A 57,671-nucleotide genomic window follows, 5' to 3' on the forward strand; every position below is an offset into this window, starting at 1 on the left:
TATCCATACCGTGGGTGGCACCGATCATGAGCGCGACCGACTCGGCCTCCACCTCGCCGATACCACGATGCCGTCTCACCACATCCTGATCCGGGCCGTGCATGAGCACGTGAGCGAGTTCGTGGGCGAGCGTCTTCACACGCGCTGCGGGATCCATGTTCTTGCGGACCTTGACCGTCTTCTCGGTGTAGTCCGTGACGCCGTTCGCGCCAAAGATCATGTCCTCGTGCTCCACATCGAGTACAGCAAACCCGGCAGAGGTGATTTGCTGAGCGAGGCCTTCCCAGAGTCGGGATGGAGCCTCGCCCTTCAGCAGAGTCGGCGTCGGCGGCGCCGGAAACGCGTCGCCGGAAGTCTGGGAGGCATCCCACACGTACGCGGGGCGAACACCGATTATCTTCGAGCGCACAATCTCGCCGGGACGCGGCTTCTCGAATCGATTGAGTCGTCGCCACGACGCCGGATCAGATGGACTTGATGAAGCAAAGCGACCGGTGACGGGGGCGAGGATCTGATAGCCGGGCTGGCCCTTCTCCACTTGGCGCCCCAGCTTCTGCCACTGCTTGTACCCGGCGACGTATGACGGCATCGGCTCCAATACGAGTCCTGCCTCGTACGCCATGGAGTGCTGTATCCAGATCAGCAAGGTGTTGTTGAAGGAGCGGCTGCGGAATCGGGCCGCGAAGGTGAGGACTTTCGCCCAATCGTCCCCAGACACAAGCCGATCGACGGCATCCGCCAGCTTCTCGTGGACCTCGTCAAGCTTGGCTTCGCGCGCTGCGCGACGATCTTCGGTCGCGACCATCGGATGGCCTCCTCTCTGGGACGCCACAACCGGGAGGGGCGCGGCGACACACCGGAGAGGTGGGCGCGGGCGCCCGCGAGAGAACGATGAGAGATGCGGCCGCACGGCTCGTGCACGCTCGTTGCGCGCGAGCTTGGCAGAGCGCGCAATCGTCATCGTCCTTATTCTGTGCATCGTTCACCTCCCTTTGAGCAGGAGTGCGGTCACGCCACGTCACGAGCGTTGAGCATGCTCAAACGGCCTGGGGTCTAGTTCTAACATCGTCGTTGAGCATGCGCAACTGTTGATTTGGTCATGCTCAACGGGTAGATTGAGCATGCACAAAGGAGGTCAGCGAGCATGGCCCAAGACGAGAGCAAGGATGCGGCAGCGGATCTCGCGAAACGCCTGCGGCTACTGCTTGACGTCGCGATCGCGGAGTCTGGTGCTGAACCGACGTACTCGCAGATTGCCGCCTACTTGGGTGACCGCGGCACCAACCTGTCGAGATCGCGCTGGACCTACATGGTGAACGGCCACCGGTACGTGCAAGACCCAGAGGTGTTTGAGGGGCTGGCGGCATTCTTTGACGTCGACGCCGACTTCCTGTTGGGCGCGGACGGGGCCGCGGTCCCAGCAAAAGTTAGCGCGCAGCTAGACCTTGTGCGCTCGATGCGCGCTGCGAAGGTCAAGACCTACGCGGCTCGCACCCTTGGAGATATCTCGCCGAGAGCACTCCAAGCCATCAGTAAGTTCCTGGATGAGGAAATGGCGCACGCAGTCGAGTGACGACGTCCCGCGAAGCGGAGTGGGCGCCGGTAGATGCCCTCGAAGAGAGTGAGCACACCGTGAATATTGATGAGGCCGTGACGACGGCCATCACGGATCTCGCCCTGGGTAGCGTCTTCACGTTTGATGACTTGCTTAGCGCTGTGAGACGGCGCAGACGACGGCGGCTCCGTGTCGTCGAGCTGAGTGCGTTGGGCGACCATGATGGCGTCGGCGCGATTTGGCTGACGACCGGAGCAGAGGACGTGATCCTTCATGCGCACAGCGACTCGGTCCTGCATCAACAACAGTTCGTGCTCCACGAGTTCGCTCACATACTGCTCGGACACTGCGACGGCGACGAATGTTCCGTCGTGGACGCTCTGCTGCCAGACATCCCACCGCACACCAGAGCGCGTCTACTCAGACGCCAGGATTTCGACACCGACACCGAGATTGCAGCCGAGTCACTGGCAGACCGGCTCGCGGCGGGTATTCGGGGGTCTGTCTTCGCGGAGTCTCGTTATTCGGAAATCTTCGGATGATCCAGACGCTCATCGCGACGCTCTTGTGGGTGCTCGTGGCGAGCCTGCTCATTTTTCGCCGCCGGCGGACGGACCGCAGTATTACCCACGCTGCCCTCACGATCGCTGTCGCCATGACACTCAACGTCGACGCCGTCTACGTCGCCGTCGATGGTTTGCTGGGATCGACGAATTACGGAATGCTGTTTTCGGATGGCCTTCTGATCATCGGGCTCTTCTTCCTCGGACGAGCGGCGATGAAGGCTGGCGAGTACCGTCCGCGGCTGGTGCGCGCAGCGGTCGGTCGCCCCGCATTGTTCACCGCACTCGTCGGCACAACAATGGCGTTCTTCCTCATCGATCGCGGGGCGACGACTGTGACCTTCATGCGCGACCTCGGTGCGCAGCCGTGGGTCGCGGCGTACTCGATCATTATGTTCACCTACTGCGGGATCATCTTGGGTGCGATGCTCACACTGGCGATGAGGCAGTTCCGCATCGGCAAAGGGGCGCAGCTGATTCCCGCTTTGCTGCTTCTCATCGGCTCGAGCTCAGGTATCGCGCTCAGCGTCGCCGTGATCACCATGGATCTGGCGCACGTTACCGGCAATCTTCAATTCATGCGCTCCGTCAGTGCCGCGTACGGGCCGCTGTCTCTCCTCGCCTTTCTCTTCCTGTGTGCGGGCTTCGCCGTGCAGCCGATGGTCCGCAACTTGCAGGAGCGGGTTCGTCGCGCGCGAACGGCCGAGATATTGCAGCGACTCGACTCACTGTGGCATCAGGCTGTGCGAGTGCGGCCAGGTCTCAGCAGGGCGCAGTCTTCGACATCGCAAATCGAAGACGAAGAAAGCCGCCTCCACCGTGAGATCGTCGAGATCAGAGACGCGATGATCGACCCGCGTACTGCGTTCGAGGTCACTAAAGCGGACGAGACGCTACTCGAGCAGGCGGAACGTCACCTCCTCGGGAGCAGCGGCGCAGATGCCAACGGAAAACCCGCGGTCGTTGCGCCGCGCTCTCCCGACGAACGAGATCGAACATGAGGCGCATCGTTGTAGCGAGCATGGTGTTCCTCGGTGCGGGTGCGATGAGCCTCGGCTGGATCCTCGCTCGGAAGTTAACGTCGGCGGTCGGGTCTCGAACCTTCGACTTGAGACTTCGAGATATCGAGACTGACGGGGATCGGCGTTTGCTGATTCTCGACCGCACTCGCTCCACGGCCGCGCCAGGCATATTCAGCCTGTGGTTCGAAACGGGAGAGTGGGTACGAGTCTCCGACGAAGTGATCGATCGAGGGCCTGGCCAGATCGCTCGGGTTGTGACGCACGCCGCGTTCGACCGACTCCCATCTCTGGGGGCATCCTTTTCGTGGAGCGGGATCTACTTCGATGGCCCCGCGGCAGCGGGCCTCAGCGTGCGGGAGGTCTTCATCACTACGCCCGCGGGTCCGGCCCCGGCATGGCTCGCCGACGGCGAGCACCGCGCGGCGACATGGGCGATTCACGTCCATGGCATGGGCGGGCGCCGACGAGGAACGCTGCGCGGTGTGCAGGTGACTGCTGAGCTTGGCTGGACGTCGCTCGTCATCAGCTTCCGCAATGACGGGGAGGGGCCGAGCGTTGAGAAGGGTCGCTCAACGCTGGGCTACTCGGAGGCCGACGATGTCGAGGCTGCTGTCGACTATGCCGTCAAACATGGCGCTGAGCGGATCGTTCTCTTTGGATGGTCGTTGGGCGCTGCCATCGCTCTGCGCGTTGCCGATCGGATGCGGTCTGCGGGGGTGATAACCGCGCTGGTACTGGACTCTCCAGTGCTCAGTTGGATCGAGGTGATCGAGGCCAATTGTGTACGAAGCGGACTGCCTGCTGTGGCGAGCCGTCTCTCGTTGCCCTGGTTGACGCTTGATCCGCTCGCTCGTATAGCCGGGCTGCCGGGGGCCGTTTCGCTTCGGGAGATGGACTGGATCGAGCGAGCCCGAGAACTCACCGTGCCGACTTTGATCCTGCACGGCGATCGGGACGATTCGGTCCCCCCTGCGGTGTCTCAAGCCCTCCGGGATCGCCGTCCTGGCTTCGTCGAACTAGTTGCGTTCGAGGCGGGCCATTCGCTGGCATGGAATTCTGACCCTGAGCGTTGGCGTTCGAGTGTCAGCGCCTGGCTATCAACAGCGGTCGTTGACTGAAGCAGAGCGATCTCCGTGCCTGCAGTTCGGCGTTTGATCCTTCAGCGCGTGCGCGTTACCTAGCATCACCCCCTCAGCGCGGAGCATATGAGATGAGCCCGCGTGCATCTTCAGGCCCCTTGAGCTGGCGCACTGATCAGCTGCCACGCGTCTTGCAAGCGAGGCGCGCCGCCTGACTCGTCAGGCGGCGGAGAGGTGGCTCCGCGAGGGTCCCGACGCCTACCTCGTCATCGAGGGCGGTGTGCGGTGACGGTTTCGATGCGGGTGATGTCTGCCGGTGACGGCTACAAGTATCTGCTGCGCACAGTCGCCACAGGTGACGGCGATCGTTCCCTCTCAACACCCCTGACTCGCTACTACGCAGAGAAAGGAAGCCCACCCGGACGCTGGCTCGGCTCCGCCGTGACCGCACTCGGCAGCAGCGCGATCTCGGTGGGCGATCAAGTCACCGAGACTCAACTCCAGCTCTTGATTGGCATGGGCCGTGACCCGGTGACCGGTGACCCGCTCGGGTCCGCGTATCGGAACTATCCGACCGCGACTGAGCGCATCCAGCAGCGTGCCGCCAAGCTCGACGACAATCTCGGCGTGACCGAGCGGGCCGAAGCGGTCGGTGCAATCGAGACGGAAGAGGTGGCGAAGGGATCGCGGAAGGCGGTTGCAGGGTTCGACTTTACGTTCTCGATTCCGAAGTCCGCGTCGGTGCTGTGGGCGGTGTCGGATGCGGGCACGCAATCACTGATTGCGGATGCGCATCACGCGGCGGTTGCGGAGATGGTTGCGTTCATGGAACGGGAGGTAGCCGCAACCCGTGTCGGCGCGGTCGGACGCAACGGGGCGGTTGCGCAGGTCGATGTGACTGGGCTGATCGCAACCGCGTTCGAGCACTACGACAGCAGAGCCGGCGACCCCCACCTCCACACGCACGTCGTGATCTCGAACAAGGTGCAGACCGCACAAGACGGGAAATGGCGATCCCTCGACGGCCGACCCCTGCACGCGGCAACGGTCGCACTGTCGGAAGTGCACGAAGCCGTGTTCGCTGACCACCTCACCCGCACCTTTGGCGTCGGGTGGGAAGCTCGCGAGATGGGGCGCGACCGCAACCCTGCCTGGGCAATCACAGCGGTGCCAGAGAAACTCGTGGCCGAGTTCTCGTCGCGCTCGCGGCAGATCGAGCAAGAAAAGAACCGGCTCATCGCCGAGTACATCGAGCGCCACGGACGGCAACCTTCGTCAACCACCGTGATCAAACTACGCGCACAGGCAACGCTCGCCACCCGGCCCGAGAAACAAGTTCGTTCTCTCGCCGCCCTCACCGCAGAGTGGCGGGCACGAGCGACCCATCTCCTCGGTAAAGACGCCACGACCTGGGTCCGCACCGTCATTGAGAACGGCGCCCCGCTGATACTGCGTGCTGACGACGTGCCGCTGGATGTGATCGCGGAGCTCGGGCGCAGCGTTGTTGAGATGGTGGGGGAGAAGCGGTCGACCTGGCGGCGGTGGAACCTCACCGCCGAAGCCGCCCGCCAGACCATGCCCTACCGCTTCGCCACCACCAGAGACCGCGAAGCAATCGTCGGGATGGTCGTGGATTCCGCCGAAGCCGCCTCACTGCGACTGACCCCGCCCGAACTCGCGACCAGTCCCGCGGTGTTCCGCCGGCCTGACGAGAGCAGCGCGTTCCGCCCGAAGGCATCGACGGTGTACACATCAGAAGAACTCCTCGCCGCCGAAGACCGGCTCCTCGAACGCTCCCGTGACACCACTGCCTCGACCGTGCCCATCGACGTCGTGGAAAAGGTGACCACCCGCCCCGACCGTGAAGGGCGAATGCTCGGCGAAGACCAGGCTGCAGCGCTTGCGGCGGTGGCCGTGTCAGGGCGAGTAGTCGATGTCCTGGTCGGCCCAGCAGGGGCCGGGAAGACCACGGCCATGCGCGCACTTGGCACTGCGTGGGAACGCGAGCACGGACGAAACAGCGTCGTCGGACTTGCCCCATCGGCAGTCGCGGCGCAGGTCCTCGCCGACGACCTCGGTATCACGACGGAGAACACCGCGAAATGGTGGGACACCCATCAGCGCACCGGTACGACCTTCCGGAAGGGGCAACTGATCATCATCGACGAAGCCTCACTTGCCGGCACCCTCTCCCTCGACCGCATCACCGCGTTGGCTGAAGAGGTGGGGGCGAAGGTGCTGCTGGTGGGGGACTGGGCGCAACTCCAATCCGTCACCGCAGGTGGTGCGTTCTCCCTCCTCGTCCACGACCGCGACGATGCCCCCGAACTGATCGACGTGCACCGATTCGTGAATGTGTGGGAGAAGACCGCATCCCTCGACCTGCGTCACGGCCGTGCCGAAGCGATTGACGCATACGCTGACCACGACCGCATCATCGGTGGCGACACCGAGACGATGATCGACGCCGCGTACACTGCCTGGCGCGCCGACACACGTGCTGGAATCGCGACGGTGCTGATCGCCGATTCGAACGAATCCGTCCATGCCTTGAACCAGTGCGCCCGCGCAGACCTGATCCTCGACGGCACCGTGAACGCTCTCCGCGAAGTCGAACTCCACGACGCCTCCCGAGCCGCCATCGGCGACACGATCATCACGCGCCGCAATGATCGGCGCCTGAACTCTGGCCGCGGGTGGGTGCGTAACGGCGACCGTTGGACAGTCACCGACGTCCGCGACGACGGCTCCCTCACCGTTCGCCGCGCCGGCACGCGTCGTGGTGGGGCGGTGGTGCTGCCGGCAGGGTATCTGGCTGAGCATGTCGATCTCGGATACGCGGTGACCGCACACCGAGCTCAAGGCATCACGACCGACACCGCCCATATACTCGCTGACGCGACCACCACGAGGGAGAACTTGTACGTCGCGATGACCCGCGGACGCGAAGCGAACTTCGTCTACGTTGCCACCGACCGCCCTGACGGCTCCCACGACGGGCCGCACCCTGCAGACAACCCCGAGGCAACGGCACGGACCGTGCTCTACGGGGTGCTGCAGCACGTCGGTGCCGAACTCTCCGCGCACGAGACGATCACCGCCGAACAGGAGGCATGGGGATCGGTGGCGCAACTCTCGGCCGAGTACGAAACGATCGCGCAAGCCGCACAACACGACCGCTGGGCAACCCTCATCCGTAGCTCCGGCCTGAACCCGGACGAGGCGGAAGACGCGATCCGCTCCGACACCTTCGGAGCACTTACCGCAGAGCTTCGACGCGCGGAAGCCAACCACCACGATGTAGACGCGCTACTCCCGCGCCTGGTTATGGCACGAGAATTCGGAGATGCGGACGATATCGCCGCAGTCCTTCACCATCGCCTCGCGCGCGCCACCGCCCGCCCCGCAGGGTCGGGGCGTAGTCGTAAGGCCCCCCGTTTGATCGCCGGCCTGATCCCCGAAGCGGCCGGCCCTGTGAAAGGCGAAATGCACAAGGCGCTCACCGAGCGACGAGAACTGATCCGACAGCGTGCTGATGCGGTCCTTGACCGAGCGCTCCGGGAGGGAGAGGAATGGGTCGTAGCGATCGGCGAGGAGCCTGGCGTAGCGGAGGCAGCAGCGAGCTGGCGGCGGGAGGCGCGAACCGTCGCGGCGTACCGCGACCGCTACGACATCACCGGGAACGAGCCACTCGGTGCGGCACCGGACAGCGACGTGCAAAGGGTCGACGCCGCACGAGCCAATGCAGCGCTGGTGAAGCTCAAGAGCATCAACACACAGCAGGCCGAAGGAGAAACGCCACCCTCCTCGAGACGGACGGGCACCGGCCACGTGCTCTGAACGTGACCAGGATGCTGTTGGGGCTGCCACTTCCGGATGTCAGGAGTCCGATCTACAGTGGACGGTGTAAGCAAGGCGGCTTTCACATGTGTGTCGCTGTCACCTCGAGCGTGACGGCATGATCGCCCGATTCGGGCAGTCCTTCAGGGTTCTTTGTCGCCAGATCCTTTTAGAGAGGACTGTCGTCATGATCCGCCAGCTCTGGACCGCCAGCGTTCACACCCGCGCGTTCCTGCGCCGTTACATGCCCACCAACATCGTCCTCGACGCGATCCGCACGAGGCGAGGACTCAAGTGGGGTGTGCCAGCGATGATGCTCGCGGTGCCGTACCTCTTGGTAGCGAGCATCTGTACGAATCTCATTGACCAAGGCGCGCCGGGTTGGCTTCATCTACTCGTATTGGTGTGTGTCTGGAACGCGCTGAAGTTCATGAGCATCGGCCCAATCTCTTTGATCTTTTTGGCACGACGAACCTCGGGGTGAGGGATGGTCGCGGCATCCCGCACGAACCGAGGTGTCAGCACAGCGAACAGGGGCAGGGAGAAGTCCGAAACCTGTCGCCGAGAATCGGCCACAGGTCTGCATGCGGAGTGCGCCCGCGTTTAGGCAAAAAGGTCGGACGGGCCGAGATAGTCGAGCTCGACGGCGTCTCCTGCCCCGATCGCGGTGACTTTCAGCAGCCCCTGACGGCGCAGGTTCAGGCGCGTAGACAGCACTCCGACTGGCCGAGCATCTGCTGCCTCGAGCACGGTTGTTTCGTCGGAGTGGGAGATTGCTCGGTACGGCTCGCCGGGGGTGGGCTGATAGCCGGGCATCCAACTCACCGAAGTCTCGTGCACTTTATGGATCCACGTTCGCTGACGGAGGGCGACAGTGCGGGTGGCGAAGCTCATCCAGAGATCGCGGGTGGTCGGTGTAGGCCAGGACGCGTCTCCCGTTGCGATTTGTACTGCCTCGGAGATCATCCACTCGTGTAGCCCGGCTGGGGTCGTGAATGCGGCTTCGGTTGACTCCACCGCGACGAGCGCTCCCGACCTAGAGGCGAAGCCTGCTCGCATCAGCGTCGACGCGGCCCTGTTGAGGGTGCCGGCTTCCACAGCAGCGACGCTCAGTCCGGTCTCCGGATTGGATAGATCCCAAGGAAATGCATCGAGGTTGGGGTGCGCTGCGGCTCGGACACGGACGGCTTCGAGTGCCCACGGGAGCCGGTACGCCAGGGTATCTTCGATGAACTCAGCCGTTTCGAGGCTGTCGTCAGCCGCGATTTCCGCGACTGGACGCCCTCGCAGCCACCCGACCAGGATCTCTTCCCAATTGTCGGGTTGAGACTTGGGCGTGAAGGGGAAGATCTCGAACACGATCTTGGCGAAATGGACTACGGCGTTGATCGCTTCGTCGTTCATGCCGAGCTGGATGGCCGCTTCGGCGATTTGCAGGTGACGGTTGAGTTGCTCTGCCTTCGAATCGAGTGCCCGGCCGGTCGCGAGTCCAACGCCGGCCAGGTAATAGCCGCGCCGCTGATCCGGTGTCGTGCTCCGCCAGATAACTCCAGCTCGGGCCACGAGACCTGTCCGCAGGGCGTCGCGCACCGGTTTCTGGTAGCGAGCAATTGTCCGTGCCCACAGCGATGAAGCGAGAACTGCATCGAGCGCGGCGCCGAGATCCTGCTCCGTGACAGAGGAGTCGCTGAGCAGTCCGAGGATCGCGCAATCCAGGCTCGCGAGTTGGCCCGGCCAGAACTTCATGGCGTCGCTCGTGGTTTCTTCGTCTTCGGTGGCAATCGCCGGGAAAGACCAGTCGGCAAGCCCGGTGACGTACTCGGTGAAGTCGTCCCAGTCGACTTCACCGAGACTGTCGGACATCCTCTGGAGCATGGTGGTGAGGAGTCGGACGAGTCCGCTCTGCATATCCCGCAGCTGCGAATCTTCGACCAGCCGCTCCCAGTTCTGTCGTGTTCGACGGGTGGGCTCGAACATCGGATGCACCACGAGTCCGGACGAATCGACGAACGCTCGTCCAGCTCGGCCCACGATGTTGCGGAACTCGGCGGCGTCGATGATCGTCCGGTTTCGCCACAGACTATGGACCACCAGCGAACTCGCCGACAGGTTCAATCCCTGCGCCAGCGTGGGGGACGAGACGGTAATTTTCAGCGCTCCCTGTTGGAGGAGCTTCTCGACTTCTTTCCTGTAGGGCCCGGGCAGAGATCCGTGATGGATGGCGACGCCCATGCGTAGGCAGGCTAGGAGAGGATGGTCGGCCCCGAACCATTCTTGGCCGATGCTGAGGGCGGTGTTCAGGACGGTCGGGTCGCCGTCAAAGACGCTGCGGAGTGCACCTTGCCGGGCCAGCTTGACGATCAGTTTGGCCAATGCGTTGACCGAGCTCTTCAGTGGGCAGAACACCAGGACGGTCTGGCCGTCATCGACGAGGCGCCAGGCGGTGGCCAGCGTGAGCTCTTGAGCGTCTTTCGGGAATGGGAGCTTGCGTTGCTTGCTCGGGACTGTCTCCGCGGTGAGGAACCGGGGGACATACGGTTCTTCACCACCGACAGTGATGTTGAGCCTTGCGTTGTTGTCGCGCCAGACGACTTCTCCGTATCGGAGAACGGTGGGACGCCAGTCACTGCTGATCAGCCCATTGGGTTCGTCGTCTGTGAGCCAATCAACGAAATCCTTGACCTCATCACCCTCGGGCAGGATCGCTGAGAGACAGATGATGCGCCGAGTCTTCGCGTCGGGGCGGCGAAGGAGCCGCTGAATCTGGACTTCGTATCGCACTTCCCGCTCGTTTGCTCCGATCATGTGTCCCTCGTCGAGCACGATCAGTCCGACGTCATCGAGTAGATCCGGATCGTTGCGCAAGGCGAAGTCGAGCTTCTCGGGAGTCGAGACCACGATGTCGCGGTCCTGGAGGATGCTCTCGTCGACATCGCTGACCCCGATGGTGCCGTACAAAGATGAGATGGTCTTGCCGAGCGGGACGAAGGTGCGTTCGAGAGCGGTCTCGGTCTGCGCGGAGAGCGCGCGGAGCGGGGTGACAAACACCACTCTTTTTCCTTCGGCCAGGGTCGCGAGGATGCACAGTTCTGCGATGCGAGTCTTGCCTGCGCTCGTGGGCAGGGAGAGCACGAGGTTGTCTTGCGTACTGAGCACTTGTGACGCGGCTTCCAATTGGGAGGGCCAGAGGTCGATCTCGGAGCGTCGTCGGCGGAAGAGCGAGGCGATGAATGCGGCACGTAGGCGATCCCAGTCGCCAGCGTCCCCGCCTTCCGGACCCTTCGGCAGTACCACATGGAAGCTGGCATCCCAGAGGCCCCGCAGCAGGTGAATCGCCAGCCGATGGCACCACCACTGCGGCACCATACTCAAGGCTGCCGCGCCGCGCATACCCACCTCGAGTCGTGCAACGGCGTCAGTGAGGAGAGTCGGCTCGCCACGTTCGAACGCCAGCATGGCCACGCTGATCGCACCCATGAACGCATCCGTCAATGCGGCATCGACGACATCCAGGACATCGGCCCCGTCGTCGAGGTCGTCGTTGCCATCACCCGGGGTAAGTGTAGAACGCAACTCCTCGGCGAGGCTCGCGTCCGCGGCCCGCCCGTCCGCGCGGCTTTCGGAGACGAGCATCGTCAGGCCATCCAGGTCCCGGAGCATGAGTAGCACCAGGCATCTCTCGGTGGGGGAGATGTTCCGATCGTTGCGCGTCGCCGTCAGAAGCGAATAGGCCCGCGCTCAGAATCGAGCGAGATGAAAGCTAGCTGCGGCCACCACCCTGTGAAAGCCCGATTCTGGTGTCACCTCGCCTCGGGCGATGACTGATTCGATCGCTGTCGCCGCGTTCTCGAATGCCCGTCGAGATGCCTCGGCAGATCCCCTTAGATCGCTCAGCTCCAGTCCGTGCTCCAGAAGCGCATACCCGTAGGAGAGGAGGTCATGGCTCAGTAAAACGTCAAATGGGGGAGCGTCCTCTGGGAGTACACCTTCGCGCCATATCATTGCGCGTGCCTCTCCGCGCGCAAGAAGCCGGCCGCGAAATCCTGATGTCGTTGCTCGACCGATCGCGCTTTCGAGATCCTCAACGCGTGCGGGCATCGCGGATCACCTTCTCGAAGACTCGACGGATGAACGACTGGTGCTCTGGGATCTGCAGTCCCACACCGAGTCGCCGGATTTTGCCTTTATAGGCCTTGGTGTGATTGCGGAGCAACCCGAGAGGGTTGTTGCCAGACAACGTGAACAGCAGGTGCAGTACATCGCCGGATCGGATACGTCCGCGAAGCTGAGCGGCGAGGATCTTGACGTGCAGCTTCGTCTCACCCATTTCGCGGAGACGCGCGGCGACGAACATCAGCGCGTGAGGTGTCGGCAGGCCGTGCTCACTCAGCAAGGCTGTTTCCGCCTCGTCCAGCGTCGAGGTCGAGAGGCTCGCGCGACTTTTCGCCTCGCCCTTGAGGAACTCGAGCTTGTCGTCGTCCACGATGCGAACGCCGAGGAGATCGTCGCCGCGCATGGGCATCTCGCGGCTGTCCTTCCACCGCAGGCGTGCGATCATGCGGTATCCGAGTTCGCGCGCCACATACTGGGTGGCGAGGACCTCTCCGAGTTCGCCCGACCGGGTCCGCTTGCTGACCGGCAGCTTTCCGCTGAGAACCTCCGCCGCCTCCGGCTTGCCGAGCTCGCGTAACACTGCCGCGATCTCATCCGCAGACACATAGTGACGAGGCACGGCGGCAGCGGCCCATTTCACCCCAGCATCGACCGCGACCTCGTCGGCTGGCACCATCCGCACAACCTGGTGAGAACCAACGTTCTCCCGGGTGGTGGTCACCCACGTCTTAATCCGAGCCATTCGAACGGTCCTCCAAAATTGGCCAGGTCAAAACGAGTCGTCCGGCCTGTGATAGCCCGGACTGCTTATTCGAGTTGCCACCGTTCATAGGTCAGACCGCCCGTAGGTTCGCTTGGCTGCGTGACCGAGCTTGTGCATCCCCTTCGAGGGAGAACGTCACAAGCCCGAGCATGAGATCCTGGACGTCCTGTGCGCGCACGTCGAGCGCTCGAGCGATCTCGATGAATCCCGCGCCTTGGCCACGCATATCGTTCATGACCTGCGTCAGTAGGCTGGAGCTTTCGGCGAGCAGGTCGGAGCCGGGCTCGCTTCGTCGGAAGCCAGCCATTGAGAGCTGCTTCGCCAGTGTGCTGTAGGTCCAGTCAGAGATGACGCCTAGCCGATGCGCACGCAGATTGAGCGCCATCGCACTTACACGCCAACGCCTCTTGAGCATCAGGATGTCCTCGAGCATCAAGTTGCCGCGGATCGCGCCAAGGACGTCGGCGCGCGGCATCAAGAAGGAACTGGCAAAGTCGTTCGCTGCCTGCTCTTTCTCCTTTCCTGGTCCAACGTGCAACGACCCGCCATGCATGACGAGGTGCCCGAGTTCGTGTGCGAGGTCGAAACGTAGCCGTTCGGCAGATTTGTGCACGTTCAGGAAGATCACCGGCGTCGCCCCGTGCCGGAACGAAAAAGCGTCGATGGCTTGCAGCGGCCCGCCGGCCGAGTAGACCTTCGCGCCCTTGGATTCGAGAAGCTGCAGAAGGTTCTTGATCGGCGCCACGCCAAGCCCCCATGCGCCGCGCAATGCCTCGGCAGCTTGCTCGGGAGGAAGCTCGTCGTCGGAGTCGAGGAGGTCTTGGAGCTCTGGAACCTCGGGAGCTGGTGCCCGATATGTCGCTTCGATCCAGTCCGATAGTTCGATCGCCAGCGTTGACAAGCTTCGTGCTGTCGCTTCGTCCTTCTTTGCGAGTCGCGATGTTGCCCGGAAGTGAAAAGCATCCGACGGGGGGAGCGCCTTGACCGGGCGATAGAAGAAGTCGACCGGGAAATTGAGGACGCGCGCGAATTCACGGACAAGCTCCGGACTCGGCGTCTTCTTGGTGTTCTCGGCCTGAGATACCCAGGGCGCGGTCGTGCCCGCTTCAGTGGCGAGCGCGGTCGCGGTCATCCGACGGATGGCGCGCGCCATCTCAAGGCGTGCGGGAATGAAGGAAGTGCTCATCGCGGGGATACCGGTGCCTTAGCGCCGTGCGACGGTGAAGCCGAAGCCCTCGTCTTCTTCGCTGTCTTCCTCGAACGCGAACGCACCGAGCGCCAGGTCGAACGGCGGGAAGACGATCCGTTCCGACCAACTGTCGATTTGCTTGCCAGCCATCGAGGTCGGACGGGACAGCTCCAGGAAGACCATGCCGTCACGCTCGTTGTAGAGCAGAATCCAGAGGTACTTGACGTCGATTTCTCCGCCGTCGTCGGTCGGGTGGCCGAACATGGCCATCTGGCCGTTCTCGTCCACGCGGCGCGCGAAGGCCGAGCCCTTTGGGTTCTTGGTACTCGGTGTGCCCCAGTCGATGCCCGTGAACTCGTCGCCGCTACTGGTGATCAGCCCGAGGTTGAGGTCAGTCTGAGAGAAGTAAGGCAGGTTCTGCGGGTCCGAGCGCTTCCAGTCGAGCTGCAGCAGCATGAGTTGCTCATGAATAACCTCGACGGTGCGGTACCAGCGCGTCATGTTGGGCGCCGACTTCGGCGCACCCTTCGAGTAAGTGCGACTCTCCGCCGCACCCACCGCGACAGCACGCTCGAACACGTTCGCCTGGAGACGCATTGGGGACAGATGGCGCGCGAGATCCTCGCGGGTCTTGGGGGTGTGAATCGCCATGACGGTTCCTCTCTCGCGGCCGGTGGTGAGTCCCACTCTAACGACGGAGTGAAAGAATCACCACATCAACTCAGGTAAGGCGTGTCGAAGCGTTCAGTTCGGAAACGAAGGCTCCTCGCCCAATATCGCAGCAGGAAGTGCGTTCACCATCGCAAGCCCCACTCGGGGTCCGGAGATCGTTGGAATCGAGATGCGGGCCGAGTCAATGGATCGGTGCACCACGCGGTCGCCGTCGATCGTTGCCGCGTACTGGCCGGCGGTGTCGAAGACGTAGCGGCCCTGGATCGTTCCTAGATAGATTCCCGATCCGGCAAACAGCCGGTTACCGTGTCGTTGCAACGGACGGCCATTCTTTGTATAGAGCTGAGGCATGTTGGCATTCTCCGTCAGGCCTCCGACATTGCGACTGAAGGAATGGTATGCCGCTCACCGAGGAACAGAAGGCTGAACGAGCGCAGAAGCGTCGCATGACCAGCGCACTCAAGGAAGAGGCACGAGCGCATCGCGACGAAGCGAGGCGACAGGAATGGTGCGACAAGGGGATGTATCTCACTCGCGAGCAGGCGGCCGCGGGGGAGGCATGCCGAGGCTGCGGATTGCCGGTCATCGACAACCTCGGCAGTTGGCCCGGGACGATGTATCTCACGGACGAACAGCGCGTCATCTACGACGCGGACCAGAAGCGCTACCGCGAGATGCATCCGAACTGCGATGCGCACCGCTGGAGCATTGCAGTTTCGCGAGCGACGCATTGTGGCTACTGCTGCCCACCGATCCCGATGTCGCGCGAGCAGGCCGAGGGAATCCAACGTATCTTTGCCACGGTCTCCGAGCGGCGGGAGGGAGAAATGGATATCTGGGCCCGTTCCCTGACATGTGGGCACGTGGTGGAGCAGAGCGTCCACCACACCAACCGGGAGCCGGGCTTCTCGACGCAGTGGTGCCCGGAGTGCGGGCTCACTCGCGGCGTCGTGGAATCGGAGAAGGTTGTCGAAACTGCAGCGCAGACGGCGGAAGCGAACCGGAGGCGCGATGACAAGATCTCGGAAGCGGAGCGTGAACTAAAGAAGGCGGAGAAGGTGGCTGCCGGAGCGCGGAAGAAGCTTGCCGCGCTTCAGGTCGATCTCTAAAACGCTCGTGCGTGCTCACCAGTCCCGGTGGACAGTTGAAGTGGCAGGGACGGCGCGGGCGTGTCCTCGAGCCGCCCGGTAAAGTGTAGAAAAGTCAGTTCAAAGAGGAGGCTGCGATCGATGCCGCTGCACCCTGGGTGGAAGGACTGGCAATGCCCCAAACGCCTCCGCAGCTTGCGCGAGCTGCGGGGACCGATCGTACTTGGGGGACGGGATGACAGCTGAACCTGTACGAACAGTTCCGGCTGTTCTGGAAAAGTTCGGCTCGACCTTTTCAGCCTTCACCGCGGCCTTCAACGAAGGTCAGTACGTGCTGTGGCTTGGTTCGGGTATCTCGCGTGACAGGGTGCCAAATGTTGATGCACTCCTCGAGCGTGTCGTAGAGCACCTCCGGTCGAACACCGTCAACGGCGACACGGATGGTGAGTACCAGGCCGCGCTCACCGAGGTGCTGCAACTCGCCGGTCTGAGGCGCGAAGAGCTGGAAGGTATCGATTTCTCGATCGCAGTCGGGGAATGGCCGCTGCGGGACCGCATCATTCCCTCGCTGGTGACGAACTACTCGCGTGTTCTTGATGTACTGGTGGGCGACGGTAACCCCGACGACTACCTCGTCTGGACCGGTCTCGATGTCCCGAATACCTACGGCTCGCCGGACCTTGAGCCCGATGTCGAGCACTATTGCATCGCGATCCTCATGTTGGAGGGACTGGTCGCATCAGCGGTTACCGCGAACTGGGATGGGCTCCTTGAGAAGGCACTGGATGAATTGACTCCGGCGTTTGGGTCGCTGGTCCGGGTCGCCGTAAAGCCGGATGACTTCCGCATCGTCGGGCCACATATGGAGGTCATCAAGTTCCACGGCTGCGCGGTGCGTGCCCGAGATGATGAGTCCGAATACCGGGATTTGCTCGTCGCACGTGAATCACAGATTTCACAGTGGACTGAGCAGCCTGAGAATCGATCGATGCGCAAGCACCTTGAGATGCTCTACACAGACCGGTTGACGTTGATGCTTGGCCTGTCGGCGCAGGACGCGAACCTCCATACGGTGTTCGCGGGAGCCATCCAGGACTTGGCTTGGCCGTGGCCAGCGTCACCGCCGACAGTCGTCCTCAGCGAAGAGCACCTGGAGTCGTATCATCGGAACCTTCTGAAGATTACATATGGCTCGAATCACCAGGGGAATGCTGGCGCGATCGCACAATCCGCCCTTTTGGGTGCCTATGGCAAACCAACGTTGCTGGCTTTGGTCTTGTCGTCGCTCACCGAGAAGCTGAGCTTCCTGATTGGAGACGAGATTGGGAGTATCTGGGGTTCGGCAGCGGTCATGCAACTGCGGACGGACCTCCTCGGCCTCCGCGACTTGGCAGCCCGTCATGCTGACCCGGACAGCCCAGAAGTGCTCGAACATTTGGAAATTATTGGGTTTCAGCGAGAGTTCACTGCCCGACTTATCGACGTAGCCAACTTGGCGCTGAGCATCTTTCGCACGGGTCGAATGCCCGTACCCGGTAGCGGTCGCTATGAACCGTTGTCCGATCGTCCTGCCGCCCAAGCGGCTCTCAACGCAGATTTCCCTTCGAAGCAATTCGGACGGCTCGGCGTCGCTCTGGCTTTGATTGGTCGCGGACTTACCTCGGGGCAGTGGTCCGCGGTGCCGGGCGATAGCAGGGCCGGCGGTGATGGGGTAGTTCGTCTAGTCACGAGCGAGCGTAACGCCCGAGTGTTCTTCGTGAAGGACTCCAACGCGTTGACACAGCTTGAGTTGCAGGGTTCATTCGATGACAGCGATGAGGATGTACTGATCGTGATCGCTGACGAAGAGCCCCCAGCCCAGACCCGGTCGCCGAGATCTCGCTTCGGTCGTGATGGCAGAGCCAGCGCCGGGCGGTTCAGCGTCGCATCCAGCATCGCCGACACAGCGTCTGCGGACGACTTATATGAGGCGTTCCAACTTGCAGGCGGGTTCTGATGACAAGCGTTCAAAATGTCCTCGCTGTGCTGGAAAGCGCTGGTTTCGAACGACTTCCCCAGCCACTTACGGTTGTCGGCACAGAGTTCGACTTCGAGGCCGCGGCCCGCGGAACGGACACGTCCCATGACTTAGTTCTGGTTGCGACTGACCAAGTTCCCCGTCGGCGCCTGCAACGTCTCGTCGCGGGCTTAGCCCGTTCCCTTGACCTGGCGGCGTCGCGCCGACCTGTGAGTCTCGTGCTTCTCGGCGGAGTCGCCGCCTCTGATCGAATTGAGTTAGAGCGATACGCCCGCATCCTTCCCATCGCGTCCCCTATACCCGATATCGCGGAAATTGAGGAAGCCGTTGCCGTCCTCCTGCCACTGAAACTGCCGAATACCGATCTCGTTCACGGAAGCGACCCAGTCAACGAAGTGATGGCCGTGCTCGGTCCCCTTAAGGCGACATCTGACCACATCGCGCTCATCAGGGCTGCTACCGACGGACCGGACGCAGTGCGCGAAACTTTGCGCCGCTATGCGAATGAAGGCGCGGGCTGGACCGACGAGGTGGGGGATAGTGATGAGTGAAGTTCCCATCCGGCGCCTGATGGTCTCCGATTTCCGGCGCATAGAAGGCACTCGTGAACTGCCTTTCGATGCACCCGTCGTACTCATCCACGGCCCAAACGGAACAGGAAAGACCAGTGTCCTGTCCGCGCTAGAACTCGCCCTGACCGGCGGCATTCGAAGCATGGAGCGACAGTCCGATCGATACCGCGCACACCTCCCGTTCCTCGGCCAGTCCTACGCAACGGTTCGAGCCGACGTCGCCGAGTACCTACAGCCGGGAACGCCCGGCACCCCGCTGACCGTGAACGGTGCGCGATTGGAAGGCACCCCCGCCTTCAACGCCGCCGCCGCGAAGTTCTACGCTGAACGGTGCTACCTGGACCAGACATCGCTGGGTCGTCTCCTCGACCTATACCAAGCCCGCGAAGGCAACGGACAGACAGCGCTCGAGAAGTTCGTCAACGAGCTCCTTGGCCTTGAGAAACTGGACGCTCTTCGCACTGGGCTCAGCGATGCAAATGACTTCAGGCTCTTCAAGAAACTCGCGGACGGCGTCGACGAAGCCGACCGCGAAGCGAAGACAGCAGCCACGCAGCTCAAAGAACAGACTGCTCTGCGAGCCGAAATCCGGACGCAGGTCACCAACGCGCGGGCCGCGACCCGCGAGGCCGTCGCTGGACTCGATCGCGAAATGACTGACGGCGATTCAGATGTGGACCTTCTTGCGTTCGTCCGGTCGACACTCGACGGCGACACCACCCGTGTCGAGTCTGCCGCTGCTGTAACGCTCCATCAGGAGCTCATCGCCTTGGGCGGTCGTATCTCAGCACTGGTCGAACGTCCGACCACGCAACGAATCGAGGAGACCCGCCTTGCGCTGGCGGCTGCGACCGCCGACAAGGAGGCGTGGGAGGCCGAGGGCGGGGCGAAAGTCCGGGTGTGGGAAGCGGCAGCCCAGGCTGCTGGTGTCGACCTGCGCAGGGAACCGCGTATCGCCGTCGAGTACGCTACGAACTTGGCCCTCCAGGAGCTCAGCGATGCCTCCGACGTTCGCGCGCAGGTCGAATCGGTTGGCACGCAACTGGAGGCCGACCAAGCTGCGTTGGATGTGCTTCAGACTCGACTCGCTGATGCTCATGAGCATTCAAGTGCCCTCGTCGAGGGCTTAGCCGCAGTCCGCAGCGTCGTCGACGATAGCAACAGGTGCCCGGTCTGCGACCGTGACTTCAATGAAACAGGTCGTCACAGCCTCCTAGCTCACATCGATACAAAACTGGCCGAGCTCACCAGTCACGGACAGCAACTTGTCGACCTGCGGAACGAGCGCGACGAACTTGCGGCACGGGTCACTCGTGTGGAAACTGAGCACACCCAACTCATAGCCCGGCTCCTTTCTGCCGACCAGCGGCAGGCCGTCGAGGAGCGTCACGCAGCCCTCATTGAACTCGCCGCCCAAGTCGGAGGAATCGAAGCTACCAAGTCCGCCGGGACGGACCTCTTCCGGCTCGTGCGTGACCTTCAGCAGTCACTCGACGATCTTGACGCCGCTACTTCAGAAGAGGGGCACATCGGCGGCGAGCTCGCCAGATACGCGGGCCTTCTGGAGGTCGCCGCGGTTCCGACGTTCGATTCGTTCCAGACAGTGTCGGCAGAACTGCTCGAAAGCGCCGAAGCTCAAGTTGCCCGCCTCACAGACAAGGCCAATCAGTACCGGAAAACAGACGTCGAAGCGGCTCGCCTTTCGGCCGCGCTCGACGACGAATCCGCAGCTGTCCAACGCCTCGCCGATATCGCCGAACACAAGAAGCAATGGGACGACCGTGTCGCTGAAGCGAAGCGCCGCCAAGGGGTAGGGAAGGAGGTCCACGAAGCCGCAACACAGGCACGCACCAACATCGTCCACCGTGTCTTCACGGAATCCCTCAACGAGGTCTGGAAGACCGTATTCACTAGGCTCGCCCCGAACGAAGGGTTCATCCCAAGCTTCGGAATTCCCAGCGCAACTAAGAAGACGTTCGACATCAAGTTGGAGACCACCCACCGCAACGGAGAAGCCAGCGGCCCGCCCCAAATGATGCTGTCTGCGGGCAATCTGAACACCGCAGCACTGTCCCTGTTCCTCGCGCTCCACCTCGCCGTCGAACCGATCGTCCCGTGCCTTGTCTTCGATGACCCCGTCCAAGCAATGGACGAAGTACATGTGGCGCAGTTCGCTGGACTCATCCGCCTCCTTTCGAAGCAGAACGACCGGCAAGTCATAATCGCCGTCCACGAACGCGAACTGTTTGAGTACTTAGCTCTCGAGCTCAGCCCTGCCTACGAGGGCGACGAGCTCATCACCATTGAACTCGGCGAACGCGCAACCGAGGAAGATCAAGGCATCACCCGCCACCTCTGGGCACCAGACGCTGCGATAGCCAACTAGCTTCGATCTGCGGGGAACCTCGTCGGATTTTCGGACGATCTGTTTCAGGAGGGTGGGCACTGGAAACCGTGCACGCGAGTGCTCGTTCACCCTCCCTTTGACATGGTCAACTCAAACAGGCTCATCCCAATCGGGGGTGTAGGAGTTGGGGTCTGAAGCCGCCGGTCTCGAGCAGGCTTCGGGCGATGTAGTTGGTCAGGTTGCGGAACCCGAGTGCGGAGCCGCGCAGGTGTTCGAGCCGTCCGTTGAGTGCCTCGGTCGGCCCGTTGCTGGTGCCGGGTCGTTCGAAGTAGGCGAGCACGTCGGTGGCTCGCTTCTTCAGGGTCCGGCCCAGGGTGGCGAGCTCGGTGAGCACCTTGGGGAGGCCGGCGCTGAGGTCGGTGATCAGCTTCTCCATGAGCTCGCGGCCACGTTGCCGGTCCTCGTGGCGATAGGCGGCGATCATCCGCTGGTAGACACCCCAGGTCGCCTCGACCTCGACGTGAGCGTCATCAACGAACAGCGCGCGTAGCCTGTCGCTCTGCTTGTCGGTGAGCAGGTCCGAGCCGGTGTGCAGCGTGCGCCGCGACTTGTAGAGCGGATCGTCCCTGAACCCACGGTGCCCGTGGATCGCGAGTTGGATCCGGCGCCGGCACCTGTCGAGGGCGTCACCGGCCAGGCGCACGACGTGGAAGGGATCCATCACCGTGACCGCGTCCGGGATCTCCTCCGCAGCGGCGGTCTTAAACCCGGTGAAGCCGTCCATCGCGACCACCTCGACCGCGTCACGGAAGGCGTCGTCGCGGTCGGCGAGCCAGGTCTTGAACGCCGCCTTCGACCGGCCCTCGACCATGTCCAGCAGCCTTGCTGGGCTGGCGCCATCGCGGACCGGGGTGAGGTCGATGATCACGGTGACGTACTTGTCGCCACGCCTGGTGTGGCGCCAGACGTGCTCATCGACGCCAATCACCTTCACGCCCTCGAACCGCGTGGGGTCGTTGATCAGCAGCCGCTTGCCTTCGGCCAGGACCGCGTTGTTGGCGGTGTCCCACGCGACCCCGAGTCCCTCGGCGACACGGGCGACGGTGAGGTGTGCGACCACGATCCCTTCCAGCGCCCACCGCAGCCCGGTGCGCGAGAGCTTCGCGCGTGGCTCCGCCGCGGCGCTGGTGTCTTGGCGCCACACGTGTCCGCAGTCTGCACAGCGGTAGCGGCGCACTATAACTTCCAGCACGGTCGGTCGCCAGCCCAGCGGCTCGTGGGCCAACCGCCGGATCACGGTGTCACGAGCGGCGCCTTCGCTGCCGCACCGTCGGCACCACTGATCTGGTTCCACCACGCGGCACGCGAGGACCGCACGATCCGGTTCAAGTCGTTGCCCGATCACGCTCAGACCGAGGCCGTCGAGTCGAGCGAAGGCGGTCAGGTCAGGGCGGCCGAAGCCGGGCGGCGGGGTAGCGTCGGGCACGTCGAGGTCTTTCCGATGGATGGCGTAGGAACCTCCATCGTCGGGAGACCTCGACGTCTATCTGCGGACCGACTCGGCGGGGCGCGATCGTCTCGTGCGTTGGCGGACTACGGGAGCTTGGACGCGAGGACGTCGGCCGCCAGGATCTCGGGTGCTGCGCCGAGGAGGTGCTGGTTGGCCATCAGGGCTGCGACGATGGCGCCGTTGGCGTGGGCGTCGCGAGCGGCTTCGTCGGGGAATGCATCGAAGATCCAGAAGGTGTCGGCGTTGGTCCTGACCGCGAACCAGACAATCGTTCCTACTTCTTCGTTGGCGAGTGCGACAGCGCCGGCGAGCAGATCGGCGACCGCGTCGTGCTGTCCATCGGCCGCGACGATCTTGGCGACGAAGGCATACGGAAGTGATGCGGGTGTGGACATGAGGGACTCTCCTTGACGTCGGGGTTCTTCGTGGGACGAGTTCAGCGTATGACGAGCGAGGGCCGGTGGGGAGTGGCGTATACGGCAGTATTGCTATTGTTTACGTCATGCGTATCGGACTGATCGCGATCGACGGCTGCTTCGGTTCGGCTATCGCGTCGATCATCGACATCGTGCGGGTGGCCGACGGAGCCCGCGGCGATGTCGACCCGCGGATCGACCCGATCGAACTCGCCATCCTCGGACCGAAACGGCGAGTGACCACGACGGCATCGATGACCCTGTCGGTGGACCACCCGCTGCCGGAGTCCGGAGAGTTCGACGTGGTCGTCGTCCCTGCGCTTGGAACCCTCACGGCCGCCGCGACCCACGACGCCCTCCAGAGTCGAGATGCTCGTTCGGTCATCGCCTCACTCGGGCGCCTCGACGACGCGACCACCCGGATCGCCGCGGCGTGCACCGGCGTGTTCGCCGTCGCCGAGACCGGACGGATGCATCATCGGAGGGCGACGACCAGCTGGTTCCTGGGGCCGGAGTTCCGGAAGCGCTATCCGACCGTCGCCCTCGATCTCGACACCATGGTCGTGGTCGACGGGAACCTCGTCACCGCCGGCGCCGCCTTCGCCCACATCGACCTCGCGCTCTCACTCGTGCGATCGATCAGCCCCGACCTGGCCCAACATGTCGCCAAGCTCCTCATCATCGACGAGCGCCCGTCGCAGGCGGCCTTCGTCGCCTACGAACATCTCCGGCACGAGGACCCGATCGTCGTCGAGTTCGAACGCTTCGTGCGCGCCCGCCTGGACGAACCGTTCAACGTCGCCTTCGTCGCGCAGTCGCTCGGCACCAGCCGGCGCACCCTCGAACGACGAGTCCGTGCGGCGCTCAACCTCACTCCGCTCGGCTTCGTCCAACGGCTTCGCACCGAACGAGCTCGACACCTCTCAGCAACCACGGACCTCACCTCCGCCGAGATCGCGCTACGGGTCGGCTACGCGAACGCCGAGACTCTGCGCTCCCTCCTGCGCAGGGAGCGACGCCGTTCCTGACCTATCGCCATGCCTGTAGCTTGTGTCCTAGCGCTCGGTTGGAACCACCTCTCAGCACGTCGCGTCGACGCTCCTGCGTCGCCCCTGGACTACCCACTCGACACGCCCGCAGCACAGCCCATGTGACGTGCCCCGGCTTCCCGGACGGTCGGGGTTGGGTGGCTGTGATGTCGCTGCGTTCTCGTCGAGAGGGTCAGCAGACCCGATCAGAGCCGATTGGGATGAGCCGCGAAGGCGGTTAGGTCAGGGCGGCCGAAGCCGGCCGGCGGGGTAGCGTCGGGCACGTCGAGGTCTTTCGGATGGATGGCGTAGGAACCTCCATCGTCGGGAGACCTCGACGTCTATCTGCGGACCGACGCGCCCGGCCGACCTACACCTTCATCTGGGAAGAGCCCTCAAACACCGACATGGCGTGGAGTTCTTCGGTTGACCTCTGCAGAATTCTAGATGGCGTCAGTGGCATCCCGACCGGGCTCTCTTAGAAGGTGCGTCACTGGTCGTCGATACCATCAATATATGACCCGCCGAAACTCCGAGCGCGCGATAGCCGAAGCGCGCCGACGAGGTGCCGTGCAGGAGCGCCGCGGCAAGAAACGGGAGACCTCACCGCCTGCCAGCCCAGCGTCAACCAGCGTGCCAACCGCCCCACACGCTGCGTTGTGGGCTGCTTCCCGCGCCGGTGCGCGTGCCGGGCGCGGCTTTCGTTTTCAGGATCCTGTGATCCGACCACGCCATTTCATTCGGCGCGCGTCGCGCACTACGACTGCCGAATCAAGGACCCCCACGTCTACGTCCAACGTCAGAACCGACCGCCGTCTCATGCCGGGTTCTGCTTCAGTTCCAGAGCGTGAGCTTCTGCGGATTCATCATCATCCGCACATCGGAGACGACTCCGTTCTGCACGTCCAGGGTGACGACGCCGAAGATCCGTCCTTCATCCCACATCGCGAAGCCGGTCCCGTCCGGCATCTCCTGCTCGAGTAGCACGACATCGGGGTGCTTGTGGAGCGTCCCCAAGAGGAAGCGTGCGACCTTGTCGTTTCCAACCACCGGATTGCGCGCAGCCGACACGATTCCCCCGCCGTCGGACCGTAGCCTTACCTGCGGATCGAGAACGCGGACCAGTCCGGCGATATCCCCTGCGCGGGCGGCAGCGGCGAACGCCTTCACGACCTCTTCGTGCTCCGCATGCGAGGCGCGTCGACTCCTGCTCTGCTGAACGCGTCGCCGCGCAGACGTCGCCAGTTGCCGACACGCGGCAGGCGTGCGACCGACGATCTCGGCGATCTCATCGAAGGGCATTGCGAACACATCATGCAGCACGAACGCCACTCGCTCGGCAGGTGTCATCGATTCGAGCACGACGAGCAGAGCCGTGCTGACCGACTCGTCGAGCGTCACCCTCTCAAGAGGATCCGTCGACGCACCCGTCGGCGGTCTGAATGACTGAGTGGGTACTGGCTCGGGCAGCCACGGGCCGACGTACGTCTCCCGTCGATGGTGGGCCGAAGCGAGCACGTTCAAGCAGACTCTGCTAGCAGCTCGCGTCAGCCACGCTCGAGGAACCAGGATCTCGTTCCGCTCAGACTCGCTCATCCGGTACCACCGGATGTACGTCTCCTGAACCGCATCCTCGGCATCCGCCATCGTTCCGAGCATGCGGAACGCCAGCGAGATCAGGTGGCGCCTTTCGCCGAGGATCTCATCCTGCTCATGGTGATGTGAATTGATCGTCATGGGTCACCTTTCCCTCACTATATCGACGATGCGGACTGAGCGAATGTGAGGTCGGACGCATTCGATCACCGACCGACTATGCGACGATGCGGAGCGGGTGCTCAAGCAGCTGCACGATGGTTGCCAGGAACCGCGCCGCGAGTGCGCCGTCGATGATGCGGTGATCCGCGGTGAGGGTGAGACGTAAGCGAGTACGTGGCGTGACGTCGCCATCGACGAGAACGAGCTCCTCTTTGGCGGCACCGACGGCGAGGATGGCACCCTGCGGAGGGTTGATGATCGCGGTGAAGTGCTCGATGCCGAACATTCCGAGGTTGCTTATCGTGAACGTGCCGTCGCTCATATCCTCAGCAGTCAGTGTCCGTTCGGTGGCTTTCGCTATCAGGTTCCGCGATGTCGCGGCGATCGCACTGACCGCGGTCCGATCCGCATCCTTGATGACGGGGACGACTAGGCCGGCGGGCGAAGCGACGGCTACGCCGATGTGTACCCGCCCGTGTACAAGCGTCGTGCCGCGACCGGAGTCGCTGTACGAGGCGTTCAGTCCGGGGTGCATGCGCAGTGCGAGCGCTGCGGCACGAACCAAGAGGTCGTTGACGCTGATTCTCGTTCCGGACTCGGCGTTCGCCTGGTTGATCTGCGAGCGGAGGGTCAGCAGGCCGTCGACATCTGCGGAGATTGTGGCGGTGAATGTCGGAACCTCGATGGCGCTCTCGGTAAGTCGCGCGGCGATGGCCTGGCGGATGCGGTCGAACGGCACGGCCTGCGATTCGCGCGCGTCGCCGGACGTCGTCGCGGTGTCGAACTCGGGGGCTGCTGACGGCATCTCGAGCGCGGCGTCGTCGAGATCCGCGCGGATGATGCGCCCCCCGGGGCCGGTGCCGGTCAACTGATCGAGATCGACGCCGCGCTCGCGGGCGAGCCGGCGCACGAGCGGCGTCGCGGCACGATTGTCGGGCGGGTCGAGATCAGCGGGCACTTCGCCGGCGTCCGACAGGGGGATCGCCGGGGGCTCGGCTGACGGGAGCGCCTCCGCGATCGACTCGGGGACATCATCGGACGTCGCCGGAATGGTGCGTGCGGCGCTCGGTGTATCGTCATCGCTTCCATCGTCGAGTCGGGCGATTGGGGTGCCGATGGCGACGTTCTCTCCTTCGGGGACGAGGATCTCGACGAGGACGCCAGCATCGTATGCCTCCTGTTCCATCAGTGCCTTGTCGGTTTCGATCTCGACGAGCAGGTCACCGGGAGCGACTGCGTCGCCGGGCTTCTTGTGCCAGGAGGCGATGGCGCCTTCCGTCATGGTGTCGGAGAGTCGGGGCATAAGGATGTCGATCATGAGAGAGTCCTTTCAGGCTCGGCGTGTGACGGCGTCGATGGTTTCGCGGATCGCGCTCATCGCGTCATCCAGGGAGGGCAACGCGGCTGTCTCGAGCGTCTTCGCGTAGGGCATGGGTACCTCGGCCATGGCTACGCGGCGCACGGGAGCGTCAAGCCAGTCGAAAGCGCCGTCGGAGATCGTCGCGGCGATCTCCGCGCCGATTCCGTAAGTCAGCCAGTCATCTTCGAGTACAACGGCGCAACCGGTCTTCTTCACCGACTCGACGATGGTTCCGCGATCGAGTGGGCGCAGGCTGCGGAGGTCGATCACCTCCACATCGATGCCTTCCCCGGCAAGCCGCTCGGCGGCCTCTCTGGCCACGACTGCCATTCGCGAATATGCCACGACTGTCACGTCGCGTCCCTCGCGTGCGATGGCGGCTTTGCCGATCTCGATGCGCTCGGGCTCGTCGGGCACCTCACCCGTCGTGTTGTAGAGGGCGAGGTTCTCCAGAACCAGCACCGGGTCATCGTCGCGGATGGCCGCGCGCATGAGTGCCTTGGCGTCAGCCGGAGTCGACGGGGCGACGACCTTCATCCCGGGGACGAAGGCGTAGTACAGTTCGATGTTTTGCGAGTGGGTCGCGCCCAATTGCTGTCCGCCGCCGCCAGGGGTGCGGATCACCAGGGGCACCCGGGCTTGGCCGCCGAACATGCCGTAGATCTTGGCGGCGTGATTCACGATCTGATCGAGCGCGAGAAGCGAGAAGTTGATGGTCATGATCTCCACCACCGGACGAAGACCGACCATTGCGGCGCCGATTGCGGCTCCCGTGAACCCCTCTTCTGCAATCGGGGTGTCGCGGATCCGCTTGGGACCGAACTCTTTCAGCATCCCCGCGGTGATCTTGTACGACCCTTCGAAGACGCCGATCTCCTCGCCGATCAGGAACACGTTCGGGTCGTGGAGCATCTCCTCGCGCAAAGCGTCCTGAACTGCCTGCCGATAGGTGATGACAGTCATGCGATCACCTCCAGACGAGTGGTTGCTGCAGGTCTCGGCGCGGCCGGGTACAAGGCGTCCCCCGGTAGGCGGCGGGAGTCGTTCACGACGGGGGTCGCATACGTGTAGTCGAACAGGGTGGAGACTTCCGGGTGCGGACTCGCGTCGGCGAACTCGACTGCACGAAGGACTGCTTTCATCGACTCGGCATCGATCTGCGCGATCATCTCATCGGTGAGGATGTCGCGGACTTTCAGGTTGTCGGCGTATGACGCCACGGGGTCAGCGGCGATCGCGTGCGCTGCTTCGTCCTTGCTGCGATAGCGGGCCGGATCGACGACCGAATGACCCTTCATGCGTCCCGTCATTGTCTCCAGCAGATACGGGTTTCCAGACCTGGCGCTGGCGAGAGCGGTCTGCATCGCCGTGTACACCGCCTCCGGATCGTTGCCGTCAACTCTCGCTGCGGGCATCCGGTAAGACGCCGCGCGCCGGTGCAGCTCGGGTTCGGCGGACGAATTCGCGACGGTCGTCCCCATCCCGAGACCGTTGTTGTTGACGACGTAGACGATCGGCAGACTCCACAGAGCGGCCATGTTCAGTGATTCGTGGAACGCGCCGATATTGGTCGTGCCGTCGCCCATCAGGCAAACGACGACATCGCCACCGCCTCGATAGTCGATGGCCAGCGCCGTTCCGGTGGCCAAGGGGACCTGGCCACCAACCACGCCGTATCCGCCCATGAACCGGGAGGCGATGTCGAACATGTGCATCGAACCTCCCCAGCCCTTGGAAACGCCGTCGCTGCGCCCATACAGCTCCGCCATCACGCGTTCGGCAGAGATACCGCGGGCGAGCGCGTACCCATGCTCGCGATAGTTCGTGTAGAGATAGTCCTCCGGCGCGAGCGCCGCGCAGAGTCCTGCGACGGTGGCCTCCTCACCGAGATTCAGATGGCAGTACCCGCCGATCTTCGCTTCGGAGTATGAGCGACTCGCGCGCTCCTCGAAGCGGCGGATCATCACCATCTGGCGGTAGAAGCCGAGGGCGAGCTCGTTCAGCATGGATCGGTCTGCGTCTGACGGAACCGCTGGGGTCTCTTCGCGGCGGGCGGTCTTCATTTTCGGAGACATGCGGATCCTTTCCTATAGCGCCGTCGGGGCGACCACGAGCTTCATGAGCCGCGATCGACCAATCACGCATCTCGAACGAGGGGAGGCGGTTTTCACCCCACCAAAAGGAAAGACCGTGCAGGGGGCTCAGTTGTGAGGCCGTGCGACCGAGTTCCCGCGAGGTCACATTCGGACGGGCTGCGAGGTCTTCATTGGTAAAGAAAGGAAAGAAGAAATGCAGAACATCCTCATTGTCGGAGGTGGCTACGCAGGCTTCTACGCGGCGTGGAACCTGGAGCGGCGGTTGCGTCGGGCCGAGGCGAAGATCACGATCGTTGATCCGAGACCCTACATGACGTATCAGCCGTTTTTGCCTGAGGTGGTGGCCGGCTCGGTCGAAGCACGTCATGTCGTGGTGTCCTTGCGCAGCCACCTGCGCCGTACGACTGTCGTGCCGGGGCGCGTGACTTCGATCACGCACGCCGACAAGAAGGTAGAGGTGCGGATGCCGGACGGTTCATCGCAGACGCTCCGTTACGACATCATCGTGGTGACGGCGGGAGCCGTGTCGCGCGTGTTCCCGATCGACGGGATCTCCGAGCACGCCATCGGCCTGAAGACCGTCGAAGAAGCGGTGGCGGTCCGCGACCAGATCCTCACGGCCTTCGAGGACGCAGCCGCGCTTCCTCCGGGGCTCGAAAGGCGTCGCCTTCTCACAGCGACTGTGGTCGGCGGAGGCTTCTCGGGGGTGGAGGTGTTCGGAGAGATGCTTGCACTGGCCACCTCGTTGCTGAAGTCCTACCCGGAGCTCCGCTTCTCCGAACTCAGCTTCCACCTCATCGAAGCGAACGGACGGATTCTCCCGGAGGTGACGGACAAGCCCGGGCGATGGGTGGTCGAGCACCTGACCCAGCGCGGGGGCATTGTGCACCTCAACTCGCGGATCACTTCAGCGGCCGGGGGAGAGGTGCAGCTCTCCACCGGAGAGCGGTACGCGTCGAACATCCTCGTCTGGGCGGCTGGCAACGCCAGCAATCCGGTGGTCGCCTCGCACACCGACCTGCCGATCGATGCTCGAGGACTTGTGATCACGCGACCTGATCTCCGGATCGGGACCTCTGACGAAATCGTAGAAGGCGCCTGGGCTGCCGGAGACGATGCGGCCATTCCGGATCTCGCGTTGCCGGAATCCGGAGCGCGCACCGTGCCGAACGCGCAGCACGCCGTACGCCAAGGGCGTCTGCTGGCGAAGAATATCACCGCAGTCGTTCGAGGGGAGCTTCCCCGCGACTACCGTCACCCCAGCTTCGGTACGGTCGCGACGCTGGGACTCGGCCACGGGATCTTCCAATACAAAGGCATCGTTGTGAAGGGGCTGCTCGCCTGGCTGATGCACCGCGGGTATCACGTTCTGGCGGTGCCGACCTGGGACCGCAAGGCAAGAGTGCTGCTTCTATGGATCGCGTCCTTCCTCTTCGGGCGGGACATCGTCTCGCTCGAGTCGGTGCAGCACCCGCGGGCAGCGTTCCTCGAGGCCATCCCCCCGATCGTGACACTGGCGGTGCCCACGCCGGCGGAGGTTACCCGTGCCAGTTGATCGACGTCGGCCACGGTCACTCACCGAGGCGGCGTCGAATCGTCTTCGCGCCACGCGCATGGGTGGCGCGATCGCCGCAGCGCGAAAGGAGTTGCGCGGACGCTCCGTCCCCCTGCACTGGACGAACCTCTTCGGTGTGATCACGGTGGCCAGCATCGCGGTGCTGTTCATCACCGGCATCCTGCTGATGTTCGTGTACACGCCCTCGAGCGAGCCCGTCACGTATCAGGGGCACTATGCGCCGCTGTTCGATCGAGAGGTGTCGCGCGCATTCGACTCGGTCATGAGGGTGTCGTTCGAGGTGCCGGGCGGTCTTCTGCTCCGACAGCTCCACCACTGGTCGGCGCTGATCTTGCCCGCATCGATCATGATCCAACTGCTCGTGACGTTCTTCACCGGAGCTTTCCGACGTCCCCGGCGCGGCAGTTGGGTGATGCTCTTCCTCCTTCTGATCGTCGCACTCGCCGGCGGATGGAGCGGGTATGCGCTACCTGATGACATGCTCTCCGGTTCCGGGCTGCGCATCGTCAACGGGATTACGCTCGGCATTCCAGTGATCGGAACCTGGTTGTCGTCGGTGCTTTTCGGCGGAGAGTTTCCCGGCAGGATCATCGAGAATCTGAACCTGATACATGTCCTCATCGTCCCAGTCGGGATCGTCGTATTGATCGCCGGTCGGGCGCGAGCGGCATACAAGAACAAGCCTCCCCAGTTCGCCGCCGGTGGCCGGGAAGAGAACAATGTCGTCGGCGTACCTCTCTTTCCCAACGCCGTGATGCGCGCGGGAGGCCTTTCTGCGATCGTCGTGGGTCTTCTCGTTCTCATGGCGACGCTCGTCACAATCAGTCCGATCTGGGCGTACGGCCCGTCCGACCCAGGCGGTGCATCGGCGGGGAGCCAGCCGGACTGGTACACCGGCTTCCTTGACGGCGCCCTCCGACTCGTGCCGTCGGGCTGGGAATTCGAGCTTTTCGATCGCACGTGGACCGTTGCGCTACTGGCTCCTCTGGCCGTCGTGGGGCTGTTCCTCCTTCTCGTCGTCCTGTACCCGTTCCTTGAAGGATGGATAGCGCAGGACAAGACAGAGCACCACATCCTCGACCGTCCACGCAACACGGCCAATCGCACAGCGACGGGTGTCGCGGGGATGATGTTCTTCGGAGTGCTCTGGCTGGCCGGTAGTGCCGACGTTCTTGCGCTCGTGTTTCAGGCATCGTTCGAATCGATTATCGGCAGCCTGCAGGTCACTCTCATCATCGGCCCGGTCTTGGCGTTCTTCACCACTCAACGTGTATGCCTTGCGCTTCAGCGCAAGGACCGCGACCTCGTTCGCCACGGTTACGAGACCGGCAGAATCGTGCGGATGCCGGGCGGTGAGTACGTCGAGATCCACCAGCCGCTCGACGAATTCGAACGCTGGCGGCGCGCGATGCCCGCTCACCAGCACGCTGTGGAGGCGCGACCGGACGAGAAGGGGCATCTGAGCCGGGTCGAGCGTGCGCGAGCGTGGCTTGCCACACGCTTCTTCGCTGACCGGATCGACAGCGCACCGCAAGCGATCACGGGCGAACCGTTGACCGAGATCGGCACGCCGAGCGAAGGATAGCTGCCGGTCTCTGGAGCCCGCCGCCGAAAAAGCGCGAGACGTCACTCAGGAGTCCGTCTACCCGAAGTCGTCAGCGCAGTTTGGGGCGCACCGGGGCCCATTCGTCGATGCGGGGCTGCCCGAAGTACATCAATTCCCAGCTCGCCTCATTCGCGAACTTCTCCACGAGCGTGGTCCCCTGCCATCGCTCGACTGTCACGTCGCCGACGAAACGGTGATATGCGCCGTCACGCTGCTTGAGACGTGCGGTGAGTCTGCGAAGACCCTTCATCCGTTCGATGAAGGTGTCGGCGACGAGGTCGCGGCTCTTGGTGAAGGCGACGACGTACCTGTCGGCGTAGTCACCGTGGAAATAGGTCGTGACGGCAGCGACCGGCTTTCCCGTCCTGGCGTCAAAGTATGCCTTACTCGCGCGGAACCTCGTCAGGGAAGCGTCGTCGGCCACGATCTCTCCGTCTTTCGCGAGCATGAAGACCGGCACGGGTTCGTAGCCGTATTTACCGTGCGAGGTGATGTATGAGGCGATCACCGTGTAGGGGCCAGCCTGCCCCGTTGCTCGGTACCAGTCGTTGATGATCGATTCCATGCCGACGTTCCCCCAATTGTGGTCGTGGTGGCCAACCCCGATCGCCGCATGGCGTACGCCGTCGATCTCGTACGACCCGCCCACTGTTCCCAGTGGTACGGCGGGCAGCCACGAGAATTCGAGGTCGCGAACTTCATCGAAGACGAGACAGCCCGTGTGCGGACGCCACGGCCTTATTTCCGCATCAAGGGTCACGTCGATTTGGAGGTCGTCGATTTCGACATGTATCTCATAGTGGTCGAGGTCTCCGGTGAAGGTGTTTCGACCGATTCGGACGTCGGCTCCGTCTCGTCGCGACGAGTAGTCCTCTGCCCGGTACGCGCGGATCACGCGGAAACTTCGTCCGTCTGGCAGATCCAGGTTCAGACGGATCATGGGGCTGAGTGGCTTGTCAGGCGCGGAAAAGTCTTTGGTCAGGAAGGTCACGACGAGCTTCGCACCTCCCTCGAGATGAGCGTCGAAATGCCACCATTCATAGGTGCCTCGACGGCCGTCGGTGCGCGCGCCGTCTTCCCAGGTAGCCACGTCATCTCGGCTGATACCGAGGCGCTGATAGTCCTCATCGCGGTTAGCGAAGCGGCCCTTGTGTCTTGCGTTCATGATGCATCCTTGCCTCTTCTGCCAGTGCGGCCCGACGCCATATATACGACCGGATCGCCCCCGCGAATGTGAGGTGTCCGGCGCCGGACGGGATGGTGCAGGCTAACCCCTCGGTAGACTCTTACGGTTCACTTTCGAGAGGAATGCAGTGCGGATCACAGGGCTTGGCCATGCCGGGATGTTCATCGAGACGGTGGGTGGGAACATCATCTGCGACCCCGTTGTGGGGCCGTCTTACTTCGGTTCCTGGTTCCCGTTCCCCGACAATCGCGGCCTGGATTGGGAGCGGTTCGGCCAGGAGGCGGACTTCCTCTACATCTCGCATCGGCACCAGGATCATTTCGATCCGAGGCTCCTCGAGCGCTACATCCGCAAGGACATCGAGGTGCTGCTGCCGGAGTACCCGATCGACGATCTCGAGAAGGACATCCGTGCCCTCGGCTACACGAACATCACGTACGCGCCGGCGGGAGAGGTCATCGAACGCGGCGATCTCAAGATCATGATCACGCCGCTGCGCGCGCCGAGCGACGGTCCGATCGGCGACTCTTCGCTGAGCCTCGATGACGGCACCGCGTCGGTGCTGAATCAGAACGATTCCCATCCGCTCGATCTCGAGGCGTTGCTGAGCTTCGGTAAGCCCGATGCTTACTTCACGCAGGTGTCCGGTGCGATCTGGTGGCCGATGGTTTACGATCTGCCGCTTGACGCCAAGCAGAACTTCGCGAAGCTCAAGCGCGACGCGCAGAACAAGCGCGCGATGTACTACGTGGAGAAGGTCGATGCCCCGCATGTCTTCCCTTTCGCTGGGCCGCCGATGTTCCTGCGTGACGACCTGTTCGACTTCAACGGCTTCGGGAAGAACGGCGAGGCGATCTTCACGGATCAGAAGCAGTTCCTCGCGCATATGAAGGAACTCGCGCCGCAGTACGACGGGCACCTGTTCGTGCCGGGCACCGTCGTGACGGTCGAGGGTGCGTCGGTGAGCACCGAGCAGTCCCTGTACACCGAGGCCGAGATCGCGCACATCTTCGACGAGAAGTGGGACTACCTCGAGTCGCAGCGGGCGAGCCGGCAGCAGGAGATCCGTGACGAGGAGGCCTCCCGTGCGGAGATCATCCCGCCGGCCGAGATGCTGGAGACGCTGAAGGAGTGGTGGGAGCCGCTGCTGAAGAAGTCGCGCACGATCCGTCTCGGCGTCGGGGGATGCGTGCGGTTCCAGATCGGCGAGCTCGACATGGTCGTCGATTTCCCGCGCGCGAAGGTCCGCGAATACGCGGGGGAGGAGTGCATCTACTGGTACACGATCCCGGCCGATCTCGTGTCCACGAATATCCGCGATCACGAGATCGACTGGTCGAACTCGATCTTCCTGTCGATGCAGTTCCAGGTGGGCCGCAGCGGCAAGTTCAACGAGTTCCTCACCACGTTCCTCAAGTGCCTGTCGGTCGACCGCATCGAGTATGTCGAGAACTGGTATCAGGAGCAGACGGACCAGACGGAGGATGCCGAGATCGGCGACTGGCTCGTGCAGCGCCGCTGCCCGCACCTGCGGGCCGACCTCACGAAGACCGGCAAGGTCGACGAGGACGGCGTCCTCACGTGCAGCATGCACGACTGGAAGTGGGACCTGAAGACGGGCCGGTGCCTGTCGACGAGCGGCCACCCAATTCGGTCCACGAGGAGGGCGGAGGCCGTTGATACTGCCCTCCGCCCCTCGGGCTGACCAATCTACGGTGCGGCTATTGAGCCTGGTCGGTCGGACGAATGAGGATTTCGTTTACCGACACGTGCTCAGGCTGGGTCACGGCATACATGACTGCTGATGCGATGTCTGCCGGCTGCAGGAGTCGGAGGCGAGTTTTCATCTGGGCGGCCATCTCGCGGGTTGTCTGGTCTGTGATGTGACTCACGAGCTCGGTGTCCGTGAACCCGGGTGCCACGACGACGACCCGAACACCCTGCGCGGTCACCTCCTGACGCAACGCCTCGGAGAATGCTGCGACGCCGAACTTCGAAGCCGCATACACCGCGCTTCCTGCAGAGGACACCCTGGCCGCGGTCGAGGAGACCTGCACGACCGTACCCTTGCTCAGCAGAAGATGAGGCAACGCCGCATGGGTTACATACATAGTGCCGAGCAGATTGGTGCGGATCATCGCGTCCCATTCTGCCGTGTCGGCGCCTTGGACCATCCCGGTCAGCATGACCCCGGCGCCGTTGACAAGCACGTCAAGTCGGCCGAATCGCTCCACGGTCGCTGCGACAGCGTGTCGCACGGACGATTGGTCTCCGACATCCATCGTTAGCGGAAGGATCTCGCCGTCCGCGCGGTCAGCAAGTTCCCTCAGCCGATCCCCCCGTCGAGCTCCGATGGCCACGCGGGCTCCGGCAGCGGACAGTGAGAGCGCTATCGCTTCGCCGATGCCTGAGGATGCGCCGGTGACCAGCGCCACCTTGCCGTTCAAGAGCGCAGGCAGGTCTCTTCTATCGGTCATTTCCTTCTCCTTCAGCTCGTTCCACTTAAACGGACCAATAGGTCCGTTTAATCTCAGCATATACGGACCGGTCAGTCCGGATATGCTGGGGCGATGAGTCAAACTGGCTATGAGACGAAGACGGGCGAGGTCGTGGGCGCGCAGCGGCAGGACGCGCAGCGCAACAGGGAAGCAGTGATCGCAGCTGCTCGCGTGCTGCTGGCCCGCGGAGGCGTCGACGTCTCGGTGGCCGAGATCGCACAACGCGCCGGCGTAGGAAAGGGCACGGTGTTCCGGCACTTCGCGTCGAAGGAGCTGCTCGTTGCGGAGGTTGTGAGCGAAGCTCTCGAAGGACTCCATGCTCGGGGTCGCGCCTTGTTGCAGAACCGGGACCCTGCGCAGGCCCTACACGACTTCATGACGGATGCGATCGCCCTCCAGGCGGCGGACAGGGCGTTCTGCGAGATTGTCGCAGGCGCGGAGAGAAACGAGGCGCGGATTCGACGAGCCGTTGAACGTTTGCACGAGCTCGTCGACCAGCTGACATTGCGTGCCGTCGGGGCCGGTGTGGTTCGTCCGGACTTGACCGGCAGAGACGTTGCGCTTCTCCTCAGCGGCATCTATCAAACGGCTGCTCCTTTGGCGTCCGACGAGCCGGAGCTGTGGCGTCGCTACCTTGTGCTCGTGCTCGACGGGCTTCTTCCGAGGACGATGACGCCCCTCCCGAACTAGTGGCTCCGCGACCGACCTCACATCCTTCTCCTCCGCATGGACTCTCATAGTGAACGGCCAGTGGCCTGCAGGCTGTGCATCCTGACCTGCAGCGTGCGCGACTGGTCGAGGGGCCTGAAGATCGGCCGGTGCCTGTCAACAAGCGGCCAACCGATCCGGTTCACACGGGGTTGAGTCGTCCAATGGGGACCGCCCAAACACCCCAAGCGCGACGAAGACTTGATCGGTTTGCTCGAGGTGACCGCGGGTGAATGCGTGTGCACGGCTATGTGCGGTCTCACGGCCACCTCGTGTGGCACGCAAGACGATTCCAAGCTATTCAGAACCGTGAGTGAGACCCGGAACATCAGCATCCCTCGTGCCCCCTGAGGCCGCGAAGACCGGTTGCGATTTCGGCGCTTCGGAGCCAGTGAACGGTATCCGGAGATGACGCGTCACGTCGTTCCGCAGCGACGAGAGCGACCCAATGGTGCGTACGACAGTGGTTCTGGGAATGGGAGGACGTTGTGATTGTTGCGAAAGATGTTTGTAGGGTCGTAAAGACGCTTGACGGCCGAAAGGCGTCGAAGAGTAGCCTCGGGGTACGCTTGTTTGATTTCATCTTGCGTCGCCCCATCCAGGAACCCGACGTACGCACCGTCGCTCCGCGATGAGATGCCCGCCCATATCTGGTCGGCAGAGGCTGAGAACACAGCATCCGCGTCATCCTCCGAGGCGTTCTTTGTAACCGCGATAAGCGTCTCAGCCGTGCGGTGCGCGTAAGCGGTGTCGGTCTCCGGAACCTGTGCGATAGCACCACCAAGTCCGCGGAAAGATATAACGCAGGGTGCTGAGGTTGCAACAAATTCCAAAGCTCTCGAAATGACGCGATCGTTCAAGATTGGCACGAAAGCATTCCGCATCGCCATGTGATCAGCGCGAAAATTGGAGACGTCTTCTAGGACATCGGAGTACGGGGCAATCTTCACGGCTTCTTTTCGCAACGACGTGAGCCTTCGTAGCCTGTCGGTGGCCGATCTTGCAGCACCCTCATCATCGCTTGCGTAACACCAACGCACGTTCACGCTGCTCGACGTCCTGGAGGAATTCACGGACACGGTGAGAACGGTCGTGAGGCGATCGTCGCTGCCTCTTACTTCGTCGGCCCAGCGTGCCACAAGGCCCGCAACATCCACCGGTTCGTATTCAATATCTCCGTATAAGATGTTCTTGATCCGACGCGGCCTGAACGTCAACTGAGTAAGTACACCAAAGTTACCGCCACCCCCTCGTATTGCCCAGAATAGCTCTGGATGGGAGTGCTCACTGGCCTCAACTGTGTCTCCCTGCGCCGTCACGACTTGCGCGCTGACAAGGCTGTCGATCGCGAGTCCCTGATGCCGGGCCATCCGTCCGATTCCGCCGGCTAATGTAAGCCCGGCAACGCCGACACTTGCGGTGTCTCCCGACGAGATCGCCAGCCCATGGGGCGCGAGTTCGTGAGCAACCATTCCCCACGTAGCACCTGAACCGATTCGGACCAGCGGTTCGGCGCCTGGTAATACCGAGACGGTACTCATCCTCGCAGTCTTTAATAGAACCCCAGATGGAGCGAAGGTGTGACCAGCGAGGCTATGACCGCCACCTCTCACGGAGAGCGTGCTGTGGGTCATATGGACAACGTCCAATGCACGCATTACGTCCGTCGGCGTCGAAGGTGAGAATATCCTCATTCTTGTGGTATCGCTTTCCGTGGCGTCATAAGCTCGGATTGAGTCGCCGCGATGACGCAGTCTATTTCGGACGGGAGGGTCAACGCCGCTGCTCTTTCCCGACCCGATTCACTCAAGTGGGACGCTTCTAACAGGACGTATTTTGGAGATTGTCAGACCGAGGATGGCTCCAACAAAACAAAATACCGCATTCGCGATTATGGAGGTGATAAACGCACCCGCGATGGCGTGGGTCGTCGAGCCGCCATCGGCAGCGAAAGCGAAGATCGTGGCCAGGACAGGCGTGCCGATCGCAATTCCCACTTGCTGGCTTACTGTGACAAGTCCAGTCGCTGCGCCCTGCAGTTCTTCCTCGATTTCACTCGTCGCGGCTACAACGAATCCAACCGTCGCGATAAGACTGGCCGCACCCTGTACGACCAGAAGGGCGAGCGTGAGGCCGAGCAGCGTGATACTGGCGGTTGTGAAGATCAAAAGCAGCACACAGAGTCCTTGAAGGGTGAAACCGAACGTAATTGCGCGACCTGCGCCGATTCGCCCGACAATTCTTCCGCCGAAGGTGCCTCCGATGACGGTGCCGAGCCCGAGGAATCCAAAACAGAATCCGGTTTGCAGTGGTGACAAATTTAGGACGTCTTGTAGCTGAATCGTGAGCAAGAACACGAGCGACGTCTCCGTCAGGAACGCGAGAATACCTGCCAAGTTCGGGATTGCTGTGGCACGTTTAGACATCAGTCGACTGGGAAGGAGAGGGCTTGCTGAACGTCGTTCGATGAAGAAGAAGGCGATGAATCCCGCGACACCGCAGGCAACCATGGCGCCGCTCGTCAACGTTCCCCATCCCTGATTGACTGAGTTTGCTGTGCCGTAGACAAGGGCAGTCAGTGAAAGAGTGATTGTGACGGCTCCCCAGAAGTCGAGCCGCTGATTGCGGGTGCCACGGGATTCGGCGATTGATAGCGGGACGAGCAATAGCACGACAGCCGCGATTGGCACATTTACGAAGAACGTCCATCGCCAACCCACTGCATCGGTGATGACTCCGCTCAGGATTGCACCCGTGGTGAAGCCCGCTGCCATAAGGGCCGCATTTAGGCTTAGCGCCCGTGCGCGTGCTGGTCCCTCGGGGAAGCTGGTGGTTATCAGTGCGAGCGCCGTCGGCACCGCCGCCGCGGTGGCCAATCCCTGCAGCGATCGCGCTGCGATCAGAGACGTGAAGTCTGGGGCGATTCCCCCTGCGAAAGAGGCTAGCCCAAGCAATCCGATTCCAAAAAGAAATAGTTTGCGGCGCCCCCAAATATCAGCCACTCGAGCAAAAAATAGAGTGAACCCCGTCGAGGCCAACGCGAAAGCTGTGATGATCCACTGCAAGTTTCCGGGACTGATATCGAACTCTACGCCGATTGATGGCAGTGCCACGCTAAGGATAGAGAAGTCGACGGCCAGCATGAAGCTGGCTGTCAATAGCGATATCAGACCTATTAGCTTTTTTCCGCGGATGGCGGGATTTTCGTTCGCTTCGACCGGCGCGGGCGCGAGATTCGGGTCTGGAGTTCTCATTTTGGTCTCCGGTTCTGGCTGGGGCGTGACGCCAGTGAAACAGAGCGTGTGGGTGGTCACTAGCTAGGTCAGGCTTAGCTGAGTGCTCTCCAACTTGCCGGCGGTCCGGACGACGCGCTTATGTTTCCGCCGCAACGGAGCCCGCGTGAGTGGGGTCTGGTTGGGTGGCGAATGAAGCGAAGGTCGACTGAAAAAAAGCCCAGATAAAGCGACACTTATGATGGTGATTGATCCTGGGTCGGTGGACCGCTGGATCTCTGGATTGAGTTGGCCCGTTCCATCTTGATTTCCCTCGAACCCGGGTGCGCGAGCGCTTCTGCCAGCTGTGCGTGCGCGCGCCCAGAGTCCATAAGATGCGTGTCACAGTATGGATCGCTCATGGTCGACGGACCCGTGCTTGATGCTCGGGAGGTCGAGAATCGCTGATGTCTCCGGTGCTGCGCGACCTCCTGCCCGATAGGCCTTCGGAGAATCCTGCGCATCGAAAGGACCAGAGCCCGACACCAACGCTGAGGAATGCCTGGGACGTCGGTTCTGTGAGGTGTTCTGCGTTTGCTTCGCGCTCCTTGGTCACGCATGTCCAGCACTGCAGCGATACGTGCATGCTTTCATCAGCAAGGTTGCGTTCGAACGGGGCGCCGTTTGCCGGGGATGGTGAGGCGCATGTCGCGGTGGCACACGCGACTACCGAGGTCAAGAAGACTTCAAATGTTTCCAGTCCGGGCGCATGACACGGGTTCACCACTTCAGGCGGGATGTCATCGCCCGGAGAGCCTAAGGGTTGCTCTTTGGACGTCGCGAGATCCGGATCTGCGGGGTGCGGGCCTCTTGTCCCCGCGCTGGTCGGTCACCTTTTGGGGACGGTTACGCCGCTCTCGACGCGACTCCGGGGGCCACCTCACATTCCTCTCGTCTGCCCGGTCTCTCATAGTGAAGGTCCAGCGAGCGGCCGCCAGGCTGCGCTGGCATATCGCGAAGGGAAAACTATGAGAATCGTCATTGTCGGAGGAACCGGGCTGATCGGCACACGGCTCGCCGAAGTCCTGAGTGACGCGGGCCACGATGTCGTCGCCGCGTCTCCCTCGACGGGAGTGGACACGCTGACGGGGGCGGGAGTCCGTGCAGCATTCGCCGGTGCCGATGTCGTCGTGGACATCCCGAACTCGCCTTCTTTCGAAGATGAGCCGGTGATGGATTTCTTCCAAAGGTCCACCCGCACGATCGCTCAGGAGGCCCAGCGCGCGAACGTTGGTCATCACGTAGTTCTGTCCATCGTCGGTGCTGACCGCATGCCGGACATTGGATACATGCGTGCGAAGGTCGCCCAGGAGTCGATCGTCAAAGCCAGCGACACCCCATACACGATCGTGCGGGCGACTCAGTTCTTCGAATTCCTCGCCGGTATCGCGGAAGGAACTGCGGACGAGACGACGGTACGGCTGTCGCCGGTGCTCATGCAGCCCATCGCCGCGTCCGACGTGTCCGATGTCCTCGCGGAGGTCGCCACGAAGCTGCCCACGAACAGCACGTGGGAATTGGCGGGACCCGAGGCGCTGCCGATCGTCGAGTTGGGCCGCCGCGTGCTCGCGCATGCCGGCGACACACGCGCGATCGTCGAAGACCCGGCCATCGGCTACTTCGGCGGGAATGTGAACGACCAGTCCCTGACTCCTGGGAACGACCCCGCCCTGCGCCACCGAATTGCCGAGACAAGCCTCGACGAGTGGCTCGCACGTTGACCTGCATATCCGAAAAAATCACGAGAGAAGTGGAAAAATGACTGAAGAGAATGCCACCATCGACAGCTCCAAGGAGTCTGTCATCACGACGCTCGCCTCCGTGGAGGGAGCCAATATCCCGGATCCGGCGGAAGCCATGACGATCCTCGTAGAGGTTCCTGCAGGCGGTCCGGGAACGCGCCCGCACCGCCACAGTGGCCCCGCTTTCGGTTACGTCATCGAGGGAGAGATGGTCTTCGAGCTCGAGGGTGCGCCGGCGCGGGTCGTTCGCGCGGGTGAGACCTTCTGGGAGCCGGGCGGCGACGTGATCCATTACCAGGACGGCAATAACCTCGACGACGCCGTCACCCGATTCGTGGTCACGATGTTCGGCGTCCCCGGCGAACCCATGCTGACGTTCGTCACGCCGGAGGAGCTCGAGGAACGCCTTCACCGCCGGGCCGTCTGACGCCCGACGCGACCGAGCCGTGCGCGCCCTTGGCCTAGCGGTCAGGGCGCGCACGGCTCTTAACGTTACGAGGCTAGCGTCGACGCGAGCCTGAGCCGATCGCGCTTCTAGCGCATTGCGACCCAGTCGAGGGCGCCAAGCTTCCGGCCGCCCGAAGGGATCAGGTAGACGTCATGCACACCGGCGGTCGCCGCGATGTTCGTGGAGCGCGTCTCGAATCGGGAGGTGGATCCGGTTGAATCCGCGCTCAACGTGCCGATCTTGGTCCCCAACAACGAATCGAGCCGCACTGCGTACTTCGCCCCGGTCGCGTCCGACGCGATCGATGCCAGGAACTCTGAACGCCCCGCCCCGAAGTCGACGTCGCGGAAGACCAGCACATTCGCGCGATCTATCCCGGTGACGACGGTGCCCGTGCCGCCCGCTGCTGTCGACGTTCCCACTTTCAGAAACGCCGACTCCGCCTCCAGATGGGTGCCGGTGGTGAGGAACGCCAGCGAATCCAGATCGCCGACGCCGGCCCATCCGATCGCCTTGACGAAGACGTCATGAATTCCGGAAGTGGGGGAGATGCTCGCGAACTGCTCGGAGAACTTGTCGAACCCCGCGGTCGAGTCGACTCGGAACTGACCGATGACCGGACCATCCGCAGCGTCGATGCGAATCTCGAACTCCTGATTCTCGTACGGATCATCGGTGGCGACCGTCATGCGGACAAGGTCGCGTCCGTCGCCAAAGTCGACACCGGCATAGGAGACCCAGTCGCCGCCATCGAAGCTGCCGACCACGGTTCCGCTCGCGCCGGGGCGTGTCGACGTGCCCGAGCTCGCGGAGAATGACTCCGCCTCGATGTTCGAACCGGTCAGAGTCGCGCCGGAACGCCACGTCGGAGCACCGTACTGGTACGCGCCGGCAGTAGGCGCCGCATCGACCGATCCGTCGCTGTAGGGCGGGCGCGTCGTCGCGGCGTTTCGGGCAGGCGAGTTTTCGCCGACGGTGAAGTCGTGCGTCGCGGGATTCGTGAAGGCCGCGTTGTCGTTGGGCACATTGCCTGCAAGCGTCACGCCGGTCGCGCTGTCCACGTCACCGAGATTGTTTGTAACCTCGATGTCCTCGTACGTGCCGCCGAAGAGACTCAAAGCCTTGCGATCGGTCCCGCTGGTGTTGTTGATCACCTTGGTTCCCGAGGCATGACCACCGTTCGGATTGATGAGGACGACCCCGTAGGTCGTCCGGTTCCACGTGACGTTGTCGGCCACGACGCCGTTGATCGTCTCGAGATCCAGGTAGACGCCCGGCGCGGGGGCGACCGTGGAGACGGGAGCGGCGTCGCGCATGGTGTTGTGATCGATGAGGGTGTCGCCGAGGTCCACGCGGCAGCACACGTAGACCGCTCCGACGTCGTGTACGAGCTTGCCGTAGTGGCTCAGGTCGTTGTAGCCGATGCGGTGTCCGGAGGCATCGTAACCGGCGACCTTGTTGTCGATGTTGATGCTGCTGCGGCCCGTGCCGGTGATCGTGTTGTGCATCACCGAGTTGTCCGTTCCCAGCAGGTTGACGCCAGCGGCATAGCTGCCCATGTAGTCGGTGTCGGTGATGACGTTGTTGAGGACGGTGTTCCGCTCGCCGGTCACCACGACGCCGTTGCCCGCGCTGTAAGCGATCGAGGAGTTGCGGAGCACATTGTCGGAGCCATGGAGTTGGATGCCGCTGGTCGTCTCACCGGCCGTGAGCACATCGCACGGATCGGAGGGGGTGACCGTGTTCGGGTCGATGCCGAGGTCGGCGTATTCGGACACGTAACGGACGGACACCCCGTCGAGCGTGACATGCGTCGTCGACGCTGACGTGAGGATGCTGGTGCCCTTCAGCCCCACCCCGATCACGTTGACGTACGACCGGCCCGACAGGTCGAAGCCGAACTCCCGCTGCTTCGCCTCGATGCGTACTGCTTCGGGATCGCCGTCCGGAATGCGCACATAGAGCGCGTCCGCCTGGTCGTCGTAATGCCATTCGCGGTCTCGTCCGAGCAGCGCGAGCTTGCCGGAGAGGGCGTAGTAGTTGGTCGTGTTCGGGCTCAGCCCGACACAACTGGGCAGTCCGTCGACGGTGACGGAGCCCGGAGCCGACGACGTCACACGACCTGTCTCGCTCACGAACCAGTTGTGCGACAGCAGGCGTGCGCCCACCCAATACCCTTCGGGCTGTGAGAGAGCGTCGTCGCCGAGTTGCGTCTGAGTGCCCCAATCGGCATGCGACTTCGCAGCGTGTGCGGGATCGTCCCCTGCATGTGGCCATGCCGCCTCCGGGGCCATCGAATCATCGATGAAGATCTGCTGCCCAGGGAGCGAGGTCGGCAGCTCCGCGTCCACGCGATAGACGGTTCCGGCGGTCACGGATGCCGCGAACTCGGAGTCCGAGAGTCCCGGGTCCGCTCCGATGAGATCCGCCAGGTCCGCCGCGTCGACCTGTTCCCAGCCAGTGATCTGATCTGATCCGTCGATGACCACATGAGCGCCGCTCGCCGCTTGGAAGGTGATCGGGAGCAACGCGGTACCGCTGCGCCCAGGGGTGACCGTCTCGCGATACGTGCCTTCCGCGATCACACAGGTGTCGCCGGGGCGGGCGACCTCGGCGCAGTGCTGAATGGTGAGGTAGGGCGAAGACGAGGAGCCGCTGTGGCTGTCGTCGCCGGTCTTGGCAACGTACAGGGTGCGGCCGAGCACGCTCGCGCTCGCCGCAGGCGGCGTCAATATTCCCGCACACCCGCCGACCGCGATCGCGCTGACAGCCGCGATCGCGATAACTCTCCGGATCTTCATTGATCAGTCCAATCGATAGGCGATTATCGTCGATCGAAATGAAAGCACGTCCGAGGGGCGGCGTCAATGAGCAATCGCAGGCTCCGCCGCGGCGCCGGGCTTCGAATCTCAGTCGGTTGTCGAATCCCAGACGAGTGCGAGTGGCGACGTACTTTCCGGCGCGTCGTCGACGAGTCCTTCGATGACGGCATCCCACTGCGGATCAACCGGGCCGCGGGCAATCATTCTGTCGATCATGAGCTCCCTGCCATCACGGGTCTCGATGACGTGGAACAAGGTATCGCCGTCGATCCAGATTCGCCACGAAACCATCCCGCTGTCGGTCAGAGCAGTGTGCAACGGCGAAGGGATCTGTGCGTGGACCCGAACGTACGCCGCGGCGGCGCCTGGCCGGAGCCGTGTCCGATATCCCTCAATGACCGTGCCCATCGCTCCCTCTCTATCGACTATCGCTAGTGTGACAGGACCGCGAACGATCGAGGAGCATGAAATGCCCGACACGATGATCAGCAGAGGGCTGCTGTCCGACCAGGTGTACGAGATCATCCTGGCCTCCATTCTTGACGGCAGCCGTGCCCCGGGCACCCGGGTCGTCGAGTCGGAGATCGCTCGCCAGCAGGGGATCAGCCAAGCGCCCGTGCGCGAGGCCGTGAAGCGCCTTGTCCACGCGGGGCTCGTCGAGTCCGTGCCGCGCCACGGAAGCTATGTGACGGATATCTCACAGGAAGAGTTCGCGATCGCCCGCACCATGCGGGCATCCATCGAACGGGAAGCTGCCCGGATCGCGGCGAGCGAGGCGACTTCGTCCGACATCGAACGATTGCGATCCGTCGTCGCACAGATGCAGCGAGCCATCGACTCCGACGACCGCGCGGCGTTCCGCGCGTTGGACGTCGAATTCCACCGCAGTGTGATCACGTCCACCGGCCGAGCTGTGCTAGCGCGGCTGTGGGACACCCTCGAGCCGATGCTGGTGAGTCAGCGAGCGATTGGCGATCCGGGGTATCTCGGGGATAGGAGTCGGGTGGTTTCCTGGCACAGCGACCTCATTGCGGCTCTCGTCGACGGGGACCCTGAGGCGGCTGCGGCGGCTTTCGCCGAGCATGCCTCCGGAGCGCTCGACCACCCGACGGCCTAGTTGTGGCTCGACGTGAATCCGCGCTAGAGTGCAATCGCCTATCGATAGGCGATTGCACTTGATCAAGGAGGATTCATGCGACACAACACCCGACGCGTTGTCGCGCTGACCGCCGTCTCGGCTCTCGGAGTCGTGGTTCTGGCGGGCTGCTCGACGAACGGCGGTGGAGGCGGCGGCGATGAGACAGAGTTGCGCATCCTCGCCAACATCACGCCCGTGCTGACCAAGGAGTATTACCAGGCGCTCGTGCAGCCCTGGGTCGACGAGCACGAAGGCGTGACCGTCACCATCGAGGTGCCGAGCGGGGAGAACGTTCAGTCGACGCTGCAGCAAGAACTGGCGTCCGGTGATGTCCCCGACATCGTCGCAAGCAACCTCGACCCCGTGGTCGCACCACAGCTGCTGGCATTTCCCGACGAAGCGTGGGTACTCGACACGCCACTCGCGAAGGAGAACGCCGTCGATGACAAGATCTGGCAGGTCGCCACGGGGGCGCAGATCCAGTCGCTGGTCTTCTACAACAAGGATCTCTTCTCAGCGGCGGGCGTCACCGAAGTTCCGACGAGCGTCGAGGACTTCACGGCGGCTCTCGCGGCAGTCAAGGCCGCGGGTACGGCGACGCCCCTCGGTACGGCAGGTGAATGGGTCACCGGGGCACAGTTCGCGATGATGTCCAATCCCGCGTTGCTCGAATCGGGTGACTTCTTCACCGAGGTCACGGACGGCGACGCTTCGTTCAGCGACAGTCCGTACGCAGAGTACCTCGACGCATACTCGGGGTGGATCTCCGAAGGGCTCGTCGATCCTGACGCCCTGGGGCTCAAGTATCAGGACTCGATCGATGCGTTCACGAGTGGTTCATCTGCAGCGCTCGTGATGGGAAATTGGCTGGTTCCGTCGATTGACGACGCTGGCGTGGACTTCGAGGTCGGCGTTTTCGCGTCCCCTTCGCTCGACGGCGAGATCGCGCCGCAGATGAGCGGACCGGCACAGCCGTACTCGATCCTGCAGGCATCGCAGAACCAGGACTTGGCGCTGTCACTCGTCGAGTACCTCGTCTCCGATGAGAAGGCCGTCACGGCCTCTCTGGAGTCCGAGGGCAACTTCCGTCAGGGCTACTCGTATGAAGGAAGCGCGCTGAACCAGGAGGTGGGCGCGATTCTGGATGCGGCGCCCGGTCTGGTCATCGGTACCTCGGGTCCCGGCATCCCTGGAGGGTTCGGCGACGAACTCAACAAGCAGGTGCAGGCGCTGTATGTGGGGGCGACCCCGGCGGATGCCGCTGCTGCGCTCGACGCATGGTGGGGCCTCAATGCCGCGCAGTGATGTACAGGCCGGGGTCGGCGGGGGACTCTCCTCGTCGGCCTCGGCCTCGGCCGCTCGACGGCGTCGGCGCGGTCGTGGCCGCGCCGAGTTCCTGGCGGACGCTGCGATGATCGGCCCGGCGCTCGCGCTGGTCGCATTGTTCGTGCTCATTCCGATCGTCATCGCCGCATATCTGAGTTTCACGAACTGGGATGGGTTCACCATTCCGCCCTCCTGGGTGGGCACGCGCAACTACGAGCGGCTCTTCCAGGACCCCGAGGCCTTCCGCGCCGCCACCTATACCGCGGTGATCGCCGTCGTCGGCACGCTCGTGTGCAATGCGCTCGGACTCGCCATCGCAGTGCTCCTCAACCGCAACTCTCGCGTCAACACGGTGATGCGTGTCCTTGTCTTCTCTCCCTATGTCATCGGGCCCATCATCCTCGGGTTTCTCTGGGCCTCGATCCTCGGTACCAACGGCGCTGTGAACTCCCTTCTGACATCGCTCGGCATCGAGCGCGTCCCCTTCCTCGCCGATCCCGCATGGGCGATGATCACGACCGTTCTCGTGATCATCTGGGCGAGCTTCGGACTCAACGTCATCCTGTATCTCGCCGGTCTGCAGACACTCGACGCATCGCTTCTCGAGGCGGCGACGATCGACGGCGCAGGCCCCTGGGCGACCTTCTGGCAGGTGAAGCTCCCCGTGCTCGCGCCAACCGTAACGCTCAACATCGTGCTCGTCGCGATCGGACTGCTCCGTGTGTATGAGATCGTGCTCGCGCTCACGGCCGGAGGCCCCGCCGGGTCCACACAGACGGTGGTGTTCAACATCCTCACCACCTCATTCAGCCGCTCTCAGCTCGGATACGGCGCCGCGCAGTCGGTGGTGCTGATGATCGTCATCATCGCGGTGACCGTCGCGCTCACGCAACTGCGCCGTCGAAGTGAAGAGGCGGTGTCCGCATGACCGCTCGCAGGATCGGCTGGATAATCGCGATCATCGTCCTGGTCGCACTCATGGGTGCACCGCTCTACCTCCTCGTGACGAATGCCTTCAAGACCGAGGGCGATATCGTCAGCGCACCCTTCTCGTGGCCCACCGAGGGGTTCACCCTCGACAACATCATCGCGGCTGCGACGTCCACCGACTTCAACGTGGTCGCCGCTTATGGCACCACGGCCTTCCTGGTGGTGGTCGTGAACGTGCTCTCCATCGTCGTCACCGGTCCGGCGGCGTACGCGATCGCGCGGGGCACCCGGCGCGTTCATCGCATCGTGATGCTGGTGATGCTCGCAGGGCTCTTCATCCCGAGCCAGACGATCGTCATTCCCGTCATCTACGTGCTCAAGTCGGTCGGACTCATCGGTACCATGCCCGGACTCATCCTCTTCCAGACCGCCTTGACCATCCCGACGACCCTCTTCCTCTTCACTGCCTACGTGCAGAGCATTCCGAGAGAGCTCGACGAGGCGGCTCGCATAGACGGGGCGTCACGGATCGGGACCTTCTGGCGGGTGATCTTCCCACTCATGGCGCCCGCGATCGCCACCGCGGTGGTGCTCAACGCCGTGGGAGTCTGGGCCGACTTCGTGAACCCTCGCATCATCCTCGGCCCCGGATCCGGCCTGTACACGGTGACGACCGGCGTCTTCGCGGCCATCAGCAAATACTCCACCGACTACACGCTCGTCTACTCGAACATGCTGCTGGCTGTGGTGCCGGTCATCGTCTTCTACGTTCTGCTCCAGAAGAAGATCATCGGTGGGCTGACCTCTGGAGCGGTGAAGGGATGACGCACATCACGGCGTCCGTGCCTCTTCGTGCGATCCCCCGATGGGCGCTCCTCGAACGAGAGCTGCTGCGTCTTCTCGACCTCGGGTGGAGGCGCTTCGCTAAGAGATTCTGCGAACCGGACGGGAGCCTTCGATACGGAGGGCGCATGTACGGACGCGATGGGGTCGACGACTTCTACGAGCCGTTCTTCAATTGGCCGACGCTGTATCGGCTCGGCGGGGCCGACGATCTCCTTCTATCGGCTAAACGGCATTGGGAAGGCGTCACCCGGCAGATGTCGCGCTTCGGATTCGTCCACGACGAGTACGAGATCGGCTACGACTGGTTCCATCAGGGCGAATCGCTTCCGTTGTTCCTCGGCATCTGCGCGGCTGACCCTGCGGACGAACGGTTCCGTGACCGCGCATTCCGATTCGCCGGGTTCTACCTTCCCGACTCCGAGACCGGAAACTACGACCCGTCGACCCGCACCATCGTGGCTCCGCACACGGGTTCTCGAGGCCCGCGGTGGGGCGTCGGAGAGGACTGGACGGAGTACAGCGCCGATCAGGCGGGCATGGAGATCTACGGGCTCCCGCTGCAGGATCTCGAGGGGATCGATACCTGGCACGACCTGCGCACCCGCGGAGCGGCCGCCCGCATGGGATCGGCCATGCAGGAGCGGATGGGTCGCGGCGACACCGCGGTGAATCTCGCGGCGACGACGCTCGCAGCCAACGCCTGGCTCTACGATCACGACGAGCGCTACCGTGCGTGGGCGCTCGAATACATCGACGCCTGGCGGGAGCGTGCTGAGGCGAACTGCGGCGTACTGCCTGACAACGTCGGCCCGAGCGGACGAGTCGGCGAGCTGCACCAGGGCGCGTGGTTCGGTGGACACTACGGATGGACATGGCCGCACGGCCTCCACACCATCGCCGCAGCCGCGACGGTCGCCGTGCTGAACAGCGTCATCCTCACCGGTGAGACGACTCGGATGGATCTCGCTCAGGGCCTTCTGGACACGGTGCTCGAGCATGCGGAAGAACGCGATCGCATCTCGGGGCAGGGCAGCCTGGGACCCGGGTGGGCGGATCGCCTGGGCGCTGACGACAGCACCGTGGAGCTCCTGGTCCCGTATCGCCATGGCCCACACGGATGGTTCGACTACCACCCGGTGCCAATCGAGCCGGCGATGTGGATGGAGTGGATCGACCACAGCACGGCGGCCCGGGATCTCCTCGATCGGATACGAAAATCGTCCAGCAGTGACTGGCGCGAGGTGCGCTGGTTCCACGACAAAGAGGAACAAGGACATGAGGCTCCCTGGCGCGAGTTCCTCGAAGGACGCAACGCCGACTACCCGGAACGCGCGCTCGAGATGGCGATCGGGCAGGTGCTGCGACGCCTCGCCCTCATCGACAAGGCCGACGAAGCGCCGGCAGATGGCGACATCCATTTCTGGCAGCGGCTGAATCCCGTCGTCACGGAGATCCTGACCCAGCTGGTGACAGGCGCCCCGCCCGCCGTGTACTACGGCGGACTGACGTTCGCCCGCATCCTCATCTCCGACGAACTGAAAGGACGGCCGGGACTCCCCCCGGATGTTGGAGCACTCGTCCGACGCGCCGACGAGGACGCGATATCGCTCGAACTGGTCAACCCCGGCGACGAGCCGCGGGAGGTCCGGCTGACGGCGGGCGGGTTCGGCGAGGACCGGATCGACTCGGTCGCGTTCGATGCCGGCTCGGACTACCCCGGGAGCCCTCTCGTCTACGCGATCCCCGAGCCGACCGTCACCTGGCGAGCCGAAGAGGTCGACGACTCATCGCTGGTCTTGTCGCTCCCGCCTCGGACCCGGATCACCTTAGAACTCGCGATCACGCGACGCGCGAATCGCGCCACCCACCAATTCATCCGCTCGAACCAGGAGAAATAATGAACACCACATCCGAGAGCCTGTCGAACGTCTGGCCGCTGCCTGTTCGTGGTGACGTCTTTCAACGTGCCGACCGCGACATCATCGAGCGCCTGGACATCGTGAGCGCCGCGACGGCGTGCGCGAAGCTGAACGGCATGGGCATCACCCGAACCGCGGTGCAAGGCCCCGTCCCCTTCGAACGAGGGAGCCGCATCGTGGGCTCGGCGCTGACCCTGCAGTTCATGCCGCAGCGCGAGGACATCGCCAGCGGAGTCGACCAAGAGTACATCGAGCGCCACACCGCTCTGTGGGAGGTCCTCGAGACCGTACAGGAGGGTGATGTCCTCGTGGTCCAGGCGTACGGCAGTGCATTCACCGGGTGTTTCGGCGACATGCTCGTGCGGTACTTCAAGCGTCGCGGTGGAGCGGGCATCGTGGTGGATGGCCGGATTCGCGACGCCGCGCGAGTGCGTGAACTCGGCGTCCCGATCTGGTGCACAGGAACCACTCCGCACTATGCCTCGCAGACGGACCTTTTCCCGTGGGCGTACGACGTTCCGGTGGCCGTCGGGGGAGTGCTCGCCCTCCCCGGCGACGTCGTGATCGCCGACGATGACGGAGCAGTGATCGTGCCGCAGGGCAAGGCGCTCGAACTCGTGCAGTCTGCCGAGGATCACGAGAACTGGGAGGTGTTCAGTCGGATTCGGCTGGAAGAGGGCGCGCGTCTGTCGGACTACTACCCGCTATCGACCAACAGCCGCGCCGAGTACGAGGCATGGCGCGACAGCGAGCGCTCGCGGCAGAGCTGATCGGCGCGGCGACGTGAAGTGGAACGCGATCGGCGAGACCGGCGTGCGCGTCACAGAGATGGGGCTGGGCACAGCGCAATTCGGTGATCTCTATGTATCGCTCGAGCAGAGCGATGTCGATGCGATCGTCGATGCCGCCTGGACGCGAGGGATCCGGCATTTCGACACCGCGCCGCACTACGGCCTCGGGCTGTCCGAACGCCGATTGGGTCGCGCCCTCCGGCAACATGATCGCGATGACTATATTGTCAGCACGAAGGTGGGGCGGATCATCGAAGGTGCCGGGGCCGCCGCGCGTCGACGGTGGGACTTCAGCAGGCAAGGGGTGACCGGATCCCTCACCGCGTCGCGTCGACGACTGGGGATCGACCGCATCGATATCGCCTTCGTGCATGACCCGGACGATCATGCGGACGATGCGATCCGTCACGCCATGCCAGAGCTCATACGTCTGCGAGACGCGGGTGACGTCGGCGCGATCGGGGTTGGAACCAAGGATCTTCGGACACTGCTGCGCTTCGTGCGCGAATGCGAGGTGGACGTGGTCATGGTCGCCGGTCGCCTCACGCTCCTCGACCACTCCGCTCTCTCCGAACTCGTTCCCGAGTGCGAAGCGCGTGGGGTCGCGATCATCGGAGCCGGGATCTTCAACAGCGGCATTCTGGCCAAGGAGGCTCCCGACTTACTCTCGCACTATGACTACGCCCCGCCGTCGGCGGCAGTGCTGGAGCGTGCACGCGCCATGGCGACGATCGCATCGCGCCACGGCTTCACGCTTCCCGAGGCGGCTGTCGCATTCGCGCGCCGGCCCGCCCCACCGGTCGTCTCCGTCGCGGTGGGCGCCGACTCCGCCGAACAGGTGGCACGTAACGTCGCCCTGCTGGCGCCCACCGGTGATTCGGACGGACTATACACGGAGGTGCTGACAGCGATCGCGTGATCCCTCCGTGCGTCTGCACGTGCGGCGAGCGCAGACGCACGGGGAGATCAATCGTCCCGCGATCCCGCCGGGGACGCCCGGTTTGCTCGCCTGCCATCGTGCATGGTCGAAGAGTCGATCGGCGCGTCAGCCAGGAGCATCTGCACGAGACCGAATTGATAGCGTTCCATTCCTGGGGCCGTGATGAACGCCGTCGATAGCGCGATTTGCCTGAGGACCTTCAACAACCTCCTCGGGAAGCAGCGCATGGTCATCGCGTGTCCGCAGCCGTGTTCGGTTTGTCCGATCCGTCGTGACCACCGTCCGCATCAGAGGCGCCGCTTCGCCTTCTGATGACGAAGAGCCCGATGGCGGCAATTACGGCGGAGCAAAAAAGCGTCGTGGCGATGACGCTCATCGTGAGCTGCATCGCTGGTCCCATGTGCTTGCCGTGAGCAAGTTGCGTGGCGACGACGGTGCCGGCGATCGCGGGCCCGAGCGCAGCCCCGATCTGTCGGAAAAGAGTGTTGGTCGCGCCGGCCATCCCCGCCAGCTGAGTCGGCACCGAATGGACGGCAACCGATGAAACGGTGCTGAAGACGGCACCGACACCGACACCCGTAACACTCAACGGCCACGCAAGGTCGAAAAGCGTCGCGTCCTCGGGCGCTCCCGAGAGCACCGCTACCCCGGCGGCGGCGATGGCCAGGCCCGCAACGAGGAAGACGCGCGATCCGATCGTCCGTTGCAGATGGCCGGCCACGGGTCCGGTTATGGCGGCGAACAGGTAGAGGAAACCGAGGCGCGTGGCGATCTCGAGCACGCTGAGATGCTGCGAGCGGGTGAGGAAGAGTGTGAGCACGAAAGCGATGCCCACGATGGCGAAGAGGATGGCCATCGCGGCGAGTGCGGAGACAACGAACCCAGCGGAGTGGAAGATGTCCATTCTCACCAGCGGAGCCTTGGCGGAACGTTCGAGGAACACGAAGGTCACAGTGAGCGCCGCGGCCAGCACGAATCCGATCACCGTCTGCGGTGCCCCCCATCCGACAACCGGGCCCTGGATGATGCTGAACACGAGGGCGATGACGGCCACGATGGCGGTGAGCTGCCCGCGGAGGTCCATACTTCTGCCCGGTACCCGTGCGGAGGGTCTCAGGGACACTGCGGCGACAGGAATCATCATCACGGAGATCACCGCCAGCGGCAGGAACATCCAGTTCCAGTCAGCGACGAGAGTCACCACGCCGGCGACGAATGGCCCGAGCCCCGAACCGATCACGAGACCGCTCGCCCATAGGGAAATGAAAAACGTGCGCTGATGGGTTGACGCTGCCGCGTGACCGACGATCGACAGCGTGGATGTGAGAAGCGCGCCACCACCGAGCCCGATGAGAACCTGCCCCGCGTACAACCACAGGAGCCCGTCGGAACCGTCCGGGAAGCCCGACAGAACGCCGATCAGCGAGCCAGCGGCAACCAGGCCGAATCCAGCGATGAGCACTCGCTTATGGCCGAGCATGTCGCTCGCCACGCCCGCGGACAGGACGGCGGCGGCGAGCGCGAGCAGCCCCGATGCGGTGACCCATTGCAGGTCGGATGTCTCTGCTCCGGTGCTCGCCGCGATGTCGCCGAGGATCACAGGAACACCGACAACAGGTAAATAGGCGATGAGGATTCCGAGACACCCGATGATCACGGCGTTGAGCGGACGGGAGGATGTGGAGGTCAAGTGCTGCTCCTTCTCGAACTGATTCGTATCGTGGCTGCTCGCGGAGATACTCCGCAGAGTGGTGCCGAGAGGATGACCGGACAGGGCATCGATATGTGAGGGGACGGATCGGTCGAACCCGATAACGCTGGAAAACGTCACACTTCCGCTCGCTGTCAAGTCTTAACTGGCAACAGGGTCGGATTCGGCAGACGGCTGGACCCGATCGTTCAGGATCAGCTAGGAGGCGACGAACATGAAGACCCTCACACCTCGCACGGACGCGCAAGTGAGAGACGAGCACACGACCTCTCTGCGCGACGTGCTGTGGGAATGGGTTGCACGTCCGACGCATTACTCGGCCGTCCGCAGGCTGAGGAGCATCGCACAACAACAGGACCTCGCCGCCCTCATCTCAGTGCTCCATCCGGACGTGACGGTGGCAGTGACCTCAACGCGCGGAGGCCACGAGAAGACAGTTGTGGCGCGTGGAACCAGAGACGCCGCACCGGTCCTTATCCATGGCTTCAAGGGTGGCCCGGGAGTCGTCGTCGCGGAACGCGCGGTTGATGGTCAGGCGGGGCTGGTGATGACGACTGACGACGAGCTCACAGCCTTGATCACTGTGGATTTCACCGGACGTCTGGTCAGCCTCGTCTGGGTTCGACTACACCCGGATCACCTCCGGCACGGGAATGCATACTGGCTCGCTGACTGATTCCTGTCAGAACAGCAACTCGCCCCGGCCAAGCGTCGCGACGGCGAACCGACAGATCCAACGAAAGGACACACGATGACTAACATCGTCTCTCCGTCGAACGGTCGAGCTTTCAGGGACACCACCGCCCTGACGAATCGACACGGCGACAAGATCGTGACGGCGATCCAGCGGCCGCAGGGCGTCGCGCGCAGCACGTCCGAGGAATCCCGTCGTCTCGATGAGGAGTGGGTCGTCTTCGGCGCCGACGTGGGAGACGTGCACGTTCGTGTCCTCAAGCCGGCCGGCACCACGGGATTGGTGCCCGTCATGCTGTATGTGCACGGAGAGGGATGGTCCGTCGACGACGCCCGCGTCGAAGAGACACTCATCCGAGAGTTCGTCGCAGGCGCCGGTACTGCGGTCGTCCTCGTAGGGCGTCACCCGTCCTTCACCGACCAAGGGCCTACCGTCGAACAGGCTTACGCCGCGGTGCGATGGATCACCGCGAACGGCGCTGCAAAGGGACTGGACGCGTCGCGTCTGGCGATCGCGGGCGACTCCTTCGATCGGAAGGCCGCCGCCGCGATGCTCGCGGACGACGACGGCGCCGTCCGCTTCGTACCCCAACCCCTGTATCGCAGGCCTCGCCACGACCGACAGGATGAAGAGGGCCACTCGGCGTTTCCCGACGGCCCTCATCTCAGTGGAAAAGCCATGGCGTGGTTCTGGGCCCATTACCTCCCAGACCCGGCGAAGGCTGACGAACCGTCCGCATCGCAGGGCACAGATCCGGCCGGGACAACGTGAGCAAGCACGGATCGGACTCGCGCGCGCTGAACATGATGGATCCCTGACCCATCATCGGCAATGCTCGTCGGGATCATCGTGAGCTTCGTTCTCGGTGGCTTGCTCGTGGCCTCGTCCGTGCCGGCCGTCATCAGCCACGACGCTGCCCACGCGCGGGAAGCCCTCGTGAAGTAGATCTCACGTCCAGTTGTACCGACGACGGTATTCTCCGGGCGCGATTCCCCATGAGCTCTTGAATCGTCGTGCGGCGAAGCTTCCGTCGTGCCAGCCGACTAGTCGGGCTGCCGTCGCCACAGGGAGATCAGTAGTGCGCAGCAGGTACGCGAGCCTCTCCACTCTCAACTGTTGCAGGTGACTCAGTGGCGACTGCCCGGTGTCTGCCTTGAAGACCCGAACCAGCTGGGAGGGTGAGAGCGAGACTTCGGCAGCGAGATCCGCGAGCCTCCATGTCCGTTCGAGTTCGGCATGGAGGAGGCTGATCGCCCGCGCTACGGTCGGCCGGTGGACGGAAGCCATCGCGGATTCGGTTGTCTGCGCTGGGCGCGAACCGATGGGTTCTCGTGACAGTGACGGCTCGACTGCAGCCAGCAGTTCCAGCAACGCGGAAACCTGACTGAGGAAGCTCCCTTCGGAGTTCCTGAAACGCTCGAACGAGCTCCGGGCGACTCGAAGAAAGCGGGATGTGCCCTGGAATGTCAGGGAAGCGTCTCTCTGAACCTCTGGCGCGAGCAGCGGCCCGATCTTCGGCAATCGCGACAGCCAGAACAGCTCGTGCCCGAGAAGCTCGCGGCTGATGTACACGTTGGCCACTTCAAGACTCGGCTGGGGAGCGTATCCGTGCCACGTGCCCGGAGCCAGAACTGAGATGACACCCATCGACAACTCGGTCGTCCCTGCTTCCGTGACCTGCAGCCCGCGTCCACTCATCACGACAGACACGAGGGCGAACTCATGCGCGTGAGCGCTGACGGTGCGAGAGATTTTCAGGTGCTCCAAGCGCACTCCGGCGTCCTCTGTCGTGAAGACATCAGATCCCTTGAGCTTGTCCACGGAATGTCGCTTCCTCGTTCGGTTGGCGAGGCGGGCGGCTGAAGGAGACTGTTCCGATCCGGGATGCCGACTCCGTCCGCGACCCGCCCTCCCATGGTAGTCATTGACGTCATCGATGGGAGAGATCGGGTACGACGCCGAACCAAGATGCGCTGCCGGTTCCTATGCATGCGTGCCAGCGGCGCTCGACGCCATACCGCAGGCGGAAGGCTTGATTCCACAGCCACTGCTCGACGCTCCTTCCGCGCGCCGAGTAGCCACACTCTGAGTAGGGAGCTTCTCTGTACACGCGACCCATCAACATCGTGATCGGCTCCGACACCTTCGGTCCGGACATCAACGGCGCAGCGAAGTTCACCGCCCAGCTCGCGGCGGGGCTTGCACGTCGCGGTCATTCCGTGACCGTGGTTGCCCCAGCCGCGGACTCGTCGGAGGTCGGCTACGGCTCCGAACTGCATGAGGGCGAGATCATCGCCGTCCATCGGCTGAAGTCCTCCCGTCTCCGGTCGTATCCGTGGGTGCGGTTCGCGCGTCCGTGGTTCGCGTCGCGAAGCGCCGCGCGTATCCTCGATGACCTTCAGCCTGATCTCGTCCATCATCAGTCGCACATCATCGTCGGCCGTGCTCTGATTCGTCACGCGCGTAAGCGTGGTCTCCCGGTTGTCGGCACCAACCACCTGATGCCGGAGAACGTGGTCGACGCGGCGGG

General features: G+C 63.4%; 47 protein-coding genes (2 of these 47 running past the window's edge). 27 read left to right on the top strand and 20 right to left on the bottom strand.

Annotation, left to right across the window (positions count from 1 at the left end):
• Positions 1–805 carry the 5' portion of an ArdC-like ssDNA-binding domain-containing protein gene (locus tag LC452_RS21475; RefSeq protein WP_223628938.1) on the bottom strand. Its footprint begins 281 nt before the window's first position, so 805 of the gene's 1,086 nt are visible here — the first part of the coding sequence; its start codon is at positions 803–805; its stop codon lies off the left edge, out of view.
• Positions 806–1,144: 339 nt separating this feature from the next.
• On the opposite strand from LC452_RS21475, the gene LC452_RS21480 reads away from it, so the two are divergent.
• From LC452_RS21480 to LC452_RS21505, 6 genes are all read left to right on the top strand, one after another.
• The gene (locus LC452_RS21480) at positions 1,145–1,573 is read left to right on the top strand and encodes a hypothetical protein (RefSeq protein ID WP_223628939.1); all 429 of its coding nucleotides are present in this window, start codon (positions 1,145–1,147) and stop codon (positions 1,571–1,573) included.
• Positions 1,570–2,097, top strand: a complete 528-nt coding sequence (locus LC452_RS21485) for a hypothetical protein (protein ID WP_223628941.1) — start codon at positions 1,570–1,572, stop codon at positions 2,095–2,097. Before LC452_RS21480 ends, LC452_RS21485 begins: the two co-directional genes overlap by 4 nt.
• Entirely contained in the window at positions 2,094–3,119 is a 1,026-nt protein-coding gene (locus LC452_RS21490) for a DUF6545 domain-containing protein (RefSeq protein ID WP_223628943.1), read from the top strand. The genes LC452_RS21485 and LC452_RS21490 overlap by 4 nt, the downstream gene beginning before the upstream one ends.
• The gene (locus tag LC452_RS21495; RefSeq protein ID WP_223628944.1) at positions 3,116–4,258 is read left to right on the top strand and encodes a S9 family peptidase; all 1,143 of its coding nucleotides are present in this window, start codon (positions 3,116–3,118) and stop codon (positions 4,256–4,258) included. The genes LC452_RS21490 and LC452_RS21495 overlap by 4 nt, the downstream gene beginning before the upstream one ends.
• A gap of 258 nt (positions 4,259–4,516) precedes the next feature.
• On the top strand, positions 4,517–8,059 hold the full coding sequence (mobF, locus tag LC452_RS21500) for a MobF family relaxase (RefSeq protein WP_223629010.1): 3,543 nt from the start codon (positions 4,517–4,519) through the stop codon (positions 8,057–8,059).
• Between the two features lie 187 nt (positions 8,060–8,246).
• The gene (locus LC452_RS21505; RefSeq protein WP_223628946.1) at positions 8,247–8,543 is read left to right on the top strand and encodes a hypothetical protein; all 297 of its coding nucleotides are present in this window, start codon (positions 8,247–8,249) and stop codon (positions 8,541–8,543) included.
• 119 nt (positions 8,544–8,662) lie between these two features.
• On the opposite strand, the gene LC452_RS21510 is transcribed toward LC452_RS21505, so the two are convergent.
• The 5 genes from LC452_RS21510 to LC452_RS21530 all read right to left on the bottom strand — a co-directional run bounded on the left by LC452_RS21510 (position 8,663) and on the right by LC452_RS21530 (position 15,147).
• Complete coding sequence (locus LC452_RS21510) at positions 8,663–11,719, bottom strand: DEAD/DEAH box helicase (RefSeq protein ID WP_223628948.1); 3,057 nt, start codon at positions 11,717–11,719, stop codon at positions 8,663–8,665.
• Positions 11,720–12,140: 421 nt separating this feature from the next.
• Positions 12,141–12,893: a Hachiman antiphage defense system protein HamA gene (locus LC452_RS21515; RefSeq protein ID WP_223628950.1), complete on the bottom strand. Its 753-nt coding sequence runs from the start codon at positions 12,891–12,893 to the stop codon at positions 12,141–12,143.
• A gap of 112 nt (positions 12,894–13,005) precedes the next feature.
• Entirely contained in the window at positions 13,006–14,121 is a 1,116-nt protein-coding gene (locus LC452_RS21520; protein WP_223628952.1) for an ImmA/IrrE family metallo-endopeptidase, read from the bottom strand.
• A gap of 18 nt (positions 14,122–14,139) precedes the next feature.
• The gene (locus LC452_RS21525; RefSeq protein WP_223628953.1) at positions 14,140–14,775 is read right to left on the bottom strand and encodes a hypothetical protein; all 636 of its coding nucleotides are present in this window, start codon (positions 14,773–14,775) and stop codon (positions 14,140–14,142) included.
• A gap of 93 nt (positions 14,776–14,868) precedes the next feature.
• Positions 14,869–15,147 carry a hypothetical protein gene (locus tag LC452_RS21530; protein ID WP_223628955.1) on the bottom strand — a complete coding sequence of 93 codons (279 nt, stop codon included), beginning with the start codon at positions 15,145–15,147 and terminating at the stop codon, positions 14,869–14,871.
• Between the two features lie 47 nt (positions 15,148–15,194).
• On the opposite strand from LC452_RS21530, the gene LC452_RS21535 reads away from it, so the two are divergent.
• From LC452_RS21535 to LC452_RS21550, 4 genes are all read left to right on the top strand, one after another.
• A complete protein-coding gene (locus tag LC452_RS21535) occupies positions 15,195–15,905 on the top strand; it encodes a hypothetical protein (protein WP_223628957.1) in 711 nt (236 codons plus the stop codon).
• A 214-nt stretch (positions 15,906–16,119) separates the two neighbouring features.
• Positions 16,120–17,880 carry an SIR2 family protein gene (locus tag LC452_RS21540; protein WP_223628958.1) on the top strand — a complete coding sequence of 587 codons (1,761 nt, stop codon included), beginning with the start codon at positions 16,120–16,122 and terminating at the stop codon, positions 17,878–17,880.
• On the top strand, positions 17,880–18,452 hold the full coding sequence (locus LC452_RS21545; protein WP_223628960.1) for a hypothetical protein: 573 nt from the start codon (positions 17,880–17,882) through the stop codon (positions 18,450–18,452). Before LC452_RS21540 ends, LC452_RS21545 begins: the two co-directional genes overlap by 1 nt.
• Positions 18,445–20,859 carry an AAA family ATPase gene (locus LC452_RS21550; protein WP_223628962.1) on the top strand — a complete coding sequence of 805 codons (2,415 nt, stop codon included), beginning with the start codon at positions 18,445–18,447 and terminating at the stop codon, positions 20,857–20,859. The genes LC452_RS21545 and LC452_RS21550 overlap by 8 nt, the downstream gene beginning before the upstream one ends.
• Positions 20,860–20,980: 121 nt before the next feature.
• Here LC452_RS21550 and LC452_RS21555 read toward each other — a convergent pair whose 3' ends face one another.
• Together LC452_RS21555 and LC452_RS21560 are read right to left on the bottom strand one after the other, a co-directional pair.
• Positions 20,981–22,306, bottom strand: a complete 1,326-nt coding sequence (locus tag LC452_RS21555; protein ID WP_223628963.1) for an ISL3 family transposase — start codon at positions 22,304–22,306, stop codon at positions 20,981–20,983.
• Between the two features lie 107 nt (positions 22,307–22,413).
• Positions 22,414–22,725: a putative quinol monooxygenase gene (locus tag LC452_RS21560; RefSeq protein ID WP_223628964.1), complete on the bottom strand. Its 312-nt coding sequence runs from the start codon at positions 22,723–22,725 to the stop codon at positions 22,414–22,416.
• Between the two features lie 107 nt (positions 22,726–22,832).
• Between LC452_RS21560 and LC452_RS21565 the strand changes: the two genes are divergently transcribed.
• Complete coding sequence (locus LC452_RS21565) at positions 22,833–23,774, top strand: GlxA family transcriptional regulator (protein ID WP_087136509.1); 942 nt, start codon at positions 22,833–22,835, stop codon at positions 23,772–23,774.
• 834 nt (positions 23,775–24,608) lie between these two features.
• On the opposite strand, the gene sigJ is transcribed toward LC452_RS21565, so the two are convergent.
• The 4 genes from sigJ to pdhA form a co-directional block, all read right to left on the bottom strand.
• Positions 24,609–25,511, bottom strand: coding sequence for an RNA polymerase sigma factor SigJ (gene sigJ, locus LC452_RS21570; protein WP_223628965.1), 903 nt, complete (start codon positions 25,509–25,511; stop codon positions 24,609–24,611).
• A gap of 76 nt (positions 25,512–25,587) precedes the next feature.
• Positions 25,588–26,850, bottom strand: coding sequence for a dihydrolipoamide acetyltransferase family protein (locus tag LC452_RS21575; protein ID WP_223628967.1), 1,263 nt, complete (start codon positions 26,848–26,850; stop codon positions 25,588–25,590).
• 12 nt (positions 26,851–26,862) lie between these two features.
• Entirely contained in the window at positions 26,863–27,855 is a 993-nt protein-coding gene (locus LC452_RS21580; RefSeq protein WP_223628968.1) for an alpha-ketoacid dehydrogenase subunit beta, read from the bottom strand.
• Positions 27,852–28,898, bottom strand: coding sequence for a pyruvate dehydrogenase (acetyl-transferring) E1 component subunit alpha (gene pdhA, locus LC452_RS21585; RefSeq protein WP_223628970.1), 1,047 nt, complete (start codon positions 28,896–28,898; stop codon positions 27,852–27,854). The genes LC452_RS21580 and pdhA overlap by 4 nt, the downstream gene beginning before the upstream one ends.
• Before the next feature lie 283 nt (positions 28,899–29,181).
• Between pdhA and LC452_RS21590 the strand changes: the two genes are divergently transcribed.
• The gene (locus LC452_RS21590; protein WP_223628971.1) at positions 29,182–30,543 is read left to right on the top strand and encodes an NAD(P)/FAD-dependent oxidoreductase; all 1,362 of its coding nucleotides are present in this window, start codon (positions 29,182–29,184) and stop codon (positions 30,541–30,543) included.
• A 58-nt stretch (positions 30,544–30,601) separates the two neighbouring features.
• Positions 30,602–32,149 (top strand): cytochrome b N-terminal domain-containing protein, encoded by a 1,548-nt coding sequence (locus tag LC452_RS21595; protein WP_223628973.1) that lies wholly within the window; start codon positions 30,602–30,604, stop codon positions 32,147–32,149.
• Positions 32,150–32,219: 70 nt separating this feature from the next.
• Here LC452_RS21595 and LC452_RS21600 read toward each other — a convergent pair whose 3' ends face one another.
• Positions 32,220–33,335: a hydroxyneurosporene dehydrogenase gene (locus LC452_RS21600; protein WP_223628974.1), complete on the bottom strand. Its 1,116-nt coding sequence runs from the start codon at positions 33,333–33,335 to the stop codon at positions 32,220–32,222.
• A 148-nt stretch (positions 33,336–33,483) separates the two neighbouring features.
• Between LC452_RS21600 and LC452_RS21605 the strand changes: the two genes are divergently transcribed.
• On the top strand, positions 33,484–35,061 hold the full coding sequence (locus LC452_RS21605; RefSeq protein ID WP_223628976.1) for a Rieske 2Fe-2S domain-containing protein: 1,578 nt from the start codon (positions 33,484–33,486) through the stop codon (positions 35,059–35,061).
• 16 nt (positions 35,062–35,077) lie between these two features.
• Here LC452_RS21605 and LC452_RS21610 read toward each other — a convergent pair whose 3' ends face one another.
• A complete protein-coding gene (locus LC452_RS21610; RefSeq protein WP_223628977.1) occupies positions 35,078–35,833 on the bottom strand; it encodes an SDR family NAD(P)-dependent oxidoreductase in 756 nt (251 codons plus the stop codon).
• 93 nt (positions 35,834–35,926) lie between these two features.
• Here LC452_RS21610 and LC452_RS21615 point away from each other — a divergent pair, with 93 nt between their 5' ends.
• Positions 35,927–36,544, top strand: coding sequence for a TetR/AcrR family transcriptional regulator (locus LC452_RS21615; RefSeq protein ID WP_223628979.1), 618 nt, complete (start codon positions 35,927–35,929; stop codon positions 36,542–36,544).
• 434 nt (positions 36,545–36,978) lie between these two features.
• Here the strand turns inward: LC452_RS21615 and LC452_RS21620 are convergent, their stop codons facing one another.
• Positions 36,979–38,256 (bottom strand): FAD-binding oxidoreductase, encoded by a 1,278-nt coding sequence (locus tag LC452_RS21620; RefSeq protein WP_223628980.1) that lies wholly within the window; start codon positions 38,254–38,256, stop codon positions 36,979–36,981.
• A 108-nt stretch (positions 38,257–38,364) separates the two neighbouring features.
• Positions 38,365–39,876 carry an MFS transporter gene (locus LC452_RS21625; RefSeq protein WP_223628982.1) on the bottom strand — a complete coding sequence of 504 codons (1,512 nt, stop codon included), beginning with the start codon at positions 39,874–39,876 and terminating at the stop codon, positions 38,365–38,367.
• A gap of 926 nt (positions 39,877–40,802) precedes the next feature.
• On the opposite strand from LC452_RS21625, the gene LC452_RS21630 reads away from it, so the two are divergent.
• Both LC452_RS21630 and LC452_RS21635 read left to right on the top strand, forming a co-directional pair.
• Positions 40,803–41,555, top strand: coding sequence for an SDR family oxidoreductase (locus tag LC452_RS21630; RefSeq protein WP_223629011.1), 753 nt, complete (start codon positions 40,803–40,805; stop codon positions 41,553–41,555).
• A 37-nt stretch (positions 41,556–41,592) separates the two neighbouring features.
• Positions 41,593–42,003 carry a cupin domain-containing protein gene (locus tag LC452_RS21635; protein ID WP_223628983.1) on the top strand — a complete coding sequence of 137 codons (411 nt, stop codon included), beginning with the start codon at positions 41,593–41,595 and terminating at the stop codon, positions 42,001–42,003.
• Between the two features lie 107 nt (positions 42,004–42,110).
• Here LC452_RS21635 and LC452_RS21640 read toward each other — a convergent pair whose 3' ends face one another.
• The gene (locus LC452_RS21640) at positions 42,111–44,825 is read right to left on the bottom strand and encodes a carbohydrate-binding protein (protein WP_223628984.1); all 2,715 of its coding nucleotides are present in this window, start codon (positions 44,823–44,825) and stop codon (positions 42,111–42,113) included.
• Between the two features lie 108 nt (positions 44,826–44,933).
• Entirely contained in the window at positions 44,934–45,254 is a 321-nt protein-coding gene (locus tag LC452_RS21645; RefSeq protein WP_223628985.1) for an L-rhamnose mutarotase, read from the bottom strand.
• 61 nt (positions 45,255–45,315) lie between these two features.
• On the opposite strand from LC452_RS21645, the gene LC452_RS21650 reads away from it, so the two are divergent.
• The 7 genes from LC452_RS21650 (at position 45,316) to LC452_RS21680 (ending at position 52,715) form a co-directional block, all read left to right on the top strand.
• A complete protein-coding gene (locus tag LC452_RS21650) occupies positions 45,316–45,963 on the top strand; it encodes a GntR family transcriptional regulator (RefSeq protein ID WP_223628986.1) in 648 nt (215 codons plus the stop codon).
• A 75-nt stretch (positions 45,964–46,038) separates the two neighbouring features.
• Positions 46,039–47,289 (top strand): ABC transporter substrate-binding protein, encoded by a 1,251-nt coding sequence (locus LC452_RS21655; protein WP_223628988.1) that lies wholly within the window; start codon positions 46,039–46,041, stop codon positions 47,287–47,289.
• Positions 47,276–48,238: a carbohydrate ABC transporter permease gene (locus LC452_RS21660; protein ID WP_223628989.1), complete on the top strand. Its 963-nt coding sequence runs from the start codon at positions 47,276–47,278 to the stop codon at positions 48,236–48,238. The genes LC452_RS21655 and LC452_RS21660 overlap by 14 nt, the downstream gene beginning before the upstream one ends.
• Complete coding sequence (locus tag LC452_RS21665) at positions 48,235–49,065, top strand: carbohydrate ABC transporter permease (RefSeq protein WP_223628991.1); 831 nt, start codon at positions 48,235–48,237, stop codon at positions 49,063–49,065. Before LC452_RS21660 ends, LC452_RS21665 begins: the two co-directional genes overlap by 4 nt.
• A 146-nt stretch (positions 49,066–49,211) precedes the next feature.
• The gene (locus LC452_RS21670; protein WP_223628992.1) at positions 49,212–50,984 is read left to right on the top strand and encodes a hypothetical protein; all 1,773 of its coding nucleotides are present in this window, start codon (positions 49,212–49,214) and stop codon (positions 50,982–50,984) included.
• Complete coding sequence (locus tag LC452_RS21675; protein WP_223628993.1) at positions 50,984–51,775, top strand: ribonuclease activity regulator RraA; 792 nt, start codon at positions 50,984–50,986, stop codon at positions 51,773–51,775. Before LC452_RS21670 ends, LC452_RS21675 begins: the two co-directional genes overlap by 1 nt.
• Positions 51,776–51,788: 13 nt before the next feature.
• Complete coding sequence (locus tag LC452_RS21680) at positions 51,789–52,715, top strand: aldo/keto reductase (protein WP_223628995.1); 927 nt, start codon at positions 51,789–51,791, stop codon at positions 52,713–52,715.
• A gap of 250 nt (positions 52,716–52,965) precedes the next feature.
• Here the strand turns inward: LC452_RS21680 and LC452_RS21685 are convergent, their stop codons facing one another.
• Complete coding sequence (locus LC452_RS21685; RefSeq protein WP_223628997.1) at positions 52,966–54,426, bottom strand: MFS transporter; 1,461 nt, start codon at positions 54,424–54,426, stop codon at positions 52,966–52,968.
• Positions 54,427–54,661: 235 nt separating this feature from the next.
• Between LC452_RS21685 and LC452_RS21690 the strand changes: the two genes are divergently transcribed.
• Together LC452_RS21690 and LC452_RS21695 are read left to right on the top strand one after the other, a co-directional pair.
• Positions 54,662–55,123 (top strand): hypothetical protein, encoded by a 462-nt coding sequence (locus LC452_RS21690; RefSeq protein WP_223628998.1) that lies wholly within the window; start codon positions 54,662–54,664, stop codon positions 55,121–55,123.
• 75 nt (positions 55,124–55,198) lie between these two features.
• A complete protein-coding gene (locus LC452_RS21695) occupies positions 55,199–55,912 on the top strand; it encodes an alpha/beta hydrolase (RefSeq protein WP_223629000.1) in 714 nt (237 codons plus the stop codon).
• Between the two features lie 177 nt (positions 55,913–56,089).
• On the opposite strand, the gene LC452_RS21700 is transcribed toward LC452_RS21695, so the two are convergent.
• The gene (locus LC452_RS21700) at positions 56,090–56,962 is read right to left on the bottom strand and encodes a helix-turn-helix domain-containing protein (RefSeq protein WP_223629001.1); all 873 of its coding nucleotides are present in this window, start codon (positions 56,960–56,962) and stop codon (positions 56,090–56,092) included.
• Between the two features lie 305 nt (positions 56,963–57,267).
• Between LC452_RS21700 and LC452_RS21705 the strand changes: the two genes are divergently transcribed.
• A protein-coding gene (locus LC452_RS21705) for a glycosyltransferase (protein ID WP_223629003.1) crosses the window boundary here: on the top strand, positions 57,268–57,671 show its beginning. 787 nt of this gene lie beyond the right edge of the window; only the first 404 of its 1,191 coding nucleotides appear in the window; the start codon lies at positions 57,268–57,270; its stop codon lies off the right edge, out of view.

The organism is Microbacterium sp. EST19A (assembly GCF_019969685.1).
Lineage (GTDB): Bacteria > Actinomycetota > Actinomycetes > Actinomycetales > Microbacteriaceae > Microbacterium.

Bases quoted from the DNA above. Each gene is read 5' to 3' on its own strand.
- pdhA (WP_223628970.1), bottom strand. From the start codon at position 28,898: ATGCTGAACGAGCTCGCCCTCGGCTTCTACCGCCAGATGGTGATGATC.
- LC452_RS21655 (WP_223628988.1), top strand. From the start codon at position 46,039: ATGCGACACAACACCCGACGCGTTGTCGCGCTGACCGCCGTCTCGGCT.
- LC452_RS21565 (WP_087136509.1), top strand. From the start codon at position 22,833: ATGCGTATCGGACTGATCGCGATCGACGGCTGCTTCGGTTCGGCTATC.
- LC452_RS21510 (WP_223628948.1), bottom strand. From the start codon at position 11,719: ATGCTCCGGGACCTGGATGGCCTGACGATGCTCGTCTCCGAAAGCCGC.
- LC452_RS21495 (WP_223628944.1), top strand. From the start codon at position 3,116: ATGAGGCGCATCGTTGTAGCGAGCATGGTGTTCCTCGGTGCGGGTGCG.
- LC452_RS21505 (WP_223628946.1), top strand. From the start codon at position 8,247: ATGATCCGCCAGCTCTGGACCGCCAGCGTTCACACCCGCGCGTTCCTG.
- LC452_RS21580 (WP_223628968.1), bottom strand. From the start codon at position 27,855: ATGACTGTCATCACCTATCGGCAGGCAGTTCAGGACGCTTTGCGCGAG.
- LC452_RS21530 (WP_223628955.1), bottom strand. From the start codon at position 15,147: ATGCCTCAGCTCTATACAAAGAATGGCCGTCCGTTGCAACGACACGGT.
- LC452_RS21650 (WP_223628986.1), top strand. From the start codon at position 45,316: ATGCCCGACACGATGATCAGCAGAGGGCTGCTGTCCGACCAGGTGTAC.
- LC452_RS21660 (WP_223628989.1), top strand. From the start codon at position 47,276: ATGCCGCGCAGTGATGTACAGGCCGGGGTCGGCGGGGGACTCTCCTCG.
- LC452_RS21560 (WP_223628964.1), bottom strand. From the start codon at position 22,725: ATGTCCACACCCGCATCACTTCCGTATGCCTTCGTCGCCAAGATCGTC.
- LC452_RS21525 (WP_223628953.1), bottom strand. From the start codon at position 14,775: ATGGCGATTCACACCCCCAAGACCCGCGAGGATCTCGCGCGCCATCTG.
- mobF (WP_223629010.1), top strand. From the start codon at position 4,517: ATGCGGGTGATGTCTGCCGGTGACGGCTACAAGTATCTGCTGCGCACA.
- LC452_RS21675 (WP_223628993.1), top strand. From the start codon at position 50,984: ATGAACACCACATCCGAGAGCCTGTCGAACGTCTGGCCGCTGCCTGTT.
- LC452_RS21665 (WP_223628991.1), top strand. From the start codon at position 48,235: ATGACCGCTCGCAGGATCGGCTGGATAATCGCGATCATCGTCCTGGTC.
- LC452_RS21590 (WP_223628971.1), top strand. From the start codon at position 29,182: ATGCAGAACATCCTCATTGTCGGAGGTGGCTACGCAGGCTTCTACGCG.
- LC452_RS21630 (WP_223629011.1), top strand. From the start codon at position 40,803: ATGAGAATCGTCATTGTCGGAGGAACCGGGCTGATCGGCACACGGCTC.
- LC452_RS21600 (WP_223628974.1), bottom strand. From the start codon at position 33,335: ATGAACGCAAGACACAAGGGCCGCTTCGCTAACCGCGATGAGGACTAT.
- LC452_RS21695 (WP_223629000.1), top strand. From the start codon at position 55,199: ATGACTAACATCGTCTCTCCGTCGAACGGTCGAGCTTTCAGGGACACC.
- LC452_RS21545 (WP_223628960.1), top strand. From the start codon at position 17,880: ATGACAAGCGTTCAAAATGTCCTCGCTGTGCTGGAAAGCGCTGGTTTC.
- LC452_RS21490 (WP_223628943.1), top strand. From the start codon at position 2,094: ATGATCCAGACGCTCATCGCGACGCTCTTGTGGGTGCTCGTGGCGAGC.
- LC452_RS21645 (WP_223628985.1), bottom strand. From the start codon at position 45,254: ATGGGCACGGTCATTGAGGGATATCGGACACGGCTCCGGCCAGGCGCC.
- LC452_RS21540 (WP_223628958.1), top strand. From the start codon at position 16,120: ATGACAGCTGAACCTGTACGAACAGTTCCGGCTGTTCTGGAAAAGTTC.
- LC452_RS21635 (WP_223628983.1), top strand. From the start codon at position 41,593: ATGACTGAAGAGAATGCCACCATCGACAGCTCCAAGGAGTCTGTCATC.
- LC452_RS21535 (WP_223628957.1), top strand. From the start codon at position 15,195: ATGCCGCTCACCGAGGAACAGAAGGCTGAACGAGCGCAGAAGCGTCGC.
- LC452_RS21520 (WP_223628952.1), bottom strand. From the start codon at position 14,121: ATGAGCACTTCCTTCATTCCCGCACGCCTTGAGATGGCGCGCGCCATC.
- LC452_RS21690 (WP_223628998.1), top strand. From the start codon at position 54,662: ATGAAGACCCTCACACCTCGCACGGACGCGCAAGTGAGAGACGAGCAC.
- LC452_RS21620 (WP_223628980.1), bottom strand. From the start codon at position 38,256: ATGAGGATATTCTCACCTTCGACGCCGACGGACGTAATGCGTGCATTG.
- LC452_RS21610 (WP_223628977.1), bottom strand. From the start codon at position 35,833: ATGACCGATAGAAGAGACCTGCCTGCGCTCTTGAACGGCAAGGTGGCG.
- LC452_RS21615 (WP_223628979.1), top strand. From the start codon at position 35,927: ATGAGTCAAACTGGCTATGAGACGAAGACGGGCGAGGTCGTGGGCGCG.
- LC452_RS21595 (WP_223628973.1), top strand. From the start codon at position 30,602: ATGGGTGGCGCGATCGCCGCAGCGCGAAAGGAGTTGCGCGGACGCTCC.
- LC452_RS21640 (WP_223628984.1), bottom strand. From the start codon at position 44,825: ATGAAGATCCGGAGAGTTATCGCGATCGCGGCTGTCAGCGCGATCGCG.
- LC452_RS21480 (WP_223628939.1), top strand. From the start codon at position 1,145: ATGGCCCAAGACGAGAGCAAGGATGCGGCAGCGGATCTCGCGAAACGC.
- sigJ (WP_223628965.1), bottom strand. From the start codon at position 25,511: ATGACGATCAATTCACATCACCATGAGCAGGATGAGATCCTCGGCGAA.
- LC452_RS21575 (WP_223628967.1), bottom strand. From the start codon at position 26,850: ATGATCGACATCCTTATGCCCCGACTCTCCGACACCATGACGGAAGGC.
- LC452_RS21550 (WP_223628962.1), top strand. From the start codon at position 18,445: ATGAGTGAAGTTCCCATCCGGCGCCTGATGGTCTCCGATTTCCGGCGC.
- LC452_RS21670 (WP_223628992.1), top strand. From the start codon at position 49,212: ATGTACGGACGCGATGGGGTCGACGACTTCTACGAGCCGTTCTTCAAT.